This window comes from Devosia ginsengisoli (genome assembly GCF_024707105.1).
Taxonomy (GTDB): domain Bacteria; phylum Pseudomonadota; class Alphaproteobacteria; order Rhizobiales; family Devosiaceae; genus Devosia; species Devosia ginsengisoli_A.
Map to the genome: position 1 here is coordinate 57,672 of NZ_JANQAJ010000004.1, position 50,883 is coordinate 108,554.

Annotated in this window: 48 protein-coding genes and 3 pseudogenes (1 of these 51 cut by a window edge); 36 read left to right on the forward strand and 15 right to left on the reverse strand. The window is 63.9% G+C overall.

Features of this window, described 5'->3' with window-relative positions; translation table 11 throughout:
* Positions 1-1,859, reverse strand: the 5' portion of a protein-coding gene (dnaG, locus tag NVV79_RS01160) for a DNA primase (protein WP_303985416.1). Its footprint begins 76 nt before the window's first position; only the first 1,859 of its 1,935 coding nucleotides appear in the window; the start codon lies at positions 1,857-1,859; its stop codon lies beyond the left edge, outside the window.
* 69 nt (positions 1,860-1,928) lie between these two features.
* On the opposite strand from dnaG, the gene NVV79_RS01165 reads away from it, so the two are divergent.
* The gene (locus tag NVV79_RS01165) at positions 1,929-2,324 is read left to right on the forward strand and encodes a hypothetical protein (protein ID WP_303985418.1); all 396 of its coding nucleotides are present in this window, start codon (positions 1,929-1,931) and stop codon (positions 2,322-2,324) included.
* Positions 2,325-2,327: 3 nt separating this feature from the next.
* Here the strand turns inward: NVV79_RS01165 and NVV79_RS01170 are convergent, their stop codons facing one another.
* The gene (locus NVV79_RS01170; RefSeq protein WP_303985420.1) at positions 2,328-2,891 is read right to left on the reverse strand and encodes an HdeD family acid-resistance protein; all 564 of its coding nucleotides are present in this window, start codon (positions 2,889-2,891) and stop codon (positions 2,328-2,330) included.
* A 181-nt stretch (positions 2,892-3,072) separates the two neighbouring features.
* On the opposite strand from NVV79_RS01170, the gene NVV79_RS01175 reads away from it, so the two are divergent.
* Positions 3,073-4,251, forward strand: a complete 1,179-nt coding sequence (locus tag NVV79_RS01175; protein ID WP_303985422.1) for an MFS transporter — start codon at positions 3,073-3,075, stop codon at positions 4,249-4,251.
* 127 nt (positions 4,252-4,378) lie between these two features.
* Positions 4,379-5,524, forward strand: a complete 1,146-nt coding sequence (locus tag NVV79_RS01180; protein ID WP_303985423.1) for a diguanylate cyclase — start codon at positions 4,379-4,381, stop codon at positions 5,522-5,524.
* Here the strand turns inward: NVV79_RS01180 and NVV79_RS01185 are convergent.
* Entirely contained in the window at positions 5,521-5,973 is a 453-nt protein-coding gene (locus tag NVV79_RS01185) for a GatB/YqeY domain-containing protein (protein ID WP_303985425.1), read from the reverse strand. The genes NVV79_RS01180 and NVV79_RS01185 overlap by 4 nt on opposite strands.
* 194 nt (positions 5,974-6,167) lie before the next feature.
* Between NVV79_RS01185 and carA the strand changes: the two genes are divergently transcribed.
* Complete coding sequence (gene carA / locus NVV79_RS01190; RefSeq protein WP_303985427.1) at positions 6,168-7,373, forward strand: glutamine-hydrolyzing carbamoyl-phosphate synthase small subunit; 1,206 nt, start codon at positions 6,168-6,170, stop codon at positions 7,371-7,373.
* A 3-nt stretch (positions 7,374-7,376) separates the two neighbouring features.
* Positions 7,377-8,114 (forward strand): GNAT family N-acetyltransferase, encoded by a 738-nt coding sequence (locus tag NVV79_RS01195; RefSeq protein ID WP_303985429.1) that lies wholly within the window; start codon positions 7,377-7,379, stop codon positions 8,112-8,114.
* A 103-nt stretch (positions 8,115-8,217) separates the two neighbouring features.
* Here NVV79_RS01195 and NVV79_RS01200 read toward each other — a convergent pair whose 3' ends face one another.
* The gene (locus NVV79_RS01200; protein WP_303985431.1) at positions 8,218-9,150 is read right to left on the reverse strand and encodes a neutral zinc metallopeptidase; all 933 of its coding nucleotides are present in this window, start codon (positions 9,148-9,150) and stop codon (positions 8,218-8,220) included.
* 832 nt (positions 9,151-9,982) lie between these two features.
* Between NVV79_RS01200 and NVV79_RS01205 the strand changes: the two genes are divergently transcribed.
* The 6 genes and pseudogenes from NVV79_RS01205 to NVV79_RS01230 all read left to right on the forward strand — a co-directional run bounded on the left by NVV79_RS01205 (position 9,983) and on the right by NVV79_RS01230 (position 16,571).
* A complete protein-coding gene (locus NVV79_RS01205; protein ID WP_303985433.1) occupies positions 9,983-11,959 on the forward strand; it encodes a bifunctional 2',3'-cyclic-nucleotide 2'-phosphodiesterase/3'-nucleotidase in 1,977 nt (658 codons plus the stop codon).
* Between the two features lie 65 nt (positions 11,960-12,024).
* Positions 12,025-13,011 (forward strand): ribonuclease T, encoded by a 987-nt coding sequence (locus tag NVV79_RS01210; RefSeq protein WP_303985435.1) that lies wholly within the window; start codon positions 12,025-12,027, stop codon positions 13,009-13,011.
* A gap of 90 nt (positions 13,012-13,101) precedes the next feature.
* Positions 13,102-13,835, forward strand: a pseudogene (locus NVV79_RS01215) (ABC transporter ATP-binding protein).
* Positions 13,832-15,364, forward strand: a complete 1,533-nt coding sequence (locus NVV79_RS01220; RefSeq protein WP_303985437.1) for a permease — start codon at positions 13,832-13,834, stop codon at positions 15,362-15,364. The pseudogene NVV79_RS01215 and the gene NVV79_RS01220 overlap by 4 nt, the downstream one beginning before the upstream one ends.
* A gap of 18 nt (positions 15,365-15,382) precedes the next feature.
* A complete protein-coding gene (locus NVV79_RS01225) occupies positions 15,383-15,853 on the forward strand; it encodes a GNAT family N-acetyltransferase (protein ID WP_303985439.1) in 471 nt (156 codons plus the stop codon).
* Positions 15,854-16,235: 382 nt separating this feature from the next.
* On the forward strand, positions 16,236-16,571 hold the full coding sequence (locus tag NVV79_RS01230; protein ID WP_303985441.1) for a type II toxin-antitoxin system PemK/MazF family toxin: 336 nt from the start codon (positions 16,236-16,238) through the stop codon (positions 16,569-16,571).
* Positions 16,572-16,574: 3 nt separating this feature from the next.
* On the opposite strand, the gene NVV79_RS01235 is transcribed toward NVV79_RS01230, so the two are convergent.
* Entirely contained in the window at positions 16,575-17,411 is an 837-nt protein-coding gene (locus NVV79_RS01235) for an aldo/keto reductase (RefSeq protein WP_303985443.1), read from the reverse strand.
* Between the two features lie 10 nt (positions 17,412-17,421).
* Positions 17,422-17,595, reverse strand: a complete 174-nt coding sequence (locus tag NVV79_RS01240) for a DUF1328 domain-containing protein (protein WP_303985445.1) — start codon at positions 17,593-17,595, stop codon at positions 17,422-17,424.
* A 93-nt stretch (positions 17,596-17,688) separates the two neighbouring features.
* Between NVV79_RS01240 and clpS the strand changes: the two genes are divergently transcribed.
* The gene (gene clpS, locus NVV79_RS01245; protein ID WP_303985447.1) at positions 17,689-17,994 is read left to right on the forward strand and encodes an ATP-dependent Clp protease adapter ClpS; all 306 of its coding nucleotides are present in this window, start codon (positions 17,689-17,691) and stop codon (positions 17,992-17,994) included.
* Between the two features lie 3 nt (positions 17,995-17,997).
* Here clpS and NVV79_RS01250 read toward each other — a convergent pair whose 3' ends face one another.
* A complete protein-coding gene (locus tag NVV79_RS01250) occupies positions 17,998-18,270 on the reverse strand; it encodes a DUF2277 domain-containing protein (RefSeq protein WP_303985449.1) in 273 nt (90 codons plus the stop codon).
* 157 nt (positions 18,271-18,427) lie between these two features.
* On the opposite strand from NVV79_RS01250, the gene NVV79_RS01255 reads away from it, so the two are divergent.
* The 8 genes from NVV79_RS01255 to NVV79_RS01290 all read left to right on the forward strand — a co-directional run bounded on the left by NVV79_RS01255 (position 18,428) and on the right by NVV79_RS01290 (position 27,998).
* Positions 18,428-19,357, forward strand: coding sequence for an aminotransferase class IV (locus NVV79_RS01255; RefSeq protein ID WP_303985451.1), 930 nt, complete (start codon positions 18,428-18,430; stop codon positions 19,355-19,357).
* On the forward strand, positions 19,354-20,076 hold the full coding sequence (locus NVV79_RS01260) for a hypothetical protein (protein ID WP_303985453.1): 723 nt from the start codon (positions 19,354-19,356) through the stop codon (positions 20,074-20,076). Before NVV79_RS01255 ends, NVV79_RS01260 begins: the two co-directional genes overlap by 4 nt.
* Before the next feature lie 668 nt (positions 20,077-20,744).
* Positions 20,745-21,353, forward strand: coding sequence for a class I SAM-dependent RNA methyltransferase (locus tag NVV79_RS01265; protein WP_303985454.1), 609 nt, complete (start codon positions 20,745-20,747; stop codon positions 21,351-21,353).
* Positions 21,354-21,395: 42 nt separating this feature from the next.
* The gene (locus tag NVV79_RS01270) at positions 21,396-21,737 is read left to right on the forward strand and encodes a hypothetical protein (protein WP_303985455.1); all 342 of its coding nucleotides are present in this window, start codon (positions 21,396-21,398) and stop codon (positions 21,735-21,737) included.
* A gap of 382 nt (positions 21,738-22,119) precedes the next feature.
* The gene (carB, locus tag NVV79_RS01275) at positions 22,120-25,431 is read left to right on the forward strand and encodes a carbamoyl-phosphate synthase large subunit (RefSeq protein WP_303985456.1); all 3,312 of its coding nucleotides are present in this window, start codon (positions 22,120-22,122) and stop codon (positions 25,429-25,431) included.
* Between the two features lie 334 nt (positions 25,432-25,765).
* Entirely contained in the window at positions 25,766-26,386 is a 621-nt protein-coding gene (catB, locus tag NVV79_RS01280; RefSeq protein ID WP_303985459.1) for a type B chloramphenicol O-acetyltransferase, read from the forward strand.
* A 206-nt stretch (positions 26,387-26,592) separates the two neighbouring features.
* Positions 26,593-27,390, forward strand: coding sequence for a phytanoyl-CoA dioxygenase (locus tag NVV79_RS01285; RefSeq protein WP_303985461.1), 798 nt, complete (start codon positions 26,593-26,595; stop codon positions 27,388-27,390).
* A gap of 89 nt (positions 27,391-27,479) precedes the next feature.
* Positions 27,480-27,998, forward strand: a complete 519-nt coding sequence (locus tag NVV79_RS01290; RefSeq protein WP_303985463.1) for a hypothetical protein — start codon at positions 27,480-27,482, stop codon at positions 27,996-27,998.
* On the opposite strand, the gene ltaE is transcribed toward NVV79_RS01290, so the two are convergent.
* Positions 27,995-29,035 (reverse strand): low-specificity L-threonine aldolase, encoded by a 1,041-nt coding sequence (ltaE, locus tag NVV79_RS01295; protein WP_303985465.1) that lies wholly within the window; start codon positions 29,033-29,035, stop codon positions 27,995-27,997. The two genes, NVV79_RS01290 and ltaE, sit on opposite strands and share 4 nt — an antisense overlap.
* A gap of 270 nt (positions 29,036-29,305) precedes the next feature.
* Positions 29,306-30,283, reverse strand: a complete 978-nt coding sequence (locus NVV79_RS01300) for a methyltransferase (protein ID WP_303985467.1) — start codon at positions 30,281-30,283, stop codon at positions 29,306-29,308.
* A 528-nt stretch (positions 30,284-30,811) separates the two neighbouring features.
* Between NVV79_RS01300 and NVV79_RS01305 the strand changes: the two genes are divergently transcribed.
* Both NVV79_RS01305 and NVV79_RS01310 read left to right on the forward strand, forming a co-directional pair.
* A complete protein-coding gene (locus NVV79_RS01305; RefSeq protein WP_046105238.1) occupies positions 30,812-31,021 on the forward strand; it encodes a cold-shock protein in 210 nt (69 codons plus the stop codon).
* A 201-nt stretch (positions 31,022-31,222) separates the two neighbouring features.
* Positions 31,223-31,690: a hypothetical protein gene (locus NVV79_RS01310; protein WP_303985474.1), complete on the forward strand. Its 468-nt coding sequence runs from the start codon at positions 31,223-31,225 to the stop codon at positions 31,688-31,690.
* Positions 31,691-31,874: 184 nt separating this feature from the next.
* On the opposite strand, the gene proC is transcribed toward NVV79_RS01310, so the two are convergent.
* The 4 genes from proC to NVV79_RS01330 all read right to left on the reverse strand — a co-directional run bounded on the left by proC (position 31,875) and on the right by NVV79_RS01330 (position 34,394).
* The gene (gene proC / locus NVV79_RS01315) at positions 31,875-32,693 is read right to left on the reverse strand and encodes a pyrroline-5-carboxylate reductase (RefSeq protein WP_303985476.1); all 819 of its coding nucleotides are present in this window, start codon (positions 32,691-32,693) and stop codon (positions 31,875-31,877) included.
* On the reverse strand, positions 32,690-33,190 hold the full coding sequence (locus NVV79_RS01320; protein WP_146289887.1) for a YbjN domain-containing protein: 501 nt from the start codon (positions 33,188-33,190) through the stop codon (positions 32,690-32,692). The genes proC and NVV79_RS01320 overlap by 4 nt, the downstream gene beginning before the upstream one ends.
* A 218-nt stretch (positions 33,191-33,408) precedes the next feature.
* Complete coding sequence (locus tag NVV79_RS01325) at positions 33,409-34,137, reverse strand: metallophosphoesterase (protein ID WP_303985479.1); 729 nt, start codon at positions 34,135-34,137, stop codon at positions 33,409-33,411.
* Positions 34,138-34,139: 2 nt separating this feature from the next.
* Positions 34,140-34,394, reverse strand: a complete 255-nt coding sequence (locus NVV79_RS01330) for an accessory factor UbiK family protein (RefSeq protein WP_056254480.1) — start codon at positions 34,392-34,394, stop codon at positions 34,140-34,142.
* Between the two features lie 104 nt (positions 34,395-34,498).
* Between NVV79_RS01330 and lgt the strand changes: the two genes are divergently transcribed.
* The 10 genes from lgt (at position 34,499) to NVV79_RS01380 (ending at position 43,169) form a co-directional block, all read left to right on the forward strand.
* The gene (lgt, locus tag NVV79_RS01335) at positions 34,499-35,332 is read left to right on the forward strand and encodes a prolipoprotein diacylglyceryl transferase (protein WP_303985506.1); all 834 of its coding nucleotides are present in this window, start codon (positions 34,499-34,501) and stop codon (positions 35,330-35,332) included.
* Positions 35,333-35,671: 339 nt separating this feature from the next.
* Complete coding sequence (locus tag NVV79_RS01340; RefSeq protein WP_303985482.1) at positions 35,672-36,754, forward strand: class I SAM-dependent methyltransferase; 1,083 nt, start codon at positions 35,672-35,674, stop codon at positions 36,752-36,754.
* Positions 36,751-37,521, forward strand: coding sequence for a peptidoglycan editing factor PgeF (pgeF, locus tag NVV79_RS01345; protein WP_303985484.1), 771 nt, complete (start codon positions 36,751-36,753; stop codon positions 37,519-37,521). Before NVV79_RS01340 ends, pgeF begins: the two co-directional genes overlap by 4 nt.
* Before the next feature lie 280 nt (positions 37,522-37,801).
* Positions 37,802-38,734 carry a ribose-phosphate pyrophosphokinase gene (locus NVV79_RS01350; protein WP_303985486.1) on the forward strand — a complete coding sequence of 311 codons (933 nt, stop codon included), beginning with the start codon at positions 37,802-37,804 and terminating at the stop codon, positions 38,732-38,734.
* 355 nt (positions 38,735-39,089) lie between these two features.
* Positions 39,090-39,449, forward strand: coding sequence for a YciI family protein (locus tag NVV79_RS01355; RefSeq protein WP_303985487.1), 360 nt, complete (start codon positions 39,090-39,092; stop codon positions 39,447-39,449).
* A gap of 92 nt (positions 39,450-39,541) precedes the next feature.
* A complete protein-coding gene (locus NVV79_RS01360; protein WP_303985489.1) occupies positions 39,542-39,892 on the forward strand; it encodes a YciI family protein in 351 nt (116 codons plus the stop codon).
* Complete coding sequence (locus tag NVV79_RS01365) at positions 39,892-41,127, forward strand: RNA polymerase sigma factor (protein WP_303985491.1); 1,236 nt, start codon at positions 39,892-39,894, stop codon at positions 41,125-41,127. The genes NVV79_RS01360 and NVV79_RS01365 overlap by 1 nt, the downstream gene beginning before the upstream one ends.
* A gap of 128 nt (positions 41,128-41,255) precedes the next feature.
* Positions 41,256-41,882, forward strand: a complete 627-nt coding sequence (locus NVV79_RS01370) for a 50S ribosomal protein L25/general stress protein Ctc (RefSeq protein ID WP_303985493.1) — start codon at positions 41,256-41,258, stop codon at positions 41,880-41,882.
* Positions 41,883-41,953: 71 nt separating this feature from the next.
* A complete protein-coding gene (gene pth, locus NVV79_RS01375) occupies positions 41,954-42,652 on the forward strand; it encodes an aminoacyl-tRNA hydrolase (protein WP_303985495.1) in 699 nt (232 codons plus the stop codon).
* A gap of 1 nt (position 42,653) precedes the next feature.
* Positions 42,654-43,169: a dihydrofolate reductase family protein gene (locus NVV79_RS01380; RefSeq protein ID WP_303985497.1), complete on the forward strand. Its 516-nt coding sequence runs from the start codon at positions 42,654-42,656 to the stop codon at positions 43,167-43,169.
* Positions 43,170-43,301: 132 nt separating this feature from the next.
* On the opposite strand, the gene NVV79_RS01385 is transcribed toward NVV79_RS01380, so the two are convergent.
* Positions 43,302-44,570, reverse strand: coding sequence for a sorbosone dehydrogenase family protein (locus NVV79_RS01385; RefSeq protein ID WP_303985508.1), 1,269 nt, complete (start codon positions 44,568-44,570; stop codon positions 43,302-43,304).
* Between the two features lie 178 nt (positions 44,571-44,748).
* Between NVV79_RS01385 and ychF the strand changes: the two genes are divergently transcribed.
* Positions 44,749-45,846 carry a redox-regulated ATPase YchF gene (ychF, locus tag NVV79_RS01390; RefSeq protein WP_303985499.1) on the forward strand — a complete coding sequence of 366 codons (1,098 nt, stop codon included), beginning with the start codon at positions 44,749-44,751 and terminating at the stop codon, positions 45,844-45,846.
* Between the two features lie 173 nt (positions 45,847-46,019).
* On the opposite strand, the gene NVV79_RS01395 is transcribed toward ychF, so the two are convergent.
* Positions 46,020-46,940: a helix-turn-helix domain-containing protein gene (locus tag NVV79_RS01395; RefSeq protein WP_303985501.1), complete on the reverse strand. Its 921-nt coding sequence runs from the start codon at positions 46,938-46,940 to the stop codon at positions 46,020-46,022.
* A 200-nt stretch (positions 46,941-47,140) separates the two neighbouring features.
* Between NVV79_RS01395 and NVV79_RS01400 the strand changes: the two are divergent.
* The 3 genes and pseudogenes from NVV79_RS01400 to NVV79_RS01410 all read left to right on the forward strand — a co-directional run bounded on the left by NVV79_RS01400 (position 47,141) and on the right by NVV79_RS01410 (position 50,776).
* A pseudogene (locus tag NVV79_RS01400) lies at positions 47,141-49,170 on the forward strand (ABC transporter substrate-binding protein).
* Positions 49,171-49,386: 216 nt separating this feature from the next.
* Positions 49,387-50,379: pseudogene (locus tag NVV79_RS01405) on the forward strand (ABC transporter permease); the annotation flags it as partial.
* Positions 50,380-50,458: 79 nt separating this feature from the next.
* Positions 50,459-50,776, forward strand: coding sequence for a hypothetical protein (locus tag NVV79_RS01410; RefSeq protein WP_303985503.1), 318 nt, complete (start codon positions 50,459-50,461; stop codon positions 50,774-50,776).
* Positions 50,777-50,883 lie beyond the last annotated feature (107 nt).

The following is a 50,883-nucleotide window of genomic DNA, read 5'->3' on the forward strand; positions in this document are numbered from 1 at the left end:
ATCTGGTTCTTGATGTCCCGCAGCCTTTCAAAGGTTTCTTCGCTCGGGTCTTCGCCCAGCGCCGCTTCGGCTGCCTTGAGTTCCCTATTTAGCTGAACTTTCTTGTTATGCAAGGCCAGTGCGTGACTCAATCCGGTCTCGGCATCGACCAAAGCGATTTCCGAGGCGATCTGCCACACGCCCTGGCGGGCCAGCACATCGCTCATCTTGTCCAGCGCCGGCCCGTGTCCGCGCACGCCCAAAGCCGCCTTCAGGTCGTCGCCCGAGATGTCGTGGTGACGCACCACCAGGCTCAGAATTTCGTTCATCACTTTTTGCGCTGTCGGCGTTTCGAAATCGAGCGCCGCCAGTGCCTCGAACTTGTCCTCGACCAAAGCCGGATGGTTGACCAGGCTCAGGATGATCGCCGCCTCGCGCGGCGTCGCCTCGGCCATGGCGCCCGGCTTGAGCAGCCGCGAATTGCGCAAGGTGTCGGAAACGACGAGCCGCGGCGTGCCGCCGCGCGGATAGCCATAGGCCCCGCTCTGGCCATAGCGCTGCTGCCCGCCGCGCGGCTCGAACCGGTTCTGCCGTACCGGTGCGAAAAAGGCCCGCAGCTTCTCGTCGAACGCCTGCGCATAATGGAAGCGCACCGAACCGTCCTGAATGCCATTGGCACGTTCCCGCAGTCGCGCCTGCAGCGCAGCCCGCGCCTCCGGCGTCTCGGGCACCAGCCCGCCCGTCTCCATGCTCCAGATCACGTCCGACAGGCTTCGCGCCCGCTCGATCACATCGGCAAAGGCACCCCGGCCCTGCGCCTTGATCAGATCGTCGGGGTCCTGCCCTTCCGGTAGCGTGGCGATACGCACGGAAAAGCCCGGCCTGAGATGCGGCATCACCAGGTCCGCCGCCCGCTCCGCCGCCTTGAGACCGGCCTTGTCGCCGTCAAAGCAGAGCACCGGCGAATCCGTCATTCGCCACAGCAATTGCAGATGCTCTTCGGTCAGCGCCGTTCCCAGCGGCGCCACCGTGCCCTCGAAGCCCGCCGCCACCGCGGCGATCACATCGAGATAGCCTTCCACCACGACGACCGTGCTGCCATCGCGCGCGGCCTGCCTCGCGGTCTGCCCGTTATAGAGCGTCTGCCGCTTGTGGAAGAGTTCGGTCTCGGGCGAATTGAGATATTTTGCCGGCACGTCGGCCGACATGGCGCGGCCACCAAAGGCGATGACCCGCCCGCGAAAATCCATGATCGGAAACATGACGCGGTTGCGGAACCGGTCATAGGTCAGCGGATCGTCGTCGCGGCTGGTCACCAGCCCGGTATCCACCATGTCCTGCGCCGAAACCCCGTTGGCTGCCAGATGCTCCTTGAGCCCGTTGCGACTGTCCGGTGCGAAGCCGATGCGGAAGCGCGTCTGGCTCTGGGCCGAAACCCCGCGCTCCAGCAGGTAACCCCGCGCCCGCGCGCCGATATTATGGCTCAGCGCCGCCTCGAAATATTTCGTCGCCAGTTCCATGACGTCGATCAGGCTCTTGCGCTCGGCCTCGCGCTTTTCCTGGCGTTCATCGCGCGCCGGCATCGGCACGCCGGCCATGCCGGCCAGCTTTTCCACCGCCTCGGGAAAGCTCATCCCGGCCTTTTCGGTCAGGAACTTGAAGTGGTCGCCCGATACCCCGCAACCGAAGCAGTGATAGATGCCGCGTCGGTCATCGGCGTGAAAGCTCGGGCTTTTCTCGCCATGAAACGGGCAGCAGGCCCACATGTCGCCCTTGCCCGGCTGGCTCTTGCGCTTGTCCCACATGACATGCTCGCCCACTACCTGCGTAATCGGCAGGCGCTGACGGATTTCATCGAGGAACTGATCGGAAAAGCGCATGGGATGTTAAGTAAGCATTCGGGTCGTCCGAGTCACGGGCCCATGACTTATCCACAGCAGGAGTTTCCGGTGGCCATCCCCAGCAGGTTTCCCTTCCGGCTCTTCGCGGCGCTGACCGTACTGCCCGCCCTGCTGATCGGCGGCGTATTGTGGTACCTCTCGAGCCTGCTGCCCGGCTGTGAGACTGCCGAGCATGACCGACTGACCTCGCCCGACGCCAGCTTCGATCTGGTGATATTCTCACGCAACTGTGGCGCCACGACCGGCCTGAACACGCAGGCAGCACTCATCCCCGCGGGCGATGAGCTGCCCGACGACGCCACCAGCTTCGTCTCGATCGGAGCCGAGGCAGACTTTGATCCACGCTGGGACGCCTATGGCAATATCGAACTGACCCTGCCGGCAGACGCCACTATCTACCGGCAGGACGATGCTGTTGCCGGCATCGCCGTCATCTATCGCTGAGGCTCAGGCCGCCTTGCTGCGCTGATAGAGCCGCCAGGCCCAGCCGAACAGGCCGAAGGCGAAGAACACCAGCAGCACGCCGCCGAAGATGACCCCGATCGAGGCGCTAAGCAGCGGGAAGAACAGGAAGACCAGGCCCAGCAGGATGTAGGAAATGCCCGAGAGCACGACCGGCCAGATGCGCGCATAGCTTTCCCGCTCGCGCACAACGACCCAGATCTGCATGATGCCCACCACCAGCGCCGCGATACCGACCAGCGTCGACAGGAACGTCACGGTAAAGATTGTCGCCAGCAACGGGCTGATCAGGATGAGAACACCCAGGATCAGCGACAGCGCATTCGACACCACGTCGAACCAGTAATTGCCGCTCTTGCCGCCCCCGAAGGTCAGGCTCCACAGGCCCAGTGCACCGTCGATCACCAGCAGGATGCCGCCGGCCAGCACCAGCACGGTCAGAGCCTCCCCCGGCCAGATGATGGCATAGAGCCCCGCCAGCAGCATCAATATACCGCGCAACGCCGTTGCCAGCGCAAACCGTCTCTTCGTCTCAGCCGAAACCGTCATTGTCGCCTCCTCAAGGACTCGCCGCTTGTCCGCAAAGCAGTTTAGCCTAGCCAGCGGCGCTGCCAAGCCGCCGTCCATTTAAGATTATCTATAGCGCGCGCAGCAATTTGTTGATTGCGACCGGCCCGTCTCCATGGTTTGAGACCTCTTCAATCGAGGCCCGCCTGACGGCGGTTGATTCATGTCGCTCCCGCTCATTGCCCTGTTTCTTGCCGCTTTCGCCTTCGGCACGGCTGAATTCGTCATCGCCGGCGTGCTGCCGGATGTGGCTCTTGGCCTCGGCGTCACCATTCCGGTCGCGGGCTATCTTGTCACCTCCTATGCCATCGGCATCGCCATTGGCGGCCCTTTGCTGGCCGTGGCAACCAAGAAACTGTCGCGCAAGACGCTGATCCTGTTGCTGGGTGGCGTTTTCACGGTCGGGCAGGCGCTCTGCGCAATAGCGCCCAGTTTCGAACTGCTGCTGGTAGCCCGCGTGCTCGTTTCGGTGGTCCATGGCACCTATTTCGGCATCGCCGCCATTGTCGCGGTCGGCCTCGTTCCCGCCGACAAGCGCGGTTTTGCCGTGGCGCTGATCCTGTCCGGCCTCACCGTCTCCAACATATTGGGCGTGCCCGGCGGCACGGCCATCGGCAATGCGCTGGGCTGGCGTGCCACCTTCTGGGCGGTTGGCGCCCTTGGTCTGCTTTCAACCCTCGCCATCGCGATATTCTTGCCGGCCAATACCGGCGAAACCGCGACTGGCGGCAGCTTCCTGCGCGAGTTCAAGGCCCTCGCCCGCCAGCAGATCGTGACTTCCCTGGCCATCGCTCTCCTGACGATGATCGGGCAATACAGCCTCTTCACCTATATCGCCCCGTTATTGCTCGAGGTCACGGGCCTCGACACCGCCACCCTGCCCTGGATGCTGCTGCTCTACGGCGTCGGCTCCACCATCGGTGTATTCATCGGCGGCCGCCTGGCCGATTGGAAGCTGATGCCTTCGCTGATCGGCATCCTCGCCACCCAGGCGCTGGCCTTCACCATCGTCTATCTGGTCAGCCCCAACCCACTGGTCATGACCGTTGCGGTCCTGTTCTGGGGCGGCGTCAATTTCGCCTTCGGTTCCCCCCTGCAGTCGCGCATCCTCACCTGGGCGGCCGATGCCCCCAATCTGGCCTCGGCGCTCATCCCGTCCTGCTTCAATATCGGCATCGCCATCGGCGCCGTGCTGGGCGGGACCCTGCTCGAAGCCGGCTTCGGCTATCGCAACCTGCCACTCATCGGAACCGCCGCGCTCGTCCTGGCGCTGCTGATCGCCATCGGCTCCTACCTGGCCGAGCAGCGAGCTGCACCTGCCATACCAGATGCAGCGGAATGAGCCGACTAAACACCGATCAAAACTAACGATTTGGTGACCAAGTCCGGTGTCAATGCCCACCCAGCAATTCTTCTTTCTGTAAGCCGCACCATATTGGCGGAAACGGCAGGACGGCGCGGACAGCTCGATGATCGACAACAGCACATTGATGATAGCCATCGCATTCTCAAGCGGTGCGCTGATGCTGACGCTGGTGCTGAGCTGGCTGAATGCCCGTCATGACGGCCACCTGATCAGTTGGGCCGCCGGCATGGCCTTCGTCGTCATCGCGCTGGCCGCACTCGGCCTGCGCAATGGCCGTTACGACATGCTCATGCAGTTAGGCCCCTTTTCGGCGCTGATCTCGGGGATGGCACTGATCCATGTCGGCATCTGCCAGTTCCGCACCGGCCGGGCGCGCGTGCTTCCCGCGGCACTGCTGTGGGTAGTCGCCATGCTGGCGACAGGTCTGCCATTTTTCATGGGCCTGTCCGGCGTCGGCACGATCGCGCTCAATCTCTTCTGCGCCATCTATATGGCCCTGTGCGGGTATCAATATTGGGCCGGCCGCGCCGAAGCCCCCGTTCCGTTGCTGACCGCGGCAGTCCTGTTCGCGCTGACCGGCATCTCGTTCCTCGCCTGCGCAGTGCTGCTGGTCATAGAAGGCCGGTTCGTGCTGACGACGCCACCCAATAACTGGGCCGAGGCGTTTAACTCCATCATGGCCATTATCGGCCTCACCGGCATCGGCGCGCTGTCGCTGACACTCAACCAGTCCCGTGCCGCAAGGCGCCACCGGCTGGAAGCCCAGACCGACTCGCTGACCGGGCTGCTCAACCGCCGCGCCCTGTTCGACCGTTTCGGCAAGGCCGAACTGCCTGTCGGCACCGCGGTCCTGATGTTCGATATCGACCATTTCAAGCAGATCAACGATCGCCAGGGCCATGCGGCCGGTGACGCCGTGATCCAGCAATTCGCCGCCATCCTGCGCCAGAACCTGCGCGACGACGACAGCATGGCCCGGATCGGGGGCGAGGAATTCTGCGCCGTGCTGCAACCGATGCCCGTCGATCAGGCCAAGCTCGTTGCCGAGCGTATCCGTACCGATTTCGAGCAGGCCGCGGTGCGGCTGCTGTCCGAGAATATCCGCTCGACCGTCAGCGTCGGCGTGGCCACCAGCGGCGCCGACGAATCGTTCTCGTCGGTGCTCAACCGCGCCGATTCCGCGCTCTACAAGGCCAAGGACAACGGCCGCAATAGGGTCACGGCCGCTGCCCTGCGCCTCATTGCCTAGGCACTGAGCGCTGCCCGTACCTTGCCGCTCGCCTTGCCGAAGTCGATGCGGCCCGGATAGTCGACCTTGAGCTGGGCAATGACCTTGCCCATGTCTTTGGGGCCTTCGGCTCCCGTCGCAGCGATGGCCGCGGTGATCGCCGCATCGACCTCTTCCTCGGTCAGTCCTTTGGGCAGGAACTCGTTGAGAATGTCGATCTCTTCCTTTTCCACAGTGGCGAGGTCGGCGCGGCCGGCCTGCGCATAGATGGCAAAGCTCTCTTCGCGCTGCTTGACCATCTTCTGCACGATGGCGAGGATTTCCTCGTTGGTCGCCGGACCGCGATTCTCGGTGCGGATGGCGATATCCTTGTCCTTGATCGCGGCGGTGATGGCCCGCAGCGTCGCCGTGCGGCGCTGGTCGCGGGCCTTGAGGGCCGTCTTGAGGCCCTCGCTGAACTGTTCGCGCATGGCTATCATCCTCTTGCTATGCATTTTGTGCGGCCCATATAGGCACAATAAGCCGCCTGCGCTACTTGCGCCGGACGCGACAGGCTTCTAAAGGGAAGCCTCAACCGACATATCGCGAGCGTGGTCAGGAAAAGTTGCGAGACTTTCCCGGTTCGGCCGCGCGACCATTTGAAACCAACCCCTGGAGGCCCACCGTGACCGGCTGGCAGCAATCCCCCGCGACCGCTCTTCTGATCCTTGCAGACGGTACGCGCCTGGAAGGCCGCGGCATCGGAGCGGTTGGACACGCCGCCGGCGAAGTGTGCTTCAACACCGCCATGACCGGCTATCAGGAAGTTCTCACCGATCCCTCCTATGCGGGGCAGATCGTCACCTTCACCTTCCCCCATATCGGCAATGTCGGCACCAATGACGAGGATATCGAGACGGTCAACATGGCCGCCCTGTCCGGCGTCCGGGGTGTCGTGCTCAAGGCCGACATCACCAATCCGTCGAACTATCGCGCCGCCGAAAAGCTCGATGCCTGGCTCAAGAAGCGCAACATCGTCGGCATATCGGGCATCGACACCCGCGCCCTGACCGCGCAGATCCGCGAACACGGCATGCCCAACGGCGTCATCGCGCACGAGCCGACCGGCATGTTCGACGAAGGCTCGATCGCTGCCGAACTCAAGGCCTTTCCCGGCCTCGAGGGCCTCGATTTGGCCAAGGAAGTCACCACGGCCCAGACCTATCACTGGGACCAGACCGGCTGGCAGTGGGACAAGGGCTATGGCAAGCTCGACAAGCCCGACTTCCATATCGTGGCCATCGACTACGGCGCCAAGCGCAACATCCTGCGTTGCCTGGCCGACCAGGGCGCCAAGGTGACGGTCGTACCAGCAACGGCCACCGCTGCCGATGTGCTGTCGCACAATCCCGATGGCATTTTCCTCTCCAACGGCCCCGGCGATCCGGCCGCGACCGGCAAATATGCCGTGCCGACCATCCAGAAGCTGATGGAAACCGGCAAGCCGATCTTCGGCATCTGCCTCGGCCACCAACTGCTCGGGCTGGCGCTGGGCGGCACCACATCCAAGATGCATCAGGGCCACCACGGCGCCAACCATCCGGTCAAGGACCTGACCACCGGCAAGGTGGAGATTACCTCGATGAACCATGGCTTTGCCGTGGACAAGGCAAGCCTGCCCGCTGGCGTCACCGAGACCCATATCTCGCTGTTCGACCAGTCCAATGCCGGCCTCAGTGTCGAGGGCAAGCCGATCTTCTCGGTGCAGTATCACCCCGAAGCCAGCCCCGGTCCGCGCGACAGCCATTACCTGTTCACACGCTTCCTCAACCATGTCCGTGCCCAGAAGGGCATGGAACAGCGTTCAGAACACGCCGCGCCCGCGGCCTGAGCCATGGCCGTCGCACTGTTTTCGGCGGCGGACCGTCCCGACCTGGTCGCGGAGGCCGAGGCCATGGGTGGCGAGATTTGGCCCGCCTGGCTCGATACGGCGGCTTTGCGGGCCTATTGGCCGTCGCTGTATCAGGGGCAACTGGCGAACTATCAGACCATCGCGGTAGATGAGGCTGTTGGCAAGGTCGTGGGCCTTGCCAACAGCGTGCCCTTTCCGCGCGGCGACAGCCTGCCTGATACCGGTTGGGACTGGGTGCTGGAACAGGGTGTGCTGGCCGCCCGCTCCGGTGGTTCCGTCAATGCCCTCTCCGCCCTTTCCGTCGCCATCCGGCCGGAGCAGCGCGGCACGGGCCTGGCCCAACGCCTGCTCGAAGCCATGAAGCCGCCGGCCCGTGCTGCCGGCCTGGGCAGCATGGTCGCCCCGGTCCGGCCCACGCTTAAGGCGGCTTATCCGTTGCAGGATTTTGCCACCTATTGCGCCTGGCGCCGCGCGGACGGCACGCCGTTCGATCCGTGGCTGCGCACGCATGAGGCCATGGGCGCCAAAGTGATCGGCCCGGCCATGGCCTCGCAGACCATTACCGGCACGCTGGAACAGTGGCAGCGCTGGACCGGGATGCGTTTCCCGGCCAGCGGTCGCTATGCCATTCCGGAGGCCCTTGCTCCGCTCGACATCGACCTTGCGGCCGATCGCGGCGTCTGCCTTGAACCCAATCTGTGGATGGAACATCCGCTCTAGCTGCCCCCGTGCTGGCGACCAAGCATACCCCGCCGCGGGGACGGCGGGGATAACGTGATGCGCGGGAGCCTTTTTTCACCTCTCCCCGGAGAGGTGAAAAGCGTCAGACACTTCCCGAAAATGTGTCGCAATCGCCCGGATTACCGGACGTATAGCCACGCTCGAACCAGGTCTTGCGCTGCGCCGAAGTGCCATGATTGAAGGTCTTGGGCACGGCAAAGCCCTGCATGCGCTTCTGCAGCGTATCGTCGCCGATCTGCTCGGCGGCGTTCAGCGCCTCCTCGACATCGCCATTATCAAGCAGATCCTCCTGCCCGGCATAACTGGCCCAGACGCCGGCATAGCAATCGGCCTGCAATTCCACCCGCACCGAATAGGCATTGGCCTCTTCCTGGCTCATGGCGGCACGGCGCTGGTTGAATTCGGGCAGCACGCCGGTGATGTTCTGGATGTGGTGACCGATTTCATGCGCCAGCACATAGGCCTGGGCGAAATCGCCCGGCGCGCCGAACTGATCGCGCAACTGGTCGTAGAAGCCGAGGTCGATATAAACCTTTTGGTCGCCGGGGCAGTAGAATGGCCCGGTGCTCGAATCGGCAGCGCCGCAGGCGGTGTTGACCGCATTGGAGAACAGCACCACGGTTGGCTCGGGATAGTTCTGGCCAGACGCCTGGAAGACGTCCGTCCACAGATCTTCGGTCTCCTTGACCACCACCCCGACAAAGTCGCGCAATTCGGCCTGTTCGCCGCTGGTGGGCAACTGGCTCGATGAACTGGCCGACGGACTGCTGGTGGTGCTCGATCCGCCAGTAAGAATATCGATCGGGTTGGTGCCGGTGACAGCCCAGATGATGCCCAGCACCACCACGATACCGACAATGCTGCCAATGCCGCCGCGCGACCCGCCGCCGGTGGGAATGCGGATGCCGCCTCCACCCCGGCCGAACGGACTGCCACCCAGTCCGCCCAGACCGCCGCCGGTCTGACCGCGCCGATCCTCGATGTTGGAACTCTGCTCGCGCCCACGCCACTTCATGGTGATATTCTCCGATAGATACCCCAGCCTAGCAACAAGCCGGGCCGATGCAATCGGTTCCGATAGGCAAGTTAAGGCGCCGCCTGGATTGCGGTTATCGTGACAGGCCGCATGCCAAGATGGCAGCGGGCGGACCCCGAGACGGCTTTCGCCCCTGAGTAATTTAATAGTGAGACGCTCGCCGTCTCGGAGTGCCGGTTTTTGGAACTGTACGGGGGTCGCGCACACGCTTCCGCCCGGACTCGAACCTGTGGGAGAGGCAAAGCCCCCGCCCGGCTCACCCCACCACTGTTCGCCTGCAGGCCGCCGCGCGGGGTGATGGAAGGAGTGTGCGCGTGGTTTCAGGCAGGAGGAGAAGATGGATAAGTCGGTGTTCGTGACTCCACCCCCACCCTCACTCCCTCCCCACAAGGGGGAGGGAAGCCTGGCCGGCGCTCGCGAAGATATTCGAGATGATCCTTGAGGGTTGCTCTGGCGCCTCCCTCCCCCTTGTGGGGAGGGAATGAGGGTGGGGTGTTTAGGCACGATCCACCTCGCGGCTGTGGCGCGATCTCGGGATGGGTCCCGGCTCAAAGCCGGGATGACATCGGGGGCGGGGGAGCGTCTGTGCACGCACGCACATCAGAAACAGACTGTCATCGAACTGTCATAAATTGACCACCCGGTCAAAATTCCATAGCTTCACTGTGCCGCCGTCATTCCACCGTCACCTATCGGCGGCAAGAGCAAGCGCGCTCCACTGGGAGCGTCACGCAGGGCCGTGGGCCCAACGTCCGGGAGCGCGGCGCCCCCGGGATACTGTTCAGCCAATGAACGCTTCAGGGAGACATCAATGAATTTCCTGCCAAAGATTTCTCGACGGACTTTCCTCGCGGGCTCCGCGAGCGTGGGGGCCATGGCCGCCATGCACCCCTTCGCCGCGCTGGCCCAGGCCAACCAGGCGCATCTGCGCATCATGGAAACGACTGACCTGCATGTCGCCGTCTTTCCCTATGACTATTATGCCGACGCCCCCAACGACACGATGGGTCTGGCGCGCACCGCCTCCATCATCGAGGGCATCCGCGCCGAGGCCGGCAATTCGATGCTGGTCGACAATGGCGACATCATCCAGGGCAACCCGATGGGCGACTACATCGCCTATGAAAAGGGCCTGGAGGACAACGTCCACCCGATCATCGCCGCCATGAATACGCTGGGCTACGAGGCCGCGACTTTGGGCAACCACGAATTCAACTATGGCCTCGACTATCTCGACACGGCGCTGTCAGGCGCCACATTCCCCTTCGTTTCGGCCAATCTGGTGCGGGGCGAACTGGCCGCCGACCCGCTGAGCGACGACACCTATATCGAGCCCTACCTGATCGTCGAAAAAGAACTGACCGACGGCTCGGGCGCCACCAAGACGATCAAGATCGGCCTGATCGGCTTCCTGCCGCCCCAGATCATGACCTGGGACGCGACGCACCTGACCGGCAAGGTCAATACCCGCGATATCGTCGAGACCGCCACCGCCTATGTGCCGAAAATGCGCGAAGAAGGCGCCGATATCATCGTCGCGCTCTCCCATTCCGGCATCGCCGCCGACCAGACCACCGGGGCCGAAAATGCCTCGCTGCAACTGGCTGCGGTCGAAGGCATTGACGTGGTCCTGACCGGCCACCAGCACCTGGTTTTCCCCGGCCCCGATTATGAGGGCGTCGAAGGCGCCGATATCGAGGCCGGCACGCTGAGCGGCAAGCCCGCCGTGATGGCCGGCTTCTGGGGCTCGCATATGGGCCTGATCGACCTGCTGCTGGAGCAGGATGCCGATGGCAAGTGGACTGTGGTATCGCATACCTCGGAAGCCCGCCCGATCTTCGAGCGTGTCGATGGCGCGGTGCAGCCGCTGGTCGCGGACGAAGCCGAAGTGGTCGCCGCTGCCCAGGCCGACCACGACGAGACGCTGGATTATGTGCGCCGTGCCGTGGGCGAGACGTCGGCGCCGCTGCATTCCTATTTTGCGCTCGTTGCCGACGATCCGTCGGTGCAGATCGTGAGCCAGGCGCAGACCTGGTATATCGAGCAGATGCTTGTTGGCACCGAGTGGGAAAGCCTGCCGATCCTTTCGGCGGCGGCTCCGTTCAAGGCCGGCGGCCGCGGCGGCCCGGACTATTATACCGATGTGCCTGTTGGTCCGGTCGCCATCAAGAATGTCGCCGACCTCTATCTCTATCCCAACACCATCCAGGCCGTGGTCGTGTCAGGCGCCGAGGTCAAGGACTGGCTGGAGCGCTCGGCCGGCATCTTCAATCAGGTGGAAAAGGGCGCCCAGGATGCGCCGCTGATCAACCTCGATTTCCCGTCCTACAATTTCGACGTGATCGATGGCGTGACCTACAAGATCGACCTCACCCAGCCGTCGAAATATTCCAGCGACGGCAAGGAAGTGGCCAATCCCGACGCCAATCGCATCATCGAACTGATGTATGATGGCGCCCCGGTCGATCCGGCGGCCAAATTCGTCGTCGCCTCCAATAACTACCGCGCCGGCGGCGGTGGTTCCTTCCCCGGCACCGGGGCCGACCACATCATCTTCAAGGGTCCCGATACCAACCGCGACATCATCGTGCGCTTCATCGTCGAGAATGGCACGATCAACCCATCGGCCGACAGCAACTGGTCGCTCGCCCCGATCGGGGACACGACCGTGCTGTTCGCCACCGGCCCCAAGGCGGCCGAGCATGTGGCCGATGTCACGGCGGTCAAGATCGAGGCAACCGGCGACACCGACGCCGATGGCTTCGGCCTCTATCGCATCGCGCTCTAAGGCTAGCGCTGGCAATCTGGCGGGGGAGCCGTTACGGCTCCCTCGTTGTGTTTGAGGGGATGACCATGCGGACGATACTGGCAGGCGCATTGCTGCTGATGCTGGCTTTGCCCGCCTGGGCCGAAGTGCCGCTCACCGGCTATTTCACCGCCACATCCGCCTGCCCGGCCTATCAGTCGATCAACCGCCAGACCAATCCGGGTGCGGTGATGACCCAGCCCGGCCGGGCCTATGACCTGGTCGCCGGCAACACGGCGCGGCCCACTCATCTCTGGATCGTCATACCCGGCGCCGAACCCGAGCGCCGCTGGGTCGCGGTCGATTGCGGCACCCGCGCCACCGATGCCGAGGGCCGGATCGCCGAGCCGCCGCCAGCCGCGCCGGCCCCCACCTATCGCGGCACGCAATATATCCTGGCGGTCAACTGGCAGCCGGCCTTCTGCGAGACCAGCCCGCGCAAGCCCGAATGCCGCGACCAGCAGGCGGGTGATTTCGAGGCCACCAATTTCACCCTGCATGGCCTGTGGCCGCAGCCGCGCGACAACGAATATTGCAACGTGCCGGCCCGCGAGCGCCAGGCCAGCCAGAGTGGCGACTGGCGTGCCCTGCCCCGCCTGCCGCTGAGCCCCGGCCTGCAGCGCGATCTCGACGAAGCCATGCCCGGCACGCAATCGGCGCTGGAGCGCCATGAATGGACCAGGCACGGCACCTGTTATGGAACGACGGCCGAAGAATATTATGCCGATGCGCTGGATCTTTTGCTGGCGCTCAACACCTCCGATGTGGCGGAACTGTTTGCCAGCAATATCGGCCGCAAGATCACCCTGCGCCAAGTGCGTGAGGCCTTCGACACCGCCTTCGGCCCCGGCGCGGGCGAGCGCGTGCGCATGGCATGCGCGCCGGATGGCAACCGGACCATCATTACCGAATTGACCGTCGGCCTCACCGGCACCATTACCGGCCCGGATGACTTCGCCGCCCTGATCGCCGCCGCCAACCCGACCGAGGGTGGCTGCAATTCCGGCATGGTCGATCCGGTGGGGTTGCGCTGACGGCAGGCACCAAAATCTTAACGCTGCCGATTCACGGGCGGGAAAGGCCGGGGGGATAGGCTTCGCCCGGTTTCCCGCCGGAGCGCCGCCATGACCACCCCTGCCCTCGCCATTTCCAGCCTGGCCAAAAGTTTCGACCGGCCGGTAGTGACCGATCTGGACCTGACCATAAAGGCGGGTGAATTCTACGCCCTGCTCGGCCCCAATGGCGCGGGCAAGACCACCATATTGCGCATGGTGGCGGGACTGTTGCAGCCCGATGCGGGCAGCATATCCATCTTCGGCATCGATGCGCGGCGCGATCCCATCGCCGCCAAGCGCATCACCGCCTGGGTGTCTGACGAGCCCATGGTCTATGATCGGCTGACGCCAACGGAATATCTCGCCTTCGTCGCCGGCCTCTGGCAGGTGGAGAGCCACGAGGCCGAGACGAGGGCCAACGATCTCATCGACTGGCTGGGCCTGCGGCCGCATGCCAACGAACTTTGCGGAGGCTTTTCCAAGGGCATGCTGCAAAAGTAGCTCTGGCCGGTGCGCTGGTGCATGACCCTCGCCTCATCATCCTCGACGAGCCGCTGACCGGGCTCGATGCCGGCTCGGCCCGGCAGGTCAAGGACGTGCTGCTCGGCAAGGTGCGCGATGGCGTCACCGTCATCATGACCACCCATATTCTAGAAGTCGCCGAGCGCATGGCCGAACGCATCGGCGTCATCAACCAGGGCCGGCTGATCGCCGAAGGTACTTTGGCCGAATTGCGCAGCCGCATCGGCCGGGAATCCAGCCTCGAAGATATCTTCCTCGACCTGGTATCGGACGCCGCATGAGCGCCGCACCGGCCACGCTGACCTGGTTCGCCCGCCATGAACTGACCCTGGCCTGGCGCGAGATGCTGGCCATGATGACCGGCGGCAGCAAGGCGCGCGGCATCGGCCTCGCCATCTTCCTCGGCATCGTCATCCTGGTGATGCACCTGCTCGCCTATGGCGTGGTGGCGCGCTGGGCGGCCGATGGCGTGCGTTCGGACGCGCAAAGCCTCGTCATGCTGACCGGCACCGGAATGCTGTTCTGGACGGTGATGCTGTCCCAGGCCCTCGAAGCGGTGACCCGCGTCTATTACGGCCGCTCCGACCTCGACCTCATCCTCTCCTCGCCCGCCTCGTCGCGCCGACTGTTCGCGGTCCGCACCGGGGCGGTGGCGCTGACCAACGTGGCCTTTACCGGCCTGCTGGCCAGCCCGCTGATCAATATGCTGGCGCTGTTCGATGGCCAGCGCTGGCTGGCCGCCTATGGCGTCATCATCGCCATGGGCGCCATTTCGACGGCGCTGTCGGTGGGCATAACCATGCTGCTGTTCCGCCTCGTCGGGCCGCGGCAGACGCGCTTCATCTCCCAGATCGTCGCCGCCATTATCGGCGCCGGCTTCGTCATCGGCATCCAGGCCGCGGCCATCCTCTACTATGGCAATTTCTCGCGCTTCAGCCTGTTCCAGTCGCAAGCCATCATCGATGCGGCACCCGGTATCGACAGCCCGCTATGGCTGCCGGCCAAGGCGGCCATGGGCGATGCCGAATCCCTGCTGATCATGTTGGCCATCGGCTGCGGCGCTCTGGTGCTGGCCATAGCCATCTCGGCATCGAGCTATGCGCGCCTGGCCATTTCCGCCGCCGGGCTCAACCACATTGCCAGCCAGCGCAAGCCATCGCCGCGCGCTTTCCGCCCGGCATCGCAACGCCATGTGCTGCGGCTCAAGGAATGGCGCCTGCTGCAGCGCGATCCCTGGCTGCTGTCGCAGACGTTGATGCAGATCCTCTATCTGGTGCCGCCCGGCCTGCTGCTCTGGATGAATTTCGGCGATGTGGCCGGGGCCTTCGTCGTCGCCGTACCGGTGCTGGTCATGGCGGCGGGGCAATTGGCCGGCGGTCTCGCCTGGCTCGCCATTTCGGGCGAGGATGCCCATGACCTGGTGGTCACCGCCCCGGTTTCCCCGCGAACGGTACTGGTCGCCAAGATCGAGGCGGTGCTAACCGTCATCGGCGTCATCATGGCGCCGCTGCTGGTGCTGATGGCGTTCTCCTCGCCGCGCATGGCATTGATCACCGCTCTCTGCGCAGCCCTGTCGGCCGGGTCGGCAACTGCCATCCAGCTCTGGTTCCGCGTGGTCGCCAAGCGCTCGATGTTCCGCCGCCGCCAGGTCGCCTCGCGCGCCGCCACGGTGAGCGAGGCCTTTGCCTCGATCATGTGGGCCGGCACCGGTGCCCTGCTGGCCGCCGGCTCGGCACTGGCCATCGCGCCGGCCGTTGTTGCAGTGCTTGTGATCATCCTCGCCAAGCTGATAAGCCCGCGGCGACGCTGAACGCCAACCGAGGCCGCCATGACCACCTTGACCTTCCGCGATGCGACACCGGCCGATATCGCCACCATTGTCGGCCTGAGCCATGCCGGCGATGCCCGCGGCACGGATACGCCGCCGCTCGATCCCGCCACGCTCGCCGATCCGCGCTACCGCGCCGCCTTCGACGCGATAACCGATGATCCAAACCACCGCCTCATCGTAGCCGAGCGGGACGGCGAAATCGTCGGCACGTTGCAGATCAGCTTCATCCCTGGCATGCCCAATTTCGGCATGAAGCGGGGCCTCTTGGAAAACGTGCATATCCGCGCCGACCAGCGCGGCAGCGGCCTGGGAACCGAAATGGTGCAATGGGCCATCGAGCGTTGCCGCGAAGCCGGCTGCGGCCTGGTGCAACTGACCTCCAACAAGGTCCGGCTCGACGCCCACCGCTTCTACGAAAAGCTCGGCTTCACCAAGAGCCATGAGGGCTTCAAGCTGCTGCTTGGTTGACCCCACCCCCACCCCGCCCTATATTGGCGAGGATGGAGGCTATCATGGCAACGGTCACAATCAGGGACGACGCAATCTGGATTGGCCATGTCGAAGGCGATCGAGCACTGCAAGAACGACTGCGGCGGCTTCAACCGGGCGACATCCTCGACCTGGAAGTGGACGGCATAGTCGGCAGTTGGGGAGCGGATGCGCGATGGCCGAGACGGGCGCCCGACGCTGGGGATCAAACCAGTATCGCATATGAAAGAGGTTTGGGCTGAATTGCGTCGCAAGACTGGCCACAGGGTCCAAATTCGTGAAGTGGTCACCGCGGAAACCTACCTTTCGGCAGTATCCCGCACATTGGACGAATGGAACTCCCCCGAAGACGAGGTGGCCTATGCCGACCTATGAATTCGGCGATACGATACTCGTGCCATTTCCATTCACCGAATTGCCTCTATCCAAGCGCCGCCCATCGGTTGTTCTGTCATCCCGATCATTCAATCAGGCCTGCGGCCAATCGATCATGGGCATGATCACATCCGCAACACGATCGATCTGGACCGGCGACATTACCATAACCGATCTGGAGGCCGCTGGCATACCGCACCCTTCGGTTATCCGTTTCAAGCTCTTCACGTTGCCGAACGATCTGGTGCTGCGGCAACTCGGCCGCCTCGGCTTGCAGGACCAGGAAAATCTTCGGACAGGCATGGCCGACATATTCGGCTAGCGCCTACCACAGGCTGTTATTGGTCGCCGGATTGTCGCCGGTCTTGCCATCGGGGCGGTCGAGCGCGGCGATCCTGTCCATGTCGTCACCGTCAAGTTCGAAGCCGAAGACGTCGAGATTGGCCTTGATGCGGTCGGCGTGGACGGATTTGGGGATGACGATCAGCCCCTGCTGCAAATGCCAGCGGATGATGACCTGCGCCGGCGCCTTGCCGTGTTTTTTTCCGATTTCGGCGATCACTGGATTGTCCAGCACGGCGCCACTACCCAGCGGGCTGTAGCTTTCGATGGCGATGCCGTGGCCCGCATGGAAGGTCCTTACATCGCGCTGCTGATATTCGGGGTGGACTTCTATCTGGTTCACGGCAGGCGTGACGCCGCTATCGGCGATGATGCGCTCGATATGGTCGGGCAGGAAGTTGGAGACCCCGATCGAGCGAATGTGGCCGTCGCGCTGCAGCTGTACGAAAGCCTTCCACGTCGCCGAATAACGGTCATGCGCCGGCACCGGCCAGTGGATCAGGAACATGTCGAGATAGTCGAGGCCCAGCCGGTCGAGCGAGTCCAGGCAGGATTTTATCGTCGTGTCATAGCCCTGGTCTCCCGTGCGGAGCTTGGAGGTGATGAACAACTCTTCGCGCGCCACCCCGCTCTCGGCGATGGCTTTGCCGACCCCTTCCTCGTTGTGGTAGCCTTGGGCGGTATCGATGGATCGGTAGCCGGCCGCAATGGCCGTCCGGACCGCCTGGGTGACCTCGTCATTGGGCACCTGCCACACGCCGAATCCCAGTTGCGGGATCGTCTTGCCGTCATTGAGCTGGATGTGCGGAATATCGGGCATTTTCAAGCTCCTAGACGAGAATGGCGATGCCGGCGAAGGCAAGGATGAGGACCAGCGCAATGCCGATCAGCATGAGAACGAAGATGATCTTGGCGAGCATGCTCGCGCCCGCGGCAAGGCCGGTAAATCCCATGGCGCCGGCGACCAGCGCGACGATCACGAGTATGATCAGGAGTTGAAGCATGGCTTGACCCTGGGTGGGAGGTTTTGCTTCCCTAACGCATGGCGGCATGGCCCGTTCCCGCCGCCGACTGTTCCATTCGCCCTGGAGGCGAGCATGGCCGATACCGATACCAAACGCCGAACCGAAACCGTCCTGAAGCCGGCTAAACCCCCGCTGCACAAGGTTATTCTGTTCAATGACGACTATACGCCGCGCGAATTCGTGGTGCGGCTGCTCAAGGCCGAATTCCGCGTGCCCGAGGCGCAAGCCAATGCCATCATGCTGACAGCGCACACAAAAGGGGCTTGCGTCGTGGCTGTCTTCACCCGGGAGATCGCCGAGGAAAAGGCGATGCGGGCGACCGATTTCGCCCAGCAGCATGGCTATCCGCTGCTGTTCGGCACTGAGCCGGAGGAATAGGCGTCAGGCGGTGCCGAAGTGGAGCCTGGAGCGCTCCCGCTTCTTTTCCGCCTCCTCTTCCCGATCCTTTGGCGGGGCATTGGTCTCCAGCGATTTCAACAGCTTACGCACGACTTTCTCGATGTCCTCCACCGCCTCGTGGAACGCAGCCTCGTTGGCCTTGGACGGCGCGCTGTAGCCGGAAATCTTGCGCACGAATTGCAGAGCCGCGTCATGCATCTCGTTGCTTGTGGCGGGGGGTTCGAAATTGAACAGCGGCTTGATGTTGCGGCACATATTGCAGTCTCCTCTGGGGAGAAACGCTATACCCGATCGATGTTTCCCGCCAACCACCCTTGCCCATCGCCGGGCGAAGACCGATGGTTGGCAACCCACCTCTAATGCTAACGGACTGTTAGCATCGAGAAGACCCACACGTGAATCTGGTGCTCGAATGGCCTATGGCGTGCATGCCTATGCAGATGACCCGCGCAACGCGGATATCCTGATCGCAGTCAACGACACGCTGAAGCCGCGCCAGGAGGCCACGGTATCGGTCTTCGATTCCGGTTTCGTGCTGGGCGATGGCGTCTGGGAGGGGCTGCGGCTGCACAAGGGTGGCATACCCTTCCTGTGGGCGCATCTGGAGCGGCTCTACGAGGGCGCCAAGACGCTGGATTTTTCCGTCGGGTTGACCCCTGACGCGCTGGTAAAACGCATCTTCGATTGCCTCGCGGCCAACAAGATGACCGATGGCGTCCATATCCGCCTGATGGTGACGCGCGGCATCAAGGCCACGCCCTATCAGGACCCGCGCGCCACTATCGGCGACGCGACCGTGGTCATCATCCCCGAATACAAGACGCCCTCGGACAAGCCTGACGGGATCAGCCTCTTCACCTCGACCATCCGCCGCACCGCGCCTGACATGCAGGACCAGAAGCTCAATTCCCATTCCAAGCTCAACTGCATCCAGGCCTGCATCCAGGCGGCCAAGGCCGGGGCCGACGAGGCGCTGATGCTCGACCCGCAGGGATTCGTCGCCACCTGCAATTCCACGCATTTCTTCATCATCAGGCGCGGCGAACTCTGGACGTCCACGGGCGACTACTGCCTGGGCGGCATTACCCGCGGCAATATCATCCGCGTGGCCGAGGCGGCGGGGATCACCGTGCGGCAGAAGAACTTTTCCCTCACCGACGTCTATGGCGCCGACGAGGCCTTCGTGACCGGCACCTTTGCCGGACTGACCCCGGTGCGCGAAGTGGACGGCCGCCACATGGGCCACCCGCTGACCGGGCCGGGGCCGATACCGGGCGAGATGACGCTGCGGCTGCAAGGGCTCTATCGCGAGCTGATCGAGCGGGAGACCTGGCGGCCATGACGCGCCGTATCGCCATGTGGTCGGGGCCGCGCAACCTGTCGACGGCCATGATGCGGGCTTTCTCGTCGCGGCCCGATTGCGCCGTCAGCGACGAGCCGTTCTATGCCGCCTATCTGGCGGCGACGGGCATTGTCCATCCGATGAATGACGAAGTGCTGGCGAGCCAGCCCCGGGACCCCCATCGCGTCGCTGCCGACATGCTCGGCCCGGTGCCCTCAGGCAAGCTGGTCTGGTACCAGAAGCATATGGCCCATCACATGGTCGAGGGCTTTCCGCTCGACTGGATGGATGGTGTCACCAATGTCTTCCTGCTGCGGCGGCCGGAACGGGTGCTCGCCTCCTATGCGCAGAAGCGCGAGGATGTGAGCCTGCGCGATATCGGTTTTGCCGAACAAGCGGCGCTGTTCGATCGCGTGGCTGACCGGCTGGGGCATGCGCCGCCGGTGGTGGAGTCCGAGGATGTGCGGCGCGATCCGCGCCGGACGCTGTCGGCGCTGTGCGCGGCAATTGACCTGACGTTCGACGAGGCGATGTTGAGCTGGCCGAAGGGACAGCATCCCGATGACGGGGTGTGGGCGCCGCATTGGTATGGGGCGATTTTCGACAGCACGGGCTTTGCGCCGCCGGACGAGAAGGTGGTGGAGCTGCCGGGGCATTTGCAGCGCATCGCGGAGGAAGCGCGGGTGTTCTACGAGCGGATGGCGGCGCATAAGGGCTGAGGAGTCTTGGTAGGATACCGCCTCCTAGCCTCCCCCTGATAGGGGGAGGAACGGATCGAGCTTGTGGCACGATCTCGCCACACCCACTGCCCGACTCCTCCCCCTATCAGGGGGAGGTTGGGAGGGGGTATCCCCTTCAAACCAACCCTTCCCCGCGCCCGCAAAACCCTCTACCTCTCCCCCATGAGCAGCCCATTCGAAATCTACCTCGTCGCCACGCCAGGCCTCGAAGCCCCGCTTTGCGAGGAAGCCCGCGCGGCCGGCTTTGATGCCCGCGTGACCGAGGGCGGTGTCGCCTTCATGGGCACCTGGCCCGATGTGTGGCGGGCCAATCTCACCTTGCGCGGCGCCACCCGCGTGCTGGCGCGGGTGGCCAGCTTCCGCGCCATGCATCTGGCCCAACTGGACAAGCGCGCCCGCAAGGTCGAGTGGGCCAGCCTGCTGCGGCCCGATGTGCCGGTGACGGTGGAGGCGAGTTGCAAGCGCTCGCGCATCTATCATGCCGGGGCGGCGAGCCAGCGTGTGGCCACGGCCATTGCCGAGACGCTGGGCACGCCCATCGCCGAGGATGCGGCGGTTCGCGTGATGGTGCGGATCGAGGATGACCTCGTGACGATCAGCCTCGATACGACGGGGAGTCGCTGCACAAGCGCGGCTTCAAGGAGGGCGTGGCCAAGGCGCCGATGCGCGAGACCATGGCGGCGATGTTCCTGCGCCAATGCGGTTATGACGGCACCCAGACCGTGCTCGACCCGATGTGCGGTTCGGGCACTTTCGTCATCGAAGCCGCCGAAATCGCGCTGGGCCTGCTGCCCGGCCGCGCCCGCAGCTTTGCCTTCGAACACCTGCCCGGTTTCGACCGCGCCGCTTGGGACGCGATGCGCGAGCCTGCCCCGCTGCGCGATACCAGCCTGCGCTTTCACGGCTCCGACCGCGACCCCGGCGCGATCCGAATGGCGCGCGAGAATGCCGAACGATCAGGCGTGTCGGATGTGGTGCAGTTCGAGCAGCAGGGTATCGAAACCCTGTCGCCCCCCGAAGGTCCGCCCGGCCTCATCATGATCAACCCGCCCTACGGCAGCCGCATCGGCAACAAGGCGCCGCTGCTCGGGCTGTACCGGACCATGGGCAATGTGATCCGCGCGAAGTTTGCCGGGTGGCGGGTGGGGATCGTCACGACGGACAAGGAACTGGCCAAGGCGACCGGGCTGGGGCTGGAACTAGTGGAGCCGACGGTGCTGCATGGGGGGTTGCGGGTGGGGTTGTGGCGAGCTTGATCGTGGGGAACAGTTGGGTTCCCCTCGAACGGAGGTTGCAAAATGATCATTGCGACACGCCAGTTGCTGCTGACACAGGGCCGGTCTGAGGTTTCGGTTCCGATTCACCTCCACGCACCGGTAGAAGGCGACCGGTGCTGGGACTGCTCCATCGAGGTTGGCTGGCCGGAAGGCACGCGGCAACTCAAGGTGAGCGCGTTTGATAGCGTGCAGGCGCTGTATCTCGCCCTGCAACGCATTGCTCTGGAACTCTATTCCAGCCCGCATCATGCGGCGGGCAATCTTCGCTGGGACAAGCCCGGCAGCGGCTATGGCTTTCCCATGCCGAAGGTTGGGTACGAGGATCTCGTGGGTGAAGATCGGATTGCGCAAGTGCCGGACTGAGGGTGGGGTGACCAACCCCTGCGTCATCCCATGCTTCGAAGCGAGCGGTTAGCTCGGCTCCCCTCATCCGCCCTTCGGGCACCTTCTCCCACAAGGGGAGAAGGGCGCGCGGTGGGCGGGGGCAAGCAGTACCACAATCGAAGCCCGCAAGGGGACGGTGGGTGGAGCCGACGGCGCGGTGGTAAGCACACATATGCCCACAGCCATCCACCCATTTGGGGTTGGCATTCCCGCCCTTCTCCGCTAGACAGCCCACTTAACCACCATGTCTGAACCTTACCACCGCGCCGCAGCGCTCAGTTGCCGCGTGGTTTGTCGCGGGACAGGTGCTGTCCGGGCGATTCTCCTGTCGCTCGACGTTGTGAACAGTTGAGCGAGCGCCATGCCAAAACGTACCGATATCAAATCGATCCTCATCATCGGTGCGGGTCCGATCATTATCGGGCAGGCCTGCGAGTTCGACTATTCCGGCACCCAGGCCTGCAAGGCGCTGAAGGAAGAGGGCTACCGGATCATCCTCGTGAACTCCAATCCGGCGACGATCATGACCGATCCGGACCTGGCCGACGCCACCTATATGGAGCCGATCACCCCTGAAGTGGTGGCGAAGATCATCGAGAAGGAACGGCCCGATGCGCTGCTGCCGACCATGGGCGGGCAGACGGCGCTGAACTGTGCGCTGAGCCTGCGCAAGATGGGCGTGCTCGACAAGTTCAATGTCGAGATGATCGGCGCCACGGCCGAGGCCATCGACAAGGCGGAAGACCGCGAGCTGTTCCGCGACGCCATGAAGAAGATCGGGCTGGAAACGCCGCGCTCCATGCTGGCGCATAACACGATCGAGGCCCTGCAGGCGCTCGAAGTGATCGGCCTGCCGGCCATCATCCGGCCCTCGTTCACTTTGGGCGGCACCGGCGGCGGCATTGCCTATAACCGGGAAGAATATCTCACCATCTGCGAGAGCGGCATCGACGCATCGCCGACCAATGAAGTGCTGGTCGAGGAAAGCGTGCTCGGCTGGAAAGAGTATGAAATGGAGGTTGTCCGCGACAAAAAGGACAACTGCATCATCATCTGCTCGATCGAGAATATCGACCCGATGGGCGTGCATACCGGCGACAGCATCACCGTCGCCCCGGCGCTGACGCTGACCGACAAGGAATACCAGATCATGCGCGACGCCTCGCTGGCGGTCCTGCGCGAGATCGGCGTGGAAACCGGCGGCTCCAACGTGCAGTTCGGCATCAACCCGGCCGACGGGCGCATGGTGGTGATCGAGATGAATCCGCGCGTGTCGCGGTCGTCGGCGCTGGCCTCCAAGGCCACCGGCTTCCCCATCGCCAAGGTCGCCGCAAGGCTGGCCGTGGGCTATACGCTGGACGAATTGGACAATGACATTACCGGCGGCATGACCCCGGCGTCGTTCGAGCCGACCATCGACTATGTCGTCACCAAGATTCCGCGCTTCGCCTTCGAGAAATTCCCGGGCTCCGACAATCGCCTCACCACCTCGATGAAATCGGTGGGCGAGGCCATGGCCATTGGGCGCACCTTCCAGGAAAGCCTGCAGAAGGCTTTGCGGAGCCTCGAAACCGGGCTGACCGGCCTCAACGAGATCGGCATTCCCGGCCTGGGCGAAGGCGAGGACAAGAATGCCATCAAGGCCGCGCTCGGCACGCCGACGCCGAACCGGCTGCTGCATGTGGCCGAGGCCATGCGGCTGGGCATGAGCCTGGAAGACATCCACGAGGCCTGCAAGATCGATCCGTGGTTCCTCGAGCAGATGCAGGGCATCGTCGACACCGAGAGCAAGGTGAAGCAATTCGGCCTGCCACAGGACGCGCAGAACCTGCGCTCGCTCAAGGCCATGGGCTTTTCCGACGCGCGGCTGGCCCAGCTCGCCAATGTGAAGGCAAGCGACGTGCGCAAGCTGCGCCACGAGCTGGAAGTGCGGCCGGCCTATAAGCGGATCGACACTTCGGCGGCCGAATTCGCCTCGCCCACCGCCTATATGTATTCGACCTATGAAGTGCCGTTCAACGGCAAGGTGGACGACGAGGCGCGCCCCAGCGACCGCAAGAAGGTGGTGATCCTCGGCGGAGGTCCTAACCGCATCGGCCAGGGCATCGAATTCGACTATTGCTGCTGCCATGCCGCGTTTGCGCTGGCCGATGCCGGCTACGAAACCATCATGGTCAACTGCAACCCGGAAACCGTCTCGACCGACTACGACACCTCGGACCGGCTCTATTTCGAGCCGCTGACCGAAGAGGACGTGATCGAAATCCTGCTGACGGAAAAGCAGAACGGGACGCTGCATGGCGTCATCGTGCAGTTCGGCGGGCAGACGCCGCTGAACCTGGCGGAAGCGGTGATGAAGGCCGGCGTGCCGATCCTCGGGACGCAGCCCGATGCCATCGACCTGGCCGAAGACCGCGACCTGTTCTCCAAGCTGCTTAACAAGCTCGAACTGACCCAGCCCAAGAACGGCATTGCCTATTCGCTTGAGCAGGCCCGCCTCGTGGCGGAGCGGCTGGGCTATCCGCTGGTGATCCGCCCGAGCTACGTGCTGGGTGGCCGGGCCATGGCCATCGTCCACTCAGCCAATGAATTCGAGCGCTATGTGCAGGATACGTTGACCGGACTGGTGCCGCCGGACATCTTGCAGCGCTACCCCAACGACAAGACCGGGCAGATCAATTCGGTGCTGTCGGACAATCCGCTGCTGTTCGATGCGTATCTCTCCGGCGCCACCGAAATCGACGTCGATGCACTGTGCGACGGCGAGACCGTGTTCGTGGCCGGCATCATGGAGCATATCGAGGAGGCCGGCATCCATTCGGGCGACTCGGCCTGCTCGCTACCGCCACGCAACCTCTCGCCCGAAATCATTGCCGAGCTCAAGCGCCAGACGGCGGACCTCGCCTTCGCGCTCAAGGTCGGCGGGCTGATGAATGTGCAATATGCGCTCAAGGACGGGGTGATCTACCTGCTCGAAGTCAATCCGCGCGCCTCGCGCACGGTGCCCTTCGTCGCCAAGGTGATCGGCCAGCCCATCGCCAAGATCGCCAGCCGCATCATGGCCGGGGAAAGCCTCGCCGGCTTCAACCTGGTCGAGAAGAGCTTCAAGCATATCGCCGTCAAGGAAGCGGTGTTCCCGTTCAACCGCTTCCCCGGCGTCGATACGGTGCTGGGGCCGGAGATGAAATCGACCGGCGAAGTGATCGGGCTCGATACCGATTTCGCGCTGGCCTTCGCCAAGTCGCAGATGGGCGCCGGCTCCAAGGTGCCGCAGTCCGGCACGGCCTTCATCTCGGTGCGTGACCAGGACAAGCAGTATATCGTCGACATGGCGCGCCATCTGGTCGAGGGCGGCTTTACCATTCTCGCCACCGGCGGCACGCAGAAATACCTGGTCGAAAACGGCATTGCCGCCACCAAGATCAACAAGGTGCTCGAAGGCCGGCCGCATATCGTGGATTCGATGAAGAATGGCGGCGTGCAACTGGTGATCAACACCACTGACGGCATGAAGTCGATCAGCGACAGCCGCGATATCAGGCGGACGGCACTGCTGGCCAAGATCCCGTATTATACCACCATCGACGGCGCGCTGGCGGCGGTGGAAGGGATCGTGGCCTTGCAGAAGGGAAGCCTGGTGGTGCGGCCGCTGCAGGATTACTTCGCGGCTTAAGAGTCTTTGCTGGGATACCCCCTCCTAGCCTCCCCCTGACAGGGGGAGGAACAGATTGGGGATTTGGCACCATATTGCCCTGCCCACTGGGCGGCTCCTCCCCCTGTCAGGGGGAGGGTGGGAGGGGGTACTCCGATGCCCCCGGTTGACAGCCCGCCCCTGCCCGCTATGTTCCCGGCCATCATGAAGTCCGCAGACTGTACCACCGCGATAGCGATCCTGCGCGCCTGACACGCGCCGAGGGATCGCTCCTTAGCCGGCCACAAGAGGGCCGGCCGCTTCCGTACATTCTGCAACGCGCTGCCCTCGGCAGCACACACTTCACGAGTCCATCATGACCAATTTCTTCGAAAGCCCGTTCAAGGGCATCCGCCTCGATGAGCAGGTGACCCATCCCAATATCGTGGTCGGGCGCTACAGCTATTATTCGGGCTATTATCACGGCCACAGCTTCGACGACTGCGCGCGCTTCCTGCTACCCGATCCCGACGCCGACAAGCTTGTTGTCGGCAGCTTCTGCTCCATCGGTTCGGGTGCCGCCTTCATCATGGCCGGCAACCAGGGCCACCGCCATGACTGGGCCAGTTCGTTTCCGTTCTTCTACATGCCGGAAATGCCGGAATTCGCCGGGGCGATCGATGCCTTTGCGCCGGCCGGCGACACTGTCATCGGCAATGATGTGTGGATCGGCACCGAGGCCATCGTCATGCCGGGTGTCCGCATCGGCCATGGCGCCGTGATCGGCACGCGGGCGCTGGTGACCAGGGATGTCGAGCCCTACACCATTATCGGCGGCAATCCCGGCAAGCCGATCCGCAAACGGTTCGATGACGAGCAGGTCGCGATGCTGCTTGACATGGCGTGGTGGGACTGGCCGGACGATCGACTGAAGGCGGCCATGCCGCTGCTATGCAGCGGCGATATCGCGGCCCTCCACGCCTTCTGGAAAGCCTGATCTCCTGACCCGCCCGGCACGGACCGGGCGGGTCAACTTGACAGCCCGTGCCTCCCGCCTATATTCGCCGCCACCATGATGATGATCCAGTCTTACAAGTTCGCGGTGTTCCTCGGCGCCTGACGGCGCCCTGTTCGGGCACACATTGAGCGGCACAGCCGCTCGATCCGGCCGCCTTTGCGGCCTTGTGAACTTATGGATTTCCAATGCCTGATAGCATTCCCGCGCTCTCCGCAGCGCAAATCGACGCCTTCATCACCGACGGTTTCATCCGCATCGACAATGCCTTCCCCCGCGCCCTTGCCGAGCAGGGCCGCGCCATATTGTGGAAGGAGACCGGCTGCGATCCTGATAATCCCGCCACCTGGACCAAGCCGGTCATCCGGCTGGGCGGCTATTCCGAGCTGCCTTTCCGCGAGGCGGCCAATACGCCCCTGCTCCGCGCCGCCTATGACCAGATCGTGGGCCAGGACAGGTGGGTGCTGCCGCAGGGATTGGGCACCTTCCCGGTGCGGTTCCCCTCGGACGAGGAACCCGGCGACGATGGCTGGCATATCGACGGCAGCTTCGCCGGACCCGATTTCAAGGACTTCCTCGATATCAGGGCCAATGTGGTTTCGAAGGGCCGCGCCCTGCTGATGCTGTTCCTGTTCTCTGATGTCGGGGAGGACGACGCGCCGACCCGTATCAAGATCGGCTCGCATCTCGAAGTCGCCCGCTACCTTGCCCCGGCGGGCGATGCCGGGCGCTCGCTCCGCGACATGATCGCCGACCGGCCGGACTGGTTCGACACCGGCAAAGAGGCGCTGGCGACCGGGCCGGCGGGAACGGTCTATCTCTGCCACCCCTTCCTGGTACATGCCGCCCAGAAGCATCGGGGCAAAGAGGTCAAGTTCATGGCCCAGCCGCCGCTGATGCCGCGGGGCGAACTGGAGCTGGACCGGAAGGATGGCGTCTATTCGCCGGTGGAGCTGGCGGTGCGGGTGGCGCTGGACAGCCAATAGGATGCCAGGCGGGCGGGGTTTTCCCCGCCCGCTTGACCCGGACCGCGCGAAGGCCGGATACTCGACAGGCGGCGGCAATCCGGAGACGCATGATGCGCCTTGTTCTGACCGTGCCTTTTCTCGCGCTGACCATGGCGCCGTGTTTCGCCCAGAGCGATGACTTCGACCCCTATCAGGCCGTGCTCGATGCGATGCCATTGAGCGCGGCTCAACCGCTGATCGAAGCGGCCTATGGCCCGGTCGAGGACACGACCGGCCGGCTCGACGGCGAACTCGCCGCTGCGGGAGTAAAAATACTGTCCGCCCGGGATGCAAACGACAACCTCTCTGCCTTCCTGTTCTGCGACGACAGGCTGGCGGCCGTGTCCGCCATCGTCACCACGAGAGTGGTGGCCAGCGTGCTGGGGCCGTTGAGCCTGCCCAGCGGTCCCGTGCTCGTGGTCAATCCCAGCGAGCAAGGCGTCATGATTTCGGCGGAGGATCCGGATATCAGCTTCGCCTATTGGGGCGTGGGCACTACGGCCAGCTCCGTCTCGCTCAGCTATCCGTGGAAGGTCTTCGTCAATATGGACTTCCCCGGCCGCTGCGAGGATGTCGCCGCCGACTAGCGGAACGCCGCCTCGGCGCCGGACCGGAAGAACGCCGCCACTTCGGCCAGCGCGCCATCGACCATGGCGTCGTCCACATCGAGATGCGTCACCCAGCGCTGCTGGCCGTAGCGGCCGGTAATGCCGACACCGCGCGAGACCAGGAATTCGGTGAGGCGGTCGCCCAGGCGGTCCTCGACATCGACGAAGATGATGTTGGTGTCGGGCATGGTTACATGCAGTGAGGGGAAGGCAGCAAGACCTTCGGCCAGGCGCCGGGCGCGACGATGGTCGTCGGCCAGCCGGGCAATATTGTGCTCGAGGGCATAGAGGCCCGCCGCCGCCAGGATGCCGGACTGGCGCAACCCGCCGCCCAGCATCTTGCGATTGCGGCGCGCCGTATCGATCAGGTCCTGCCGACCGATCAGCACCGAACCGACCGGGGCGCCGAGCCCCTTGGACAGGCAGATCGAAACGCTGTCGAAGGGCGCGGTGAAACTCTTGATGTCGGTGCCCAAAGCCACCACGGCATTGAAGGCGCGGGCCCCATCGAGGTGGAGGCCGAGGCCATGGCGGCGAGCGATCTCGGCCACCTGCCCCATGTAGCTCTCCGGCAGCACCTTGCCACCGAAGGTGTTTTCCAGCGCGATGACGCGCGTGGTGGCGAAGTGATTGTCCCCCGCCTTGATGGCGCTTTCGATCGCGCCGAGATCCATCGTGCCATCGGGCTGGTGGGCGATGGGCTGCGGCTGGATGGAGCCCAGTACGGCCGCGCCGCCCGCCTCGTATTTGTAGCAATGGGCATTCTGCCCGGCGATGAACTCGTCGCCGCGGCCGCAATGGCTCATCAGGGCGAGCAGGTTCGATTGCGTGCCGGACGAAACGAAGATCGCCGCATCCTTGCCGAGCATGGCGGCCATGCGCTGTTCCAGCAGGTTGACCGTGGGGTCGTCGCCGAACACGTCGTCGCCCACCTCGGCGGTGGCCATGGCGGAACGCATGCCCGTATTGGGCTGGGTGACGGTATCGGAGCGGAAGTCGTAGCGGATGGTGTTCATGGCGGGCCCGGCTGTTGGAGGCCGATGATTAGCACGATTGTTGGATCGCGGCGCAATCGCATTGGACTTCAGGCGTTCCGGCTCTTTCCCTTCTCCCTCTGAGGGAGAAGGTGCCCGAAGGGCGGATGAGGGGTCCTGCGCTATCCATAAGCATTGACGCATGGGTGAGCGCAGAACCCCTCACCCGGTTCTTCCGCTGGACGCGTAAGAACCACCCTCTCCCTCAAGGGGAGAGGGGTATCGAGTGAAACAAATTTGCCACCGGCCGCATCAAGCCGCCACGTCGCCGCCATCCTCGCCGTCATTGGCGGCGTTCAGTTCCAGCGGCGGGCGGCGGGCCACGATGAGCATGCCCGTGATGGGCGCGCCGCGATCGAAGCGCAGGACGGCGGTTTCAAAGCGCAATACGTCGAGCCCGGCCACGACCAGGGCATCGCGCGTAGCCTCCACCCCATGGGCATAGCGCAGCGACGGACGCAGGAATTGCGGCTCGGGACCATCATGGGCTTCGAGCGAGAAGGCGACCAGCCCGCCCGGCCGCATGGCGGGCACCAGCGCCGCCAGCACCGGCGCCAGGGCGCCGCAATAGATGAACACGTCGGCGGCCGTGACCAGGTCGGCATCGGCGCGGCGGGCATTGAGCGCGGCGACCAGTTCGGCCTTTTGCAGGCTGTCATAAATGCCCTTGCGGGCGGTCTCGGCGATCATCGCGGCGGAAACATCGATACCTTCGAGATAGTCCGCCTTGGCGCGCAGGTGCTGGCCCATCAGCCCGGTGCCGCAGCCCAGGTCGAGCGCCCGCGCGAAATGCTCGATCCCCAGCACGGCCATTTCCTGCCGCACCAATTCGTCGAGCATTTCGGGAACGCGATAGCCGAGCCGCTCCACCAAAGCCTGCTCGAATTGGGGCGCATACTGGTCGAACAGGGCTTCGACATAGCTGACCGCCGTGCCCTCGGCGGCCCGGCCGGCGCCATGGGCGGCGAGCTTGAGGCCGGCGCCAAACACGCCCTCGTCGTCCAGCGCCTCGAGATGCCGCCAGGCCGAAATGGCGCCCGCGATATGACCCGCCTTCTCGTAATAGAGGCCCAGCAGGTCCCAGCCGGCGGCCCAGCCGGGGACGATTTCGAGCACCTGAACGAGCAGGTCGGCCGCAGCTTCATGGTCGCCGGCTTCGGCCAGCATGCGCGCATAGCCGGCGCGACGATCCGCAATGACATCGCCGGAAGAGTGAAACGCCTTGGTCAAGACGAAGTGATCTCTGGAGGGTTACCGGACCCAATCGCCCAGCGGACGGGGATTTGCCGCAAATTCCGCCGGAAAGCAAGCAGGCACATGCGGTGCAAAACCTGCAGATGCGACGATAGTGCCGGTTTGCATCAGTCTTTTTTGCGGTATTGTGATGGCGTCCGGTTCGGCGCTTCGGCACCGCACCGCGACAGTGACGCCCCGGCACGAGACAAATTTTACGTCCCGCCTGCCGGCTCCGCGTCGGCGCCGGGCTGTGATAGTGCGGTGCAAACACTTGACGATGCTCAATTTTGTCCTGGCAGGAAGCGCTTTCCCGCCGGGCGATTTGTCATGTGTAAACAGATATTGAACGCCCGTTTTTTTCAGGCTACGCTCTCTGATCGAATATTGCGGCCGACCGATCTGATCCTGCGAATTCCATTCGCTGCCTGCTGACGTCACTTTCCGATATTTCGATCACTCCGTCCCAGGCCAATAGTGGCTCAGGACCGCCTACAGCAGCGACTGCACGAGGGAACGCGCATCATGGCAACTGGCACCGTAAAGTGGTTCAACGGCCAAAAAGGCTACGGCTTCATTCAGCCCGACGAAGGCGGGGCGGACGTGTTCGTCCACATCTCCGCCGTCCAGCGCTCGGGCCTGAATGGTCTCGATGAGGGCCAGAAGGTCACCTACGAGATCGTCAAGGACAAGCGGACCGGCAAATCCGCCGCCGACAACCTGACTGCCGCCTGATCCATCAGGCATTTCGACCGGAAGGGGCGCGTCCGACTTGGAGGGACGCGCCCCTTTCTGTTTTGCGGTGCATGAAGACGACAATTGCTTGTTGTCGTAACCATACCGGTTTAACAAAGAGCAGGCCGCCCGCGGCGGAGCAACAAAACCAGAGCCTCATTCGTGAATGCAATAATCGAACCGCGACAAGCGGATGAGAGTGTGTTTACCACGCTCGCCCGCGCCAAAACCTTCATCGAAGGTCGCGATTTCGATTCCGCCGCCCTGGTCTACTTCCAGTTACTTGATACCGACCTCACCACGCCGCTGCGCGGGGAAGTGCTGACCAATCTGGGTGCGGCTTTGTGCATGCTGGCCCGGGGGCAGACGGGGGCAACGGCGCAGACACAACTGGACCAGGCGCGCGACCTGCTGGTCAAGGCCCTGCCCTGCCGGCAGCGGGCCCAGGCGCCGGCGGCCTGGGCCACCACCCGCGCCAACCTGGCCCTGGTGCACCTGGCGCGCTACGAGCTCACCGGCAATAGCGACGAATTGCTGTCGGCCCATCTGGCGCTTGATGGCATCGAGCCGGCCCTGCGCAATATGCGTGAAACAGGGTTGCGTGACTGGGTCGCCGCCATCCGCGATCAGTTGCTCGAATTGCGGGAGCGCCGCAGCAAGCGGCGCTAGGCTTCGGAGGCCTGGACTATCGAAGTCTGGTTCTTGTGGTTACCCCCACCCTCATTCCCTCCCCCTGGGGGGAGGGAAGCCCGCTCGGTGATTGGGTCAATATGGGAGCCACTGACGTCGGTCATGCGCCTCCCTCCCCTTGATGGGGAGGGAAAGAGGGTGGGGTGACAGGAGCCATAGAGCTTCAGCCGCGGCCCAGTTCCACGCTGCGCTTGCGGGCCGCCTCGGTGGTCTGCTCGATCAGCGGCGTCAGGCCTTCCATCAGCACGGCAAGGCCGGCGGCGGTGGTGCCATTGGGCGAGGTCACGTTCTGCCGCAGGGTGGCGGGCGACGCCGGATCGGCTTCGAGCAGGGCGGCCGAGCCGATGACCGTCTGGCGCGCCAGTTGTTCGGCAATGGCGTCGGGCAGGCCGAGTTTCTTGCCGGCCTCGGCCAGGGCTTCGACCATGTGGAACACATAGGCCGGGCCTGAGCCTGACACGGCGGTCACCGCATCGAGTTGGGCCTCGTCGTCGAACCAGACCACGGGACCGGCTGCGCTGAGCAGCTTTTCGGCGACCGCGCGGCCCTCCGTTCCGACATCGGGACCGGCCACGGCGCCGGTAATGCCCTTGCCGATCTGGGCCGGCGTATTGGGCATGGTGCGGACGACGCGCCCCATGTCGAGCCCATGCGACAGCCTGGCGATGTCAATGCCGGCGGCGATGGAAATGGCCAGAGTATGTGGCCCGACAATGGGTTGCAGTGACTCCATGACCTTGTCGATAATCTGCGGCTTGACCGCCAGCACCAGTACATCGGGCAGCAGCCCACTGGCATCGGAATTGAGGGTAAGCCCGTAATCCTCGGCCAGTTGCATTGCGGCCGGATTGGGCGCGGGATCGACCAGGATCAGGTGGTTGGGCCGCAGGCCCGCATCGAGCCAGCCGCGCGCCAAAGCCAGGCCCATCTTGCCGGCGCCGACCAGCATGACCGGGCCGAGATGGCTGAGCGAGACGCTCACGCTTCGCCCACCGTTTCGAACATGACATGGCTCAGCGCGTCGGCGGCAGTCTTGCCGGCCCAGACGACGAACTGGAAGGCCTGGTAATAGAGATCGCAGCTATCGGTGGCCGAACGCAGCAGGGCTTCGCATTGCTGAGGCGACACATCGGCGCCGCCGGTCAGCAGGTGCGAATTGCGGAACAGCACCACGCCTTCCTTGTTCCAGATATCGAAGTGACCGATCCAGAGCTGCTCATTGATGAGCGAAATCAACTGCTTGATCTCGCCGCGTCTGCCTTCGGGCACCTTGAGGTCGAAGGCGCAGGCGATATGCAGGCTTTCGAGATCTTCCATCCAGTTGAAGGAGACATGGTAATCCGACCAGCCGCCGCGCACGGAAATGGAGATTTCGTCGGCGTCCTGCCGCTCGAAAGTCCAGTCGTTGATCGAGGCGATATGCTCGATAATGTCCACCGGGTGGACATTGCGATCGGGCTCGACTTGCAGCAGTGACATCGACGGTTCCGTCCATTAACCGGCAGATTTTGGGTACTCAGGAAACTGGGCCGCACGCACGAGGCTTACGAATCGTCCTGATGAAATGACCCTACACGCCCCCACTGATTCAGGGGACGGAACGCGGACCATGGACGGCATTCTCTTGTGGATGACGATGAGCGGCCTAAGGTTAACGGACTGTTAACGTTGACTGCGCGTTCACAGGCAATTGCGTGTCAGAACAGGCCCGCTGCATCGGCCCAACCCGTTGCCAGCGCTTGCTTCCAGGGGAGAAATCCGTTGTCCACGGCCTGCTGCGCCGCGGCGTGATGATCGTATTCGACGACGCGCAGGCTGGTGCGCCACTTGCCGTCGCGCCGCTCGATGACAGCATAGCGCGCATCGGGGGAGCCGTGGACAAGTTGCAGCCCCACCGCGCCCGGATTGACGATCATCCGCCCGTCGCGCAGGCGGACCGAGCGGGCGATATGGGTGTGGCCGCACAGCATGACGGGATAGTCGATGCCCGCGGCGGCGGCCGTCACGGCAGCTTCGGACGGCAATGTAGTCTTGCGGTCGTAGTACCAGTCATCGAGCCAGGCGATATTGTCGCTGGCCGGGGTGCCGTGGCAGAGGAAGATTTCGTCGTTGAAGACCGATGTGGCCGGGAGCGTGGCGAGCCAGGCATGCTGGGTGGCAGTGAGCTGCCGGCTGGCGAACTGGTCGGTCGGATCGAGATCGCGGTCGTCGCGGCGGCCCTGGGCCAGCCAGCGGTCATGATTGCCTGATATGACCGGGCCATCGAGACCCATCAGGCGGTCGGCGGCGCCGGCCGGATCGAGCGGGCCGCTGACATGGTCGCCCAGGCAAAGCGTGGCATCGACGCCCTGGCTCTTGATATCGGCGAGCACGGCATCGAGCGCCATCGCATTGCCATGCACATCGGAAATGACGGCGAAGCGCAACTCTAGCTGGCTTTGGACTTGGCGCCCTTGAGCGCGGCCAGTTCCTTACGCAAAGCGTCGATCTCTTCGCCCTGCACCTGCACCAGTTCGCGCAAGGCGTCGAAATCCTCGCGCTTGACCAGGTCCATATCGACCACCAGACGCTGGGCCTGGCCCTTGACGACGGTTTCGACTTCGCGGCGAACGCCATCGGCCACACCGGCCGCCTCGTTCATCAATCGGCCCAGATCGTCGAAGATCCTGTTGTTCTGGCTCATCGCATACCTATTTGGTTCGGCCCCTTGCCACATTACTTAGGATAGACCCGCCGACTTGACCAGAGAGGCCGAAGCGGCAATGGTCCGGCCGATTGCCGCAGGAGCTGCTTTTGCCCTTCCCCAATATCGATCCCATCGCCTTCGCCATCGGACCCTTTGCCGTGCGCTGGTATGCGCTGGGCTATCTGTTCGGCGTTGGGCTGGGCGCGGCTTATGGCTATCTGCTGCTGGCCAATACGCGGCTGTGGCACAAGGGCGAGCCGCCCTTTGCGGCCAAGGATATCTGGGATTTCGCCTTCTGGACCATGCTGGCCATCGTGATCGGCGGGCGGGTGGGCTATGTGCTGTTCTACAACCTGCCCTTTTACCTGGCCAACCCGGTCGAGATCATCAACACGCTCGATGGCGGCATGAGCTATCATGGCGGCATGCTCGGGCTGATGCTGGCGGTGATCCTGTTCACCCGCTTCAAGGGCAATGGCAACTGGCTGAGCGGGCTGGACCTCATTGCCTCGGTCTCGACCATCGGCATTTTCCTCGTGCGCATCGCCAATTTCATCAATGCGGAACTGTACGGCGCGCCGACGACAATGCCCTGGGCCGTGGTGTTTCCGACCGATCCCGAGCAATTGCCGCGCCATCCCAGCCAGCTTTACGAAGCGGCGCTGGAAGGGCTGCTGCTGTTCCTGGTGATCCGCATCTTCACCCATGTCTTCTACAGCCTGCGCCGGCCGGGCCTGGTCGCGGGGATATTCGGCATCGGCTATGGGCTGAGCCGGATTGCCGTCGAATTCGTGCGCTTGCCCGATAGCCAGTTGGGCTATCTCTATGGCGGGTGGCTGACCATGGGCATGGTGCTGAGTATTCCGCTGGTGCTGGCGGGGCTTGGGCTGGTGGTATGGGCGGGGACGCGCAAGGTGAGTTTGGTCCGTGGGTAAGGTGCACACCGGTTTTGCAGTCGACACCCTCTCCCCTTGTGGGAGAGGGTGGAAATCCGCGTCCAGCGGATTTTCGGGTGAGGGGGCTGTGTCCGCCCATGCTTTCATGTTGAAGAAAGTCCCCCTCATCCGCCCTTCGGGCACCTTCTCCCACGAGGGGAGAAGGGGAAAGAACCGCGCCGTCACGGCAAGGCAACAGAGTGCACGGGGGATGGGGAAAGAGGGGGCCCGTGGCTGCGCGGTTAGAGTAGCCCTCATGGTGAGCCTGTCGAACCACGAGGGCGTGGCAAGATGGTGCCACGACCTCGTCCTTCGACAAGCTCAGGATGAGGTCTGCTGATGGTTCAGGACGCCCCCACCTTGCCCGAGCTGATCGACATGCAGATCCGCACCAGTGGGCCGATGTCGGTTGCCACCTATATGGGCCTGTGCCTGACCCATCCGTCCAAGGGCTATTACAAGAATGCCGATCCGCTCGGGGCGAAGGGCGATTTCGTCACCGCGCCTGAGATCAGCCAGATGTTCGGCGAGTTGCTCGGCTTCTTCTTCGTCAATCTGTGGCAGCAGATGGGGAGTCCCAAGGCCTTTACCCTGCTCGAGCTCGGCCCCGGCCGTGGCACGCTGATGGCCGACATGCTGCGCGTGGCCTGCCGCGCCGAGGGCTTTCGCGATGGCCTCGACCTGCGGCTGTTCGAGACCAATCCGGCGCTGATAGCGGAGCAGAATGCCCGGCTCGAACCCTATGAGCCGAAATGGATCGACGCTTTCGAAAAGGTCGGCGAGGGTCCGCTGCTTGTCGTGGCCAACGAATTCTTCGATGCAATGCCGATAAGGCAATTCGTGCGCATGGAGGATGGCTGGCACGAGCGCATGGTGGGGCTGAGTGACGGCCGGCGCAGCTTCGGGCTCAATCCGACGCCGATCCCGGCCAGCGCCATGCCCGAAGCGGTGGCCGGGGCCGAACCCAATAGCGTGTTCGAGGTGGGGCTGGCCAATGGCGAGGTGATGAAACGGCTGGCCGGCACGGTTTCGGTACAAGGCGGGGCGATCCTGGCCGTGGATTATGGCTATGCGCGCACCCAGACCGGCGAGACCTTGCAGGGCGTGCGCCGGCATCAATATGCCGATGTGCTCGACGCGCCGGGCGAAACGGACCTGTCGGCCCATGTCGATTTCGAGGCCCTGGGCAATGTGGCGGCCAGTGCCGGCCTCGCCGTGCAGCCGCTGGCCACACAGGGACAGTTCCTGACCCGGCTGGGCATCAATGAACGCGCCAAGGCGTTGAGTGCCGCCAATCCCGCGGCGGCAGGCGATATTGCCGCTGCCAAGGCAAGGTTGATTGCGCCCGAGCAGATGGGCAATCTGTTCAAGGCTTTCTGCGCCGCCAGCCCCGGCCTGATGCCACAGGGATTTGCGCCATGACCCAGCATTACGAACAAAGTGCTGACCTGGCCGACCTGGGGGGCGTGCGGCACGGCTTTTTCGGGCGCAAGGGCGGCAGCTCGCTGGGCGAGTTTTCCGAAAACAACATGTCGATAGCGGTGGGCGACGAGCCCCGTGCGGTCGATATCAACCGCACCGGCGCGGCCGAGGCTTTGGGCTTTTTCCGCAACCAGTTGTTCCTGCTCAAGCAGGTGCATTCCAACCTTGTGCATCGGCTGGACGCCTATCCCACCAATGACCAGCCCATCGAGGCCGACGCCATCGTCACGCGCCAACCACAACTGGCGCTGGGCATTCTCACCGCCGACTGCACGCCGATCCTGCTGGCCGACCGGGAAGCGGGCGTGGTGGGCGCGGCCCATGCCGGCTGGCGCGGGGCGGTGGACGGCATTGTCGGCAATACGGTCGCCGCCATGGTGGCGCTGGGGGCCGACCCGGCCCGCATCGCCGCCGCCATCGGGCCGACGATTTCGGGCGAAAATTACGAAGTGGGGCCGCATTTCATGGATGATTTCGTGAAACTGCGCCCCGACGGCTGGCGGCATTTTTCGACGCATAATGGCGCGCGGGCGCATTTCGACCTGCCGGGTTTCGTGGCCGATGAACTGGGCCGGGCGGGCGTGGTGCAGGTCGAGCGGGTCGGCGGCTGCACTTATGGCGCGCCCGAGCGGTATTTCTCGCACCGCTATGCCACCCATCAGGGTGGCAAGACCGGGCGGCAGATTGCGATTATCGGGCTGGTTTAGAACGCTGGGGCCGGTATGCGTGGCCCCACCCCACCCTCAATCCCTCCCCATCAAGGGGAGGGAGGCGCAGCTCTGAGGCCGGTGTTCATCGTCTCCCTCCCCCTTGTGGGGAGGGATCAAGGGTGGGGGTGGCCACACGCGCCGGATTCGTGAATCCTGTTTACCCAATTTCGCCTGTCATCCATTTGTCTCGTTGCGCCACCGGGAACGACTCGCTAAAGGTGCCCACGAAACTGGATGGTCCCCGATAACAGGGACTGGTTGAGACAGGATCGCACTTATGAAGCTGGTGACCGGCAACTCCAACCGAGCCCTCGCCGAGGCCGTCGCCAGTTATCTCGAACTTCCCCTCACAGATTGTACGGTCCGCCGCTTCGCGGACAAGGAAGTCTATGTGGAAGTGCATGAGAATGTGCGCGGCGAAGACGCCTTCATCCTGCAATCGACCAGCTTTCCGGCCAATGACAACCTGATGGAACTGCTGATCCTGACCGATGCGCTGCGCCGCTCGTCGGCTCGCCGGATCACCGCCGTCCTGCCCTATTTCGGCTATGCGCGGCAGGATCGGCGCGCCACCGGCCGCACCCCGATCTCGGCCAAGCTGGTGGCCAACCTGATCACCGAGGCCGGCGTCAACCGCGTCATCACGCTCGACCTGCATGCCGCCCAGATCCAGGGCTTTTTCGATATTCCGACCGACAACCTCTATGCCGCGCCGATCATCACGCGCGATATCCTCGACAACTACAAGCTCGAAAACACCATGATCGTCTCGCCCGACGTCGGCGGCGTGGCGCGCGCCCGCGCCGTGGCGCAGCGGCTGGGCACGGACCTCGCCATCGTCGACAAGCGGCGCCCCCGCGCCGGCGTCAGCGAAGTCATGAACATCATCGGCGACGTTTCCGGGCAGGCCTGCATCCTGATCGACGATATCGTCGATTCCGGCGGCACGCTGGTCAATGCGGCCGAAGCCCTGCTCAAGGCCGGCGCCAAGGAAGTTTCGGCCTTCATCACGCACGGCGTGCTGTCGGAAGGCGCGGCCGAGCGCATTGCCGCATCCAAGCTCAAGGAGCTGGTGGTGACCGATTCCATCGAGGAAACGCCTGCCGCCCGGGCCGCCGGCAATATCCGCCGCATGTCCATCGCCCCGCTGATCGGCGAAGCCATAGCCCGCACGGCCAGCGAACAGAGCGTTTCGAGCCTGTTCGACTAGGCAGCGGCCAACGGCAAAATCGCTCCAGTGGAGCGATTTTAGCTGACTAGGCCATGAGAGCTACGCTCGAATGGCACGAAGGCGCCGCGCGCCACCGCACCAGACATCCGTGGTAAAAAAATTCAAAGGGGCGGTCGAAATCGCCGCCTCTCGCGCGACATTGCCTTGAAGAGCTATGCTACCCGCTGGTCGAGCGATGAGGGTGACGTAGGCTGCAATGCAGTTTCGGCCCGCAGCCATTCGGGCGCAGCCCTCATGGCCTTCTCACCTAAAATCGCTCCACTGGAGCGATTTTGCCTTCGGCCGGTTCGAAGCATTGCCCTGAAGGGCTATGGTGCCCGCGAGGAGAGATGCGATGAAATACCTGCTGATGCTCTATGCCGACGAAAAGGCCGGCGCCGCTATTGCCCCCGAACAGATGGCCGGCTTCATGGGCCAGATGGCCGCCTATCAGGAAACGCTGGAAAAGGCCGGGGCCTTTATCGATACGGCAGCCTTGCAGATGACCGGCGCGGCCAAGACTATTTCCAGCCCCGATGGCCAGTTGCAGGTGCATGACGGCCCCTATGCCGATACGCGCGAACAGTTCGGTGGCTATTTCATCATCGAGGCGCCCGACATGGACGAGGCGATACGGCTGGCCGCTTTGTGCCCGGCCGCCGGCTGGGGCAAGATCGAAATCCGGCCCTATCACCCCGGATATTCGCCCGGCTGAAGAATTTTTCGGCAAAAAGTCGAAAGCCGTGGTGGCGCCCCGACATTGTTGCATCGGCGCATGATGCGCCGACCCAGCACGAGGAAAATCCGATGCGTTACATGATGATCATCCACCACGACGACGAAGCCATGGCCAAGGCGCCGCCGCAGGAATTGTGGGCCGAATATGCCGCCTTCAACCAGGCGCTGAACAAGGCCGGCGAAGGCTTTTCCGGCGGATTGCGGCTGAGCCCGAGCAAGGAGGGCACGATTGTCCGCACCAGCGCGGGCAAGACCGATGTGCTCGACGGCCCCTATGCCGATACGCGCGAGCAGCTCGCCGGCTACTTCTTCATCGATGTGCCCGATATCGAGCAGGCGGTAGAATGGGCCAATCGCTGCCCCAGCTCGAAATACGGCGCGATCGAAATCCGCCCCATCGTCGAGCAGACCGCGCGCTGATGGGTGACGCGGCGCGGCGGGCAGCGGAGCGGGCGGCCCGTGACAGCTACGGGCGCCTGTTGGCCTTTCTGGCAGCGCGTACGCGGGACGTGGCAGGGGCCGAGGATGCGCTGGCGGAAGCCTTTGCCAGCGCCCTCGCCTCCTGGCCGGAACAGGGCGTTCCTGCCAATCCCGATGCCTGGCTGCTGACCGTCGCCCGCCGCCGCCAGACCGACGCGATACGGCGGCGGCACACCCGCAAGACCGGGGAGGCTCATATCCAGCTCATGACCGAGGAACTCGAAGCGGCCGGCGCCCATCCCGATGCCATCCCCGACCGGCGGCTGGCACTGATGTTCGCCTGCGCCCACCCGGAAATCGAAGCGGGCATGCGGGCGCCGCTGATCCTGCAAACCATATTGGGGCTAACGGCCATCGACATCGCCGCCGCCTTCCTCATTCCCCCGGCCACGATGGGCCAGCGGCTGGTGCGGGCCAAGGCGCGCATCAGGGAGGCCGGCATACCCTTCGCCATCCCTGAGCGGGAAGACCTGGCCATCAGGCTCGATGCCGTGCTCGACGCCATCTACGCGGCCTATGCCAAGGGCTGGACCGAAATCGGCGACACGGCGGCCGAACGGCTGGCCGATGAAGCCATCTGGCTCGGCCGGCTGGTCGTGAGCTTGCTGCCCGACGAGCCGGAAGCCAAAGGCATGCTGGCGCTGATGCTCTATGCCGAGGCGCGGCGACAGGCCCGGCGCGATGCCGGCGGCGCCTATGTGCCGCTGGAGCAGCAGGATATCACTCTCTGGGACGAAGAGCAGATCGTGGCGGCCGAGGCGCTGCTGCATGCGGCCAACCAGGCCGGCCCCACCGGCCGCTACCAGATCGAAGCCGCCATCCAGTCAGCCCATGTGGCGCGGCGCGTGACCAGCCGGCCGAACTGGGATGCGGTCGTGGCGCTTTACGATGTGCTATTGGACCTGACCCATTCACCCGTCGCCCTGCTCAACCGCGCTGTCGCCTTGGCGGAGACCGAAGGCCCGGAAGCGGCGCTGGCCAGCCTCGACGCCATTGCCGGCGACAGACGCATGGCCGACTACCAGCCCTACTGGGCCGCCCGCGGACACCTGTGCGCCCGCGCCGGACGGAAGGAAGAGGCGCATGAGGCGCTGACCCTGGCCATCGGCCTGTCGACGGACGAGGCCGTGCGGCATTATCTTATCGGGCAAAGGGCGGCGTTGCAGGATGGCTAGCGCCACAATCCCTTGCTCCTCGCGCCCCTTTCCGCTATAGCCCGCGCCATGAAGCGCTCGTCACCCCTGGAGGACGGGCGCGTATGCTGTTGTAGTGACGCATACACCAACCCAGAATGGATATTTCCATGGCTGCGACCAAAGTGCTCAATGCACAGGCGCGTGAGGGAGTAGGCAAGGGGGCCGCTCGTGAACTGCGCCGTCAGGGACTCGTTCCTGCTGTTATCTACGGTGACAAGAAGCCCCCCGTCACCATCGCCATCCCCTACAAGGACGCCCACAAGCAGATCTATGCCGGCGGCTTCCTCAGCCACATCATCGAACTCGATGTGGATGGCACCAAGCACAGCGTGATTCCGCGCGACTACCAGCTCGACCCGGTCAAGGACTTCCCGATCCATGTGGATTTCCTGCGCGTCGGCAAGGGCACCAAGCTCAACGTCCAGGTGCATGTGCACTTCATCAATGAAGAAGCCAGCCCCGGCCTGAAGCGCGGTGGCACGCTGAACATCGTCCGCCATACGGTGGAAGTGTCGGCGCCTGCCAGCGACATCCCCGAGGAAATCACCGTCGACCTGACGGGCTACGATATCGGCGATTCCATCCACATCTCGGCGGTGACCCTGGCCAAGGGCGTCACCCCTGTCATCACCGACCGCGATTTCACCATCGCGACCATCGTTGCTCCGTCGGCGCTCAAGTCGGCCGGTGAAGAGACCGAAGCCGAAACCGCTGCAGAGCCCGAAGCCGAGTAATCGCGCTGCCTGGTTTTCTGCTATAGTTCGAGGCGGCCTTCGGGTCGCCTCTTTCGTTTCTGGAGTGCGTGATGAAACTGCTTGTCGGCCTGGGCAATCCGGGCGGCCAATATGAGGGCAATCGCCACAATATCGGCTTCATGGCGCTCGACGCCATTGCCCGTGCCCATGGCATCACCCAGTTCCGCTCCAAGCATGGGGGCCTGCTGGCCGAAGGCACTATCGGCGGCGAGAAGGTGATCCTGCTCAAGCCACAGACCTTCATGAACCGCTCGGGCGACAGCGTGCAGCAGGTGGCCCAGTTCTACAAGATCGCGCCGTCTGACATCATCGTGCTTTATGACGAACTCGACCTGGCCGCCGGCAAGGTGCGCGTCAAGGTGGGCGGCGGCAATGGCGGGCATAACGGCCTGCGATCCATCGATCCGCAGATCGGGGTGGGCTACAAGCGCGTCCGCCTCGGCATCGGCCATCCCGGCAAGGAATTCGTGACCCACCATGTGCTGGGCGACTTCGCTAAGGCCGACCGTGACTGGGTCGAGCCGCTGCTCGACGCCGTGAGCAAGCATGCCGACATGCTGATCAAGGGCGACGATAGCGGCTTCATGAACAAGCTGGCCCTGGCCCTCAAGCCCGCCGAGGAGCCGGAAGCCAGACCCGCGCCCAGGGCGCAGAGCCATATCAGGCAGGCGCGGCCGAGCAAGCCGCAGGTGGAACTGCCCAAGACCGGCCCGATGGCCGAAATGCTGAGGAAACTGCGCGGAGAGTGAAATGGCCGAGGTCGTGTTCTTCCAGGCGCTGAGCGAGGACGGTTTCGTGACCGACGCCAATGGCTCGGCCGCCTGGCAAGGCCCCTATTTCATCCCGGAACTGGGCTTTCATGACTTCATCGCCGGGGTGACGGCGGTCATCACCGCGCGCGCCAGCTATGACAAGATCGCCGCCAGTGGCACATGGCCCTATGGTCCCGTGCCGGGCATCGTGCCGTCGGAGACACCGCTGACCGATATCGGCGCGCCGGTGACTGCCGTGGCCGATGACCCGGCGGCAATCGTGGCCGCGGCGCGTGGCAAAGGCGACGGCACGGTGTGGGTGCAAGGTGATACGGACCTGGCTTTCCGGTTGATCCATGCCGGCCTGGTGGACCGGCTGGACCTCTTCGTCATGCCGGTCACGCTGGGCCATGGCACCGAGCATATCGACCGCCACCACCTGCCCGGCTTCACGCTGGCGACCAGCACCAATTTCGCCAATGGCGTGACGCGGCTGGTCTATGTGCGGGGGTGATATTTCCCGCCTCTCCCTTGGGATGTTTTAGTTCGGCGTCTGCGTATGCGGCCCCACCCCACCCTCAATCCCTCCCCATCGAGGGAGGGAGGCGCCAGCACATAGGCCCGTGTTCATCGCCTGTCGATTGGCTTACGCCGCCGTCACACGCCACACGACGTCGCCGACATCGTCCACCGCCAGGAGCGCACCATCCCTGGCCATGGCCACGCCGACCGGGCGGCCATTGGACGTCTTTTCGTCCGGGGCGAGGAAGCCGGTCAGCAGGTCGATCGGCGTGCCCTGGGGGCTGCCATTGCTGAAGGGCACCAGAATGACCTTGTAGCCGCTGAGCTTGCTGCGGTTCCACGAACCATGCTGGCCGATGACCATGCCGGATGGCAGGCCCGGCAGCGTGTTTTCCGGCAGCCAGCACAGGCCGAGGGAGGCGGTGTGGCCGCCCAGGGCATAGTCCGGCGTCAGGGCGGTGGCGACCAGGGCCGCGTCCTGCGGCACGCGATCATCCACCGTCTGGCCCCAATAGCAGAAGGGCCAGCCATAGAAACCGCCATCCTTGACCGAGGTCAGGTAATCGGGCGGGGTTTCGTCGCCCAGCCCGTCGCGCTCGTTGACCACGGTCCACAGCGAACCATTGGTCGGCTCCCAGGCCATGCCGACCGGGTTGCGCAGACCGCCGGCAAAGATGCGGTTCTGCCCGGTCTTGAGATCGAGTTCGTAAATGCAGGCCCGGCCCTCTTCGGCTTCCATGCCTTCATCGGCGATATTGCTCAGCGAACCCACCGCCACATAGAGCCTGATGCCATCCTGGCTGGCGATGAGATTGCGCGTCCAGTGGCCTGATGGCTTCATGTCCATGAGCTTGCGGCCCGGCGCGGTAATGCTGGTCTGGCCGGTCTCGTAGGGGAAGGCCATGACGCTGTCGGTATTGCCGACATAGAACGTGTCGCCGACCAGGGCCATGCCGAAGGGCTGGTTGAGATTTTCGAGGAACACTTCACGGATTTCGGGAACGCCGTCACCATCGGCATCGCGCAGCAGGGTGATACGATTGGCGCTCGGCCGTGAGGCCCCTGCCCGGATCAGGGTCTGGTGCATGACCATGTCGCGGATGGAATTGGCCTTGCCGACCAGCGTCGCGGCCTCGGCAACCAGCACGTCGCCATTGGGCAGGACATAGATCATGCGCGGATGGTCGAGCCCGGTGGCAAAGGGCGCGACCTTGAGGCCGGCAGCGACGGTCGGCGCCGTGCCCGGCGCCCAGCCCATTGCGGTCGGCATTTTCAGCATGGGCATGGCGCCCTGCGGCTTGGCCTGGGGAATGACGGGCGCCGTGCCCACCGCCTGCTTGAATGCCCCCATATGGCGGCCGCGGTAATAGAACCACAGGCCTCCGGCAATGATGGCGGCGAGTACGACAAGCGAAATCAATACGTCCACGGCGGGATTCCTCCGGTATTCTTGAATGGTAGCCTTGATAGGCGGTCGCGCGGCTCGCGACAAGATGGCCATGCGCCCTGCCGCATTGACTTCTGATCCCATCCGAACGATGTGAGGGCCAACAAATTCTGGAGCTTTCCCCATGGGTTTCAAGATGGGCATTGTCGGCCTGCCCAATGTCGGCAAGTCGACCCTCTTCAACGCGCTGACCCGCACCGCTGCCGCGGCGGCGGCGAACTTTCCGTTCTGCACCATCGAGCCCAATGTGGGCGACGTGCCGGTGCCTGATCCGCGCCTCGACAAGCTGGCCAAGATCGGCAAGTCGATCAATGTTCAGCCCGCGCGCATGAGCTTCGTGGATATTGCTGGCCTAGTGAAGGGCGCCAGCAAGGGCGAAGGCCTGGGCAACCAGTTCCTGGCCAATATCCGCGAATGCGACGCCATCGCCTATGTCTTGCGGTGCTTCGAGGACGGCAACATCATCCACGTCGCCAACAAGGTCGATCCGCTGGCCGATGCCGAAGTGGTCGAGACCGAGCTGATGCTGGCCGACCTCGAAAGCCTCGAAAAGCGCCGCACCGGCGTCGAGAAAAAGGCCAAGGGCAATGACAAGGACGCCAAGCAGACGCTCGAGCTGATCGACCGCGCGCTGGTGCTGCTGCGCGAGGGCAAGTCGGCCCGTTTCGTCGAGCGCTCGGCCGAAGAGGAAAAGGCCTTCCAGGAGCTGCAACTGCTAACCAGCAAGCCGGTGCTCTATGTCTGCAATGTCGACGAGGCCTCGGCCGGCTCGGGCAATGCCATGAGCAAGGCCGTGGAAGACTATGCCCACGCCAATGGCGCGGGCGTCGTCATCATCTCGGCCGAGATCGAAAGCCAACTGGCGCAACTGCCCGATGCCGAGCAGGCCGAATATCTCGAATCGCTGGACCTGCACGAACCCGGCCTCAACCGCCTGATCCGCGAGGCCTATGACCTTTTGGGCCTGCAGACCTATTTCACCGTCGGCCCCAAGGAATCGCGCGCCTGGACCATCCACAAGGGCGACAAGGCCCCGGCCGCCGCCGGCGTCATCCATTCCGACTTCGAGCGCGGCTTCATCCGCGCCCAGACCATCGCCTATGACGATTTCGTGGCCCTGGGCGGGGAAGTGGCCGCCAAGGAAGCCGGCAAGGCCCGCGACGAAGGCAAGGAATATGTCGTCAAGGACGGCGACGTCATGCTGTTCAAGTTTAATACTTGAGGTCGACCGCTTCGCGGTAAAATCGCTCCAGTGGAGCGATTTTAGACCTCAAGGCCACGAGACCTATGGTCGAGTGGCTGGGCCACACGCTCCATGTTCCATGCGGCGCCATCTCAGGATGGATCCCGGCTCAAGGCCGGGATGACATCGCGCTTGGGAAGGCTTGCAGCGCATCACCCCTCGATCGTGTCCTTGCGCATCTGGCTTGGGGTCATGCCATAGGCCTTGCGGAAATGCTCGTAGAACTGGGTCTGGCTGACGAAGCCGGCCTGGAAGGCGACGTTGGCGACGGAGAGGCTCCCGTCGAACAATAGCGAGCGGGCGCGGATCAGCCGCATGCGGGTGACGAATTTCTGCACCGAGATATGCATGACCTTGGTGAAGAGGTTGGTGGCATAGTTGGGATGCAGGCCCACCACCTTGGCGATGTCCTCGGCGCTGAGTGGATCGGTGATGTTCTCCACGATATGGCGCACCATGCGCACCACATAGCGCACGGGCGAACCGGTGCGGGTGCGCGTGCCTGATCGTTCGACCCAGGCCGGCAGCAGCGTCTCCCAGCCGGTTATGGCGGCGCGGCGGAACATGGTGCCGATCTCGGAGCGCACGATATCGGTGCGCAGGGCATTGCCGCTGCGATAGTCCTGGTGCCAGCGCTCCAGCGTTTCGAGCCCGATGCAATCAGGGTTGAGCTGGATGACGCCGCCACCCATCAGCGTCTCCGTCAGCCGCCCGAGCTGGGGCATTTCGAGAAAGGCATCCATGGGCAGGTAGATATTGAGCTGCCGCCCCTCCCCGATACCGTTGAGACCGATGGTCTGGTGTGGAATGCCGGCCCAGAAGGCCACCAGCCGGCCTGCCCCGACGCTGACCGGGCCGCCATCGAACACGTAATCCATGCTGCCGCGGGTCAGCCAGTTGAACTCGATATGCCCATGGCTATGCGGGCGCGGCATGATCTGGGGCGAGAAGGAGCGGATGCCGAAACGCCCGAAGGCCTTGCCGGAGGAATAGAAGCTGCGGTCCGGCCGGGGTGTCGGCCGGGGTGCCTTTTCGCGCGCGCGGCGCGGCTGAACGGGGCTCTCAACAATCATACTTATCCGCCGATTTCTTTGAAACCCGGAACAAGTCTCTATCATTCCGGATTGCTTCACCCAAGGCAAGGCGTAGGCTTTTGGCCAGAGCACGGAATGAAGCCGGAAGGGAGTATCCGGTTACGGCAAGCAATGCCGATCCGTTGCCATGGGAGGTTTTATTGAGAAAACAAGCGATTGCCCTTGGCGGGGCAGGACTGATGCTGGGTGTCTCGCTGCTTGCCGTGCAGGCCCAGGATTTGACGGGCGAACTTCCGGATCCGCCGGAATTCGCCGCGCAGAGCGAGCCCAACTTCGTCAGCGTTTCCGATATCCAGGAATACAAGGCGCTGCCCGAATATCATGAACCCGACTGGGTCACCGCGAAATATGTCGAGGCGGGCACATTGCCGCCCGTCGCCGAGCGCCTGCCCAAGGAACCCCTGGTGTTCAAGACCGGCGACATGCCCGACGGCGTCGGCGTCTATGGCGACACGATGCGTCATGTGATCGGCGGCCGGCCGGAAGGCTGGAACTATACCGCCGGCCAGAACCAGGGCTGGGGCGGCATCGATATCGGCCTCAGCGAATGCCTGACGCGCACCGGGCCGCTCTTCGAGGTCAAGGCCGACGAACTCGAGCCGCTGCCCAACCTGGCCAAGAGCTGGGAATGGTCCGAAGACGGGCACGAGCTGACCATGCACCTGATCGAAGGCGCCAAATGGTCCGACGGCGACCCCTTCGACGCCGATGACGTGATGTTCTACTGGGACGACGCCATCATGGATTCCAATGTGTCCCCGCTCAATGGCGGCACACCCGAGACCTTCGGCGTCGGCACCACGCTGGAAGCGCTCGATCCCTACACGATCAAATGGACCTTCAAGGAAGTCCGGCCGACGCAATATCTCTATGCCATGGCCTATGGCACCTTCTGCCCCGGCCCGAGCCATATCCTGAAGCCCCAGCACCCCAAATATTCCGACAACACCTACGAGCAGTTCAAAAACGCCTTCCCGCCGGAATATATGAACATGCCGGTCATGGGCGCCTGGGTGCCGGTGGAATACCGGCCGGACGACATCGTGGTGATGCGCCGCAACCCCTATTACTGGAAGGTCGACGAGAACGGCAACCAGTTGCCCTATCTGAACGAAATGCACTACCGGCTCAGCACCTGGGCCGACCGCGACGTGCAGGCCGTTGCCGGTTCGGGCGACTTCTCCAACCTCGAACAGGCCGAAAGCTATGTCGAAGCCCTGCGCCGCTCGGCTGAAGACACCGCCCCTGCCCGTCTGCAATTCGGCGCCCGCACCATCGGCTATGCGCTGGAATTCAACCTCTCGGCCAATGGCTGGGGCGAACCCGATGCCCGCGGCCAGGCCATCCACGAACTGAACCGGAACCTCGATTTCCGCAAGGCCGTCTCGATCGCCATCGACCGGCAGCGGCTGGGCGACTCGCTGGTCCGCGGTCCGTTCACCGCCATCTATCCGGGCGGCCTCTATGCCGGCACGGCCTATTATGACAAGGCCTCGACGGTCTACTACCCCTATAACCTGGAGGCGGCCAACGCCCTGCTCGACGGCATCGGCCTGATCGATACCGACGGCAATGGCGTGCGCAACCTGCCCGATGGCGGCGCGGATGTGGAAATCACCCTGCTCGCCAATACGGATTATGCGACCGACACCAACCTGGCCGAAGGCGTTATCGCCATGATGGAACCGCTCGGCCTGCGCGTCATCGCCAATTTCCAGGCGGGAACCTCGCGTGACGACATGCAGCAGGCCGGCCAGTTCGACTGGCATGTCCGCCGCCAGGGCGCCGAAGTGGTCTCGGTGGTGCAGGGCACGACCTTCCTCGCCCCCACAGGTCCGCAGACGAGCTATTTCCACCGCGCCGGCACGGACGGAACAGTGGATCTCCTGCCCTTCGAGCAGGAACTGGTCGATGCGGTGAACGCCTTTGTCGCCACCAGCGACAATGCCGAACCGTCGAGCTGATGAAGACCTTCCAGCACACCTTCACCGAGAACGTCTATTCGGTGGGGCTCACCCAATATCCGGGTGCGCTGATCATCAACAAGCGCTTTGCCAATATCCCGGCCGGCGCCCCGATCTTCATGTTCAACTGGGCGGAAGACAACATTATCCGCGAACGCGTCTACGTTCCGGCCGACACGCAGGGCGACTACGAACTGCACCCCGAGACGCTTCCGGGCGAACCGGGCGGCGCGGGTCCGGTGTGACCACCGGCGCTTGAGCTCCTGTCTCCCTCCCCCTTGTGGGGAGGGAGAGCGAGATAGGACTTAGCCCTTCGCTAGGTCCGTGATCGAGCAGGGTGGGGTATGGTCACGCAAACGCGGTGCAAGTGGCCCACCCCCATTCCTTGATCCCTCCCCACAAGGGGGAGGGAGACGACTGAGGCGCCGGGGCCAAACGCCCCAAGCTATTAAGAGGCCGCCATGCTTCGATTTCTGATCATGCGCATATTGGGCGCGATCCCGCTGCTCCTGCTGCTCAGCGTGGTGACCTTCGCCATCATCCAGGCGCCGCCGGGCGACTATGGCGACACGATCCGCTCCATGCTGATCAATCTGGGGCGGCGCTGCCCCCCACCGTGGCCGAAGCGCAGGCCGAGCTGTATCGCGAGGCCCACGGCCTCAATGACCCTATCATCGTGCAGTATTTCCGCTGGATCGGGGGCATCGTCACCCGCTTCGATTTCGGCCACTCGTTCTTCTACAACAAGGATGTCGGCATCGTCGTGGCCGAGCGTCTGCCGGCCACCATCGCCCTGGCGCTGACCTGCCACCTGCTCGCGTCGCTGCTGGGCATTGGCCTGGGCATCCTGGCGGCCACAAGGCAATATTCCTGGGTCGATACCGGGCTAGGGCATCATCTCCTTCCTCGGCATGACCATTCCGCGGTTCCTGCTGGCCATTATCATCCTCTATTTCCTAGTCTTCCGGCTCAATGTCAGCGAGGTGGGTATGTTCTTTCGGCCCGCTATGGCGGCGCGCCCTGGAGCTGGGACAAGTTCGTCAACCTCGTCCAGCATGTCTGGCCCGTGGTCTTCATCGCCACCTTTGGCGGGCTGGCCTATAATATGCGCGCGTCATGCGGGCCAACCTGCTCGACGTGCTCAACAGCCAATATGTCGAGACCGCACGCGCCAGGGCCTGCCGGAAGGCGCCGTGATCATGAAGCATGCCGTGCCCAATGCGCTGCACCCGCTGGTCGCCTATCAGGGCGTGGTGCTGCCCTATATGCTGACCGGCGAAATCGAGGTGGCCATCGTCTTCGGCCTCGCCACGGTCGGCCCGGCCATTGTCGGCTCCATGGGCGTGGGCGATGTCTATGTCACCGCCACCTTCATGCTGGTGCTGGCCGCCACGCTGATCGTCGGCAACATCATTTCAGACCTTCTGCTGGTGGCGCTCGACCCCCGCATCCGGCTGGGGGAGGAGGCAGCGAATGACCGACCTCGATACGCGTTCCGCCATCCCCCTGCCATCAGACCCCGCCGGCGGCCCGATGCCGACAGGCGCCGACGAAGCCGCCCCGGCAGTAACTCGCTTCGGCAGCGGCAATGAGGGCTATGCGACCCTGGTCTGGCGGCGCTTCCGCCGCTCGACCATGGGCATGATCGGGCTGGTTCTGGTGACCCTGCTGCTGGTGGTCTCGGTCTTTGCCGATTTCTTCGCGCCGATGGACCCCAAGGCAGCCAACCTGCCCTTTGCCCCGCCGGATATGATCGCCTTCGAGGACCAGGACGGCAATTTCAGCCTCATCCCCTATGTCTACCCGATCGGCGACACCGGCGAATTCGACCCCGTGACCTTCAGCCGCTGACCGGCCTGATCAAGGACAACCCGACGCCGACAGGCTTCTTCGTCACCGGCTACAGCTACCACCTGCTCTGGTTCATCCCGGCCAATGTCCACTTCTTCGGCTCGACC

What these genes read in the sequence shown, in the direction of transcription:
- NVV79_RS01210 (WP_303985435.1), top strand. Translation starts at nt 12,025, where the DNA reads ATGCGGACGATACTGGCAGGCGCATTGCTGCTGATGCTGGCTTTGCCC.
- NVV79_RS01330 (WP_056254480.1), bottom strand. Translation starts at nt 34,394, where the DNA reads ATGAGCCAGAACAACAGGATCTTCGACGATCTGGGCCGATTGATGAAC.
- NVV79_RS01225 (WP_303985439.1), top strand. Translation starts at nt 15,383, where the DNA reads ATGACCACCTTGACCTTCCGCGATGCGACACCGGCCGATATCGCCACC.
- NVV79_RS01260 (WP_303985453.1), top strand. Translation starts at nt 19,354, where the DNA reads ATGACGCGCCGTATCGCCATGTGGTCGGGGCCGCGCAACCTGTCGACG.
- NVV79_RS01305 (WP_046105238.1), top strand. Translation starts at nt 30,812, where the DNA reads ATGGCAACTGGCACCGTAAAGTGGTTCAACGGCCAAAAAGGCTACGGC.
- NVV79_RS01290 (WP_303985463.1), top strand. Translation starts at nt 27,480, where the DNA reads ATGATGCGCCTTGTTCTGACCGTGCCTTTTCTCGCGCTGACCATGGCG.
- carB (WP_303985456.1), top strand. Translation starts at nt 22,120, where the DNA reads ATGCCAAAACGTACCGATATCAAATCGATCCTCATCATCGGTGCGGGT.
- pth (WP_303985495.1), top strand. Translation starts at nt 41,954, where the DNA reads ATGAAACTGCTTGTCGGCCTGGGCAATCCGGGCGGCCAATATGAGGGC.
- NVV79_RS01240 (WP_303985445.1), bottom strand. Translation starts at nt 17,595, where the DNA reads ATGCTTCAACTCCTGATCATACTCGTGATCGTCGCGCTGGTCGCCGGC.
- NVV79_RS01395 (WP_303985501.1), bottom strand. Translation starts at nt 46,940, where the DNA reads ATGATTGTTGAGAGCCCCGTTCAGCCGCGCCGCGCGCGCGAAAAGGCA.
- NVV79_RS01320 (WP_146289887.1), bottom strand. Translation starts at nt 33,190, where the DNA reads ATGTCACTGCTGCAAGTCGAGCCCGATCGCAATGTCCACCCGGTGGAC.
- NVV79_RS01370 (WP_303985493.1), top strand. Translation starts at nt 41,256, where the DNA reads ATGGCTGCGACCAAAGTGCTCAATGCACAGGCGCGTGAGGGAGTAGGC.
- NVV79_RS01180 (WP_303985423.1), top strand. Translation starts at nt 4,379, where the DNA reads ATGATCGACAACAGCACATTGATGATAGCCATCGCATTCTCAAGCGGT.
- NVV79_RS01270 (WP_303985455.1), top strand. Translation starts at nt 21,396, where the DNA reads ATGATCATTGCGACACGCCAGTTGCTGCTGACACAGGGCCGGTCTGAG.
- NVV79_RS01350 (WP_303985486.1), top strand. Translation starts at nt 37,802, where the DNA reads ATGAAGCTGGTGACCGGCAACTCCAACCGAGCCCTCGCCGAGGCCGTC.
- NVV79_RS01220 (WP_303985437.1), top strand. Translation starts at nt 13,832, where the DNA reads ATGAGCGCCGCACCGGCCACGCTGACCTGGTTCGCCCGCCATGAACTG.
- NVV79_RS01170 (WP_303985420.1), bottom strand. Translation starts at nt 2,891, where the DNA reads ATGACGGTTTCGGCTGAGACGAAGAGACGGTTTGCGCTGGCAACGGCG.
- NVV79_RS01285 (WP_303985461.1), top strand. Translation starts at nt 26,593, where the DNA reads ATGCCTGATAGCATTCCCGCGCTCTCCGCAGCGCAAATCGACGCCTTC.
- NVV79_RS01205 (WP_303985433.1), top strand. Translation starts at nt 9,983, where the DNA reads ATGAATTTCCTGCCAAAGATTTCTCGACGGACTTTCCTCGCGGGCTCC.
- NVV79_RS01355 (WP_303985487.1), top strand. Translation starts at nt 39,090, where the DNA reads ATGAAATACCTGCTGATGCTCTATGCCGACGAAAAGGCCGGCGCCGCT.
- ychF (WP_303985499.1), top strand. Translation starts at nt 44,749, where the DNA reads ATGGGTTTCAAGATGGGCATTGTCGGCCTGCCCAATGTCGGCAAGTCG.
- NVV79_RS01235 (WP_303985443.1), bottom strand. Translation starts at nt 17,411, where the DNA reads ATGCCCGATATTCCGCACATCCAGCTCAATGACGGCAAGACGATCCCG.
- NVV79_RS01200 (WP_303985431.1), bottom strand. Translation starts at nt 9,150, where the DNA reads ATGAAGTGGCGTGGGCGCGAGCAGAGTTCCAACATCGAGGATCGGCGC.
- pgeF (WP_303985484.1), top strand. Translation starts at nt 36,751, where the DNA reads ATGACCCAGCATTACGAACAAAGTGCTGACCTGGCCGACCTGGGGGGC.
- NVV79_RS01175 (WP_303985422.1), top strand. Translation starts at nt 3,073, where the DNA reads ATGTCGCTCCCGCTCATTGCCCTGTTTCTTGCCGCTTTCGCCTTCGGC.
- ltaE (WP_303985465.1), bottom strand. Translation starts at nt 29,035, where the DNA reads ATGAACACCATCCGCTACGACTTCCGCTCCGATACCGTCACCCAGCCC.
- NVV79_RS01250 (WP_303985449.1), bottom strand. Translation starts at nt 18,270, where the DNA reads ATGTGCCGCAACATCAAGCCGCTGTTCAATTTCGAACCCCCCGCCACA.
- NVV79_RS01195 (WP_303985429.1), top strand. Translation starts at nt 7,377, where the DNA reads ATGGCCGTCGCACTGTTTTCGGCGGCGGACCGTCCCGACCTGGTCGCG.
- NVV79_RS01255 (WP_303985451.1), top strand. Translation starts at nt 18,428, where the DNA reads ATGGCCTATGGCGTGCATGCCTATGCAGATGACCCGCGCAACGCGGAT.
- NVV79_RS01365 (WP_303985491.1), top strand. Translation starts at nt 39,892, where the DNA reads ATGGGTGACGCGGCGCGGCGGGCAGCGGAGCGGGCGGCCCGTGACAGC.
- NVV79_RS01230 (WP_303985441.1), top strand. Translation starts at nt 16,236, where the DNA reads ATGCCGACCTATGAATTCGGCGATACGATACTCGTGCCATTTCCATTC.
- NVV79_RS01360 (WP_303985489.1), top strand. Translation starts at nt 39,542, where the DNA reads ATGCGTTACATGATGATCATCCACCACGACGACGAAGCCATGGCCAAG.
- NVV79_RS01380 (WP_303985497.1), top strand. Translation starts at nt 42,654, where the DNA reads ATGGCCGAGGTCGTGTTCTTCCAGGCGCTGAGCGAGGACGGTTTCGTG.
- clpS (WP_303985447.1), top strand. Translation starts at nt 17,689, where the DNA reads ATGGCCGATACCGATACCAAACGCCGAACCGAAACCGTCCTGAAGCCG.
- catB (WP_303985459.1), top strand. Translation starts at nt 25,766, where the DNA reads ATGACCAATTTCTTCGAAAGCCCGTTCAAGGGCATCCGCCTCGATGAG.
- NVV79_RS01185 (WP_303985425.1), bottom strand. Translation starts at nt 5,973, where the DNA reads ATGCGCGAACAGTTCAGCGAGGGCCTCAAGACGGCCCTCAAGGCCCGC.
- NVV79_RS01340 (WP_303985482.1), top strand. Translation starts at nt 35,672, where the DNA reads ATGGTTCAGGACGCCCCCACCTTGCCCGAGCTGATCGACATGCAGATC.
- NVV79_RS01410 (WP_303985503.1), top strand. Translation starts at nt 50,459, where the DNA reads ATGCCGACAGGCGCCGACGAAGCCGCCCCGGCAGTAACTCGCTTCGGC.